This window comes from Bacillus cereus group sp. BfR-BA-01309 (assembly GCF_022664315.1).
In the GTDB taxonomy this organism is placed as follows: Bacteria; Bacillota; Bacilli; order Bacillales; family Bacillaceae_G; genus Bacillus_A; species Bacillus_A mobilis.
The window spans coordinates 115343-173013 of the sequence record NZ_JAKUHE010000001.1 but is presented as its reverse complement, the minus strand read 5'-3'; the positions used below and the strand labels follow the sequence as shown (position 1 = coordinate 173013).

The window sequence follows — 57671 nt, the reverse complement described above, 5'->3', positions numbered from 1 at the left end:
GTTCCATTTTAATCGTAACTTTATGATATAACATCAAAGCCGAAATTCCTATGTAATGGAATTTCGGCTTTTTGAGTTCAAATAAATATCTAAGTTTTAGTACTACTTACCTTGATTAATTAGAAACACATTAACATATTTGTGCATAAATCTATCGTTTAATGATCAAATATCACATGATATACATAAAAACCCCATAATAATACTCAAATATTACAAAAAACTACATTTATATCTTGCAGTTGTACCACTTAATGCATACCAAATTTCTTTCTATATGTCGTGGTTGGTTTCATCTCTTTCCATAATCAACTTTGTATAAAATATTTATCTCGGTGATTACTCCTAATGAATATCTTGCTTTTTAAAGTTTCCGCCTTTTACTTCCGCAACATCATATACAGTAACAAAGGCATTTTCATCAATTTCATGAATAAGTTCCTTCATTTTATTTTCTTCTAAACGACTGATAACACAGCTAACTTCTTTATAAGCATCTTTTGAAGAGCCTCCATAAATTTCACTATAGATTGCACTTCTTCCGAGACGTTCCCATATTGCGTCTATCATAAATTTAGGTTCTTTTGTAACGATTTTAAACGTTTTAGATCCACTTAATCCCACTTCAATGATATGAATTACTTTAGAAGCAATAAAGTAAGCTATCGCAGATAAAATTCCACCTTGAAGACCAAATATTGTTGACACAAAAATAAATACGAACATATTTAAAAACAAGATTAGATCACTTGTTCCAAACGGTACTTTTCTAGACAACAATACCGCTAGCATATCAATTCCATCTAACGCTCCGCCATTACGAAGAGCCAATCCCATACCAAATCCGATAATAACACCACCAACAACAGTAACTAACAATGTATCTCCTTCAATAATTGTAGGCACATTATGCATGACCACAGTACCTATTGCAAGTGATACAATACCAATAACTGAATACATTGCAAATCCTCTACCAATTTGTTTATAACCTAACCAAACAAATGGTATATTAATTAATCCAATTAAAATACCTAATGGTAACCCAAATAGCTGAGAGCTAACAATACTAATACCTGTTACACCACCATCTGAGACATTATTAGGAATTAGTACAGCCTCTAATCCATATGCCGTTATTAATGCTCCAATAATAATCAAAATTGCTTGCGAAATTTTTTTAAATGTATTAACATTTTTCTTTTTTGTACTTTCCATCTCAATTCCTCACTTCACACATTTTTCTCGTCATTTCATTATTACATCAGCTTCTTTATACTTAGTGTCGCACCTACTATGTAATTTCTCTCATGCTATAACTTCCTATACTTAATTAAAGTGTACGAATACGCTAAACGGTATGTGTATAGATTGTTATAACTAAAATCTAATCATGAGTTATCCTATTAAATTCTTCTTTACAAACCACAAACATAACAAATCCTATAAAAATAATTGGTTAAATTCATATTTTCTGCCACCCAGTATAAAGGTTTACTCTTCTTTTTAAATCTACTGCTAATGTAAAGACGTTTATCGAAATATCAATTTTCGATCGATCCCCTAACACGTAATCATTAAATTTCAAAATCTACTACAAAAATATTTCCTCCTAATCCGTTATCCTCTTTCCCATTTAAACACTATGAAATCATTGTTAATAGACCGCACACAGAAACTACTAGATATTTCACCTCCACCTGTTTATAGGTTCCAAATCATTATTAGTAGTCAATCCCTTTCAAATCCATAGAGTTTAAATTACTTCTCTTTCACAGAATTTCAAAGCCATAGTTCATGAAATCAATTCCATAAAGTGAAACTTTAATCAGTGGGGGCCTACTACCCATTAAAGCGGGATAAACATGATGAGTATAGATTTACAAGTTTAAAAATAGCACTAATTGACCGATATACTCATTTAGTCAATTATAATATACCTAAAACTAAAAAAATATTCCATTCGTTAATATTATTTCTTTCTATGTAATTCATACTCATAATGTACGATTATTTAAGTTTTTTGTGAAAATAAGTAAGTTATATATAGCCTATTCCCAAAGGTTTTCATCATGTGAAAACTATTTTAAATTACATATCTATATAGAAGTATTTCGCTTAAATCCCCCCTCATTTTCTATATTGGAATAAATAGTCCATGAAATAATAATTTCCACTTATATATGTACTATTTAAAAATACAAAAAAGCGACTCTTTTCACATGAAAAAGAATCGCTTTCCAATTTCTTATTTTCAATTACATTACATAAAGGATTGAGATACTATTACCTAATAGCATTAACTATAACTTCAGTTGCCTCTGCAATAAGTTGATTATCATAGGTAGCTTCTTTCTCATCTTTACTAGATAAAATTGCGATAATAATTGGTGCTCTATTTGGCGGCCAAACGATAGCAATGTCATTCCGAGTCCCATAACTTCCAGCTCCTGATTTATCCCCAACTATCCAGTCGGTCGGTACACCTGCACGAATCAGTTTGTCTCCTGTAGCATTTCCTTTCATCCACTCGGTAAGAATGTTACGCTTATGATCTGGAAGCGCATTTCCGATTGTAAAATTCTTAAGGTTCGTAGCAATTGCTTTCGCCGTACTAGTGTCACGATTGTCTCCTGGAATAGCCTCGTTTAATTCTGTTTCAAAGCGATCAGACAAAGTAACACGATCCCCGATCTGTCTAAGCGCTTTTTCATATCCTTTCGGTCCTCCTATTTTATGAAATAAAATGTTCCCTGCAGTATTATCACTGTAACGAACAGCAGCCTCAGCAATTTCTCCTAGTGTCATTCCAGTACCTACATGTTTTTCTGTAACAGGTGAATAATCCACTAAGTCTTCTTTCGTATAAGTAATAACTTCATTTAATTTTTCAGTAGAGTTTTTCTGTAGTAATACCCCTGCCGCTATCGCCTTGTAGGTCGATGCAAAAGCAAACCTTTCGTTAGGTCGATAAGAGATTGTTTGATTTGTACCAGTATCAATGGCATACACACCTAATCGAGCATCGAATTTTTTCTCAAGTTGAGAAAAGTCTTTATACGTCGCATGATTATTATGTTTAACTGGTTCTGTCTTTTCTTTCGCTTCAACTTGCGATGCCCCTCCTGTAAAAGCTTGTAGACTTGAAATACTTAAACCTAATATACCAACGCATATTCCTATCTTTAGCATCCTCTTGTTTTTCAAAATCATCATTCCTTTCAAATTTTCAATACTGAAAACAAGTAGTAAATTCAATACAATGTATCTATTTGAATACCTATTTTTATACGTACACATAATAGACCATCTAAGAAACAAGTTTGTTCCATAAATTTAAAACCTTTTTAACTGTAACCAAGATATTAACAAAAATAAGAGATAACAACTATGATAGCTACTATCTCTTATTTCAAATCTTACTTTTTCTTTAACTTATAAAGGCTTTTATATAAACAGGATCTCTTCCCCTGAGAAAAGTACACAATTATTAATGATTTTGATTCGAACTCTCTGTACTTGCAGCTTCACCTTGTATACGTTGCTTTTTCAAATCAAAGTATACATCTAAAACTTCCTTTCCAATTATAGAATTAATACCATTTTTATCATCATGAAGCCATGGGACTACTACTGAGAATGCTACTTCTGGATTATCATATGGAGCATATCCAACTAACGTTAAGTTGTAACATTCCATACGTTCTCCTTTTGCATTTCTACCAATTGGATCATCTCCACCATATACAGTTTGAGCAGTCCCCGTCTTTCCTGCTGGCTTGTATGGAGCGTTTTTGAAATACTTCACACCAGTTCCATCACCTTCTTGGAATACCCACCTAAAGCCTTCTTTTATTCGATCTATATGTTCTGTCTTCATATCAATCCGATTTAATACGACAGGCTCTATAGAACGAATAACTTTGCCAACCTCTTCTTTTATTGATTGCTCTCGTATTTCTTGTACAATTTGAGGTTGCATTCTATAACCGCCATTAGCAATCGTTGAAATATATTGCGCTAATTGCAACGGTGTATACGTATCATACTGCCCGATAGAAAAATCTAGTAAAAATCCAGGCTGACTATCTACTTTTCTCGTTTGCCCTATTATTTCATTCGGTAAATCAATTCCTGTTGGCACGCCTAATCCAAATTGTTTAAAATAATAGCGCATCGTATTAAATGCTTCTTGTTTTATATCCAATGAACCATTTGGTACATAATTAACTCCTGCAATTTTTAAAGCTGTCTGGAACATGTATACATTCGAAGATACTTGTAGCGCTCGTAAATCATTAATATTACCAAATCCGGATACATTCCACGACTTCTTAGCTTGTGTGCCTTTAAATTTCATCGGTGCATCATAAAATTGATCTCCTGGCTGTATTGCTCCTGTCTCATATCCAGTTAATAAAGTTGCACCTTTTACAGCTGACCCTAGCTCATAGGAAGTTGTCATGTTACCTAATGCCAAATCCTCGATTTCCGTTTTTCCTTCTTTTTCTACAATCCTTTTGCCTGCCATAGATAAAATCTGTCCGTTATTCGGATTCGTCATAACAACAAAAGCTCGGTCCAGTAGTGGCTCTGAACTCTTAAAAGCTCTCAAATTTTTCTCTATACTTTCTTCCACTTTCTTTTGTAATTCCATATCAATCGTTAATGTTAAACTATTACCGCTTTTTCCTTTAGAAATTATTTCTGTATTTATAATATTTCCTGATTTATCTGTAATGTTTTTCACTTCTTCTTTCGTACCGTGTAAAACATCTTCATATCGTTGTTCAATATAACTTTTCCCTACACGCTCATTACGGTTATATCCGCGTACTAAATAAGAATCTAAATTTTCTTTTGGCAGACCTTCTTCGCTACTCGTAATATTACCTAACACAGAACGAAATAAATTACCATTTACATAATTGCGCTCCCAATCAACCGTTGCATCTACTCCTGGAAACTCAGTAAGGTTTTCACTTATTCGTGCATACTCTTGTTCTGTTACATCTTTTTTTATAATTTGTGGTGTTAGTTGATAACCAGAACTCATTTTACTTTTAATAGCTAACACCTTTAAATCTTGTGCTGTTAATTCTGCCAATTCTACTTCTGTAACGCGACTTCGTCTTAAGTCTTCTATTTTTTTATCTAACTCTTTTCCCTCTACTCCCTTTTCTTTAAACGTTTCTATATCTTTTTTCGTAATCATTGTCTCCGCACGTTTCGTATTCAACTGCATCCAAAAATCTTTTTTATCAATATCTGTTAATTTATTTATATCTTGTTCAGGCATTTCAAGTACTTGTGCTAAGTCTTTTGCTATTTTTAAAATATCTTCACTAGTAATTCCCTTTACCCTTGTATACGTAATTGTGCGAAGAGATTTATTATTAACAACTGTATTCCCTTCTCGATCTAGTATTTGTCCACGTGGAACTGGAATGCTAGTTGTTGCATTTTGACTGTTTTCCACTTGGTTCTTATAAGCCTCTCCTTCTACGATTTGTACTTTTCCTAGCTGCATAATAATAGCTGAAAATAATAAAAATATGCAAAGGAACATTATATTTAATCGAATAGATATATATGTCTTCTTATTTCCTTTTTGTTTTTCCATAAATCCTCCATTTAATTCCTTCTATATTACATACCGACGGCCGATTAAACTTTTTTCTAAATCTCGGTAAGAATCTATTCCTTTTTGTTTAGCTACGTATATTCATAACTCTCCTTTTTTGTTTTCTCTCTATTTTTTGTCACTCGTATTTGAAATGCTACACTGTATAATGACTCAAATTAAACTAATACATAGGCTTACTAGTAAATTTTCATACTGATTATTCCTTTCTTCATGCTGTAATACTTAATAGACAACCTAAATAAGAAAGTTGTTCCACATTTACAAAAAAAATAATTAACTATAATATGGAATAAGCTATAAAGGGAGGGTTTTATGTTACATATAAAAATAAAAAGATGGAGATATATAGCGGTTATTTCTATTGTGAGTGTGATTTTAATAATCTTGTTTAACAGTAATTTCGTTTCCATTACTATCGAAACTTCTACGGCCGAAAGAGGACAAATACTTGATCGAAATGGTGTAATACTAGCTACAAATAAGAAAGTTAAGTCTCTATATTGTACTTTTAATGATGAGAAGCTATCAAAACAAGATACAGCAAACACATTAGTTTTTTCCAATCAATTTTCAAGCGAGTTTCAACATGACATTTCTACAGAGGACATAAAATCTCAATTACAACAATCTTGTAAAAAGAAGACTATGAATGATATACCGTTATACTCTGATATAACTGAGAATGAACTTGCATTCATAAACAAAAACAAACCCAATAATGTAATAATCAAAGATGAAGTGATTCGATATTATCCTAAACGTGAAATTGGTTCACAGGTAATTGGGTATGTAGAAAATGACCTTAATGTACCCGTTGGAAAAAGCGGGATTGAGCTGCAATATGAAAATGATTTAAAAGGAAAACCCGGAAAAACTCTTATTTTTAAAATGAATAATAAAAAGTTCTTATGGAACATGCAAAAAGTACAAAAAGGAAAAGATATCCGGCTAGCTTTAGACTCTAAGTTGCAGCAAAAAACAGAGGAAGCATTAAGATCTCAAATCAAGAAAATAACTGATGTTAATACTGGTTATGTTGTGGTAACCGATGTGAAAACTGGCGCAATTTTAACTATGGCCAATTCAGCAGTGTTTGATCCAAATACATTATATGAACAAGTATCAACTAAAAAAGAAAACATCAAATCACTTTCGCAAAATAAAGCAATTCAAAAATTAAAGTATGGTGAATCTTATGTAAATATGGCCTCAACTATAAAGCCACTTACTATTTTAATTGGATTAAACGAAAAGCTTTTTCAACCTGAAGATACTTATTTAGATAAAGGTACTTTTCAATATGATAATCAAAATAACATTACGAATGCACCTGGAACGCCAACAGGTGAGATTACACCGAGGCAGGCCATCATTAATTCATCTAACACATTTATGACAGCAAAAGTAGCGCTACCCTTATTCAACCAAAATAATGGGAATATAGAAAAAGTTGCACATATATGGACAGAGTATTTAAAGCAATTCGGCCTTCGTTCTAAAACTGGGATTGATTTACCTTTTGAAGAAGACGGACAATATGAATTTCATCCAACAAACAAGTTTGAAAATGGTATCTCCGCCTTATTAAATGCCTCTTGGGGAGGAAATGAAGTACACACTCCTCTTCAACTTGCTCAATATGCAGCAACTTTAGCAAGTAAAGGTGATAAATATAAACCTCAAATCGTAAGTGCTATTATTGATCAAAATGGTAAGGAAACCAAAAAGTTTAAACCAATTTTAGAAAGTTCAAATCGTTACCCGGTGAAATTTTGGAGTGTCGTGCAAGGTGGGATGAGCCAAAATATAGAGGAAATTAAAAACTTACCCTTTCATGTCGCAGGTAAAACAGGCATAACAGGTGCTCCGAATGAGCAAGAAAGAATGATAAACCATTCTCTTTTCATTGCATATGCTCCTACCGAAGATCCACAAATTGCCGTTTCTGTCGTTATTCCTGGTAGTAATTCAGAAAAAAATATTGCTGCTCTCGTTACCTCAGAAATTTTAGAGTACTGGAATACTCTTCAATAAGAGAATAAAAACATAGAGGAAGGTTCATTAAAGTGAACCTTCCTCTTTACCATATAGAATCTATATTCGTTATTTTCCATTTACCTTCATGATCCTTTTCGAACATGAAAGAATATTTAATATCAGTTAAAACATACTCTTTTTGTACATATCCAGTATTACCGCTAATTGTCGATACTTTTATATATCCATTATTCTGCACTTTTTCTGGAATCCAAGCTTTTACCATTTCATTAGATACTTCGTATAAAACTTGTGATTCTCGCTTTGGTTCAGCTAAAATTTTCGTTTTATTTCCAGTAACAGTTGCATATATATAATGCGCTTGCTTTGGTTCGTTACTTTCTGTCAATCCACTTGGTACTTTGTATGCTTGCTTTGTATCATTTGTAAATTCTCCCCCCATGGTAAGAGCAACTTGCAACTCATGAAAAATATCTTCATCAAATTTCAATTCATCCTTCTTATAACTCTTCCCTTTAAATAGAACTTCATCATTTAACGCTCTATACAAGTCATTTTCATTTTTTGAATTTGTACTTTGATATAATTCATTCATAAATTGTTTTAATGTTGGATCTTGAGCAGATTCATCTTTAGTTTTAGGCTTAATTTGTGTACTACTTTGAACAGGTGATTTATTATCATCAAGCCAAGGTTGTTGAACAATAAAAAATAACATTGTACAAACTAAAACAACTACAATAGGCAATGCTTTTTTACGAAACGATCTTTTATGTTTTACAAAATCCACTTCATTATTTTCATATATAGACTGCTTTATTTTATAAATAAATTCTTCTTCATCTTTACGATTCTCCATTGGACCTTGTTTTAATTTACTATACCAGTCAGGGTTTTGTTTATTCTTCATCACTACTACCCTCCCCTATTAATTTTGAAACCTTACTTCTTGCTCGGCTTAATCTAGATTTTACAGTTCCAATGGATACTCCTAGTGTTTCGGCCATTTCTTCATAAGATAATTCATATTTCGCGTCTAAAATTATTATTTCACGGTGTTTTTTAGGTAATTTTAATACAACCTCCCACACTTCATTCATTTCCTCTTGCTTAAAAAATTCACGTTCTGCCGATGGAGATTGCTTATCGTCACTAAAAAATCCTATTAAAGATATCCTTTTAAAATAAGAGGATTTCAAATAGTTTATTGCCGTATTTCTTGTAATTTTTAATATCCACGTTTTAATAGATGACTCCTTTCGAAATGAATTCCAATTTTTAAATACCTTTATAAATACATCTTGCGTGATATCATCTGATAAGTGTGGATCTTTCGTAATAATAAATGAATAATTCCATACATCTTGCCAATAGTCTTTTATAACATAGTCAAGCTCATCATGAATACACTTTTCAATAAACGTCTCTTCCATTTCCACACCTCGAACTTATTTGAATAAAGATAAAACTGCCCTCACTTTTATTATGGTTTCAATATATAGACAAGATACAAGTTTCATTTGTTCCGTTCTTCATCTTTTTTTGATAAAAAAATCCTCCTAAAAATGTAAAGGTGTGCAATTACTTTCATAAAATAATCATCTATATATTCTTTTACATGACAGGCTCCTAACAACAAGTAAAGCATACAATGTTAAAAATACACTCAAAAAAAAATCTGATTATTATTTGTGCATTTCACGCAACACTCCACTTGTATCACCTTTTTTCTTAGAGCATACTTATTTGTGTGCTCTATTTATGTTTTACTAAATGACTGTTTTGTTAAAGTTTAAAATTCCCATCACTTGTCCCTTTCAATTTGTTTTACTCTTCTATTTACTATTAGCAATACCAACCTTTCAAAAATGAAAACAAAGATGAGTTATTATCTTTATTCAGCCACAACAAAAAAGCATTCTCAATTAAGGAGAATGCTTTTTCGAAACTTAATTGTTCTTTGTATTGCCCAATTTATACCTTCGTGTTAAGCAAACAATGAATAGAGTAAAAGATTTCACCTTATAGTTACTTATTTTTTCTGAAAAACATGTTTTACTTTTTCGCCTGGTACGTTACTCCCCCCTCTTCCTTTTACATCTTCGATCATCATGGTAACAATCATGTCTGGCTCATTTGCATCAAAAGCTGCAAACCATCCAAGTTCTTTTCCGTCTGCTTCTTTCGACTCTTTCAGTTCTGCTGTACCGGTTTTACCAGCAAGAGTTATACCATCAACCTTAGCAATTCTCCCCGCGCCATCAGGGTCATTAATGACTTTTATTAATGCGCTCTTTAATATCTCTTGATTCTTTTTAGAAACCACATTTTCTTTCCAATTCCCCGCTACTTTTGCTTCTTTTAAAAGATGAGGAGACGGAATATTCCCTTCATTTACAATCGGTGCATACGTTAATGCTAAATGAAGTGGTGTCATTAATACTTGTCCTTGTCCATATCCCGTGTCTGCTAGTTGAATATCATTTTTTATCCCATCTCTTGCAATGATTGAAATAGGAAATTCGTATTCGATTGGTAATTTTTCATGAAATCCGTATTTCTTAAATTCATTTACATACTGATCTTTTCCCATTTTCAAAGCTTGTTGAGCAAAATAAATATTATCAGAGTACTTCATTGCCTTATCAAAATCAATTGGACTAGCTTCCTTCACACGTGTTACATAATAATTTCCCCAAGATGAATCTTTTGCCCACTTTAATCCTTGAATTTTAAATTCTTCCTTAGGGTTTATAGTGTTTGTTTCCAAACCAATTGCACCAGTAATCGTTTTAAATACGGAACCTGGTACAAATGCTTGTGTGAAACGATTCATCATTGGTAGTTTCGAGTCGTTATTCCATGCTTCTCGTTGGGCTTTTGACGCGCCTCTAACCAATGTATTTGGATTATAAGCAGGGCTACTTACAAGTGCAATAGTTTCACCCGTTTTAGGATTGACCGCTGCACTAGATCCTGCCTCATTTTTCATCTCATTAAAGATTTTTTCTTGAATTGCAGCATCAATTGTTAACGTAACGTTTTCCCCTTCTTTTGCTTCTTTTTTCGCTACATTTTTAATCTCTTTTCCATTCTCATCTTCTATAAATACGCGTCCACCTTTTTCACCACGCAATTTATTCTCTAATACTTTCTCTAAACCTGTCTTACCTACTAAATCATCTGCTTGATACCCTTTTTTTTGAAGCGATTTTAACTCCTCTGCATTCACCTTTCCTATATAACCAGTTAAGTGTGCGGCCGCTTCTCCTAATGGATACGTCCGAATATTTACTGGGCGAGATGATACTCCTTCTAATTCAATATAATCATTCTGTCTAGTTCCTTCTTTTAAAATACCAATTGGTACAAAGGAGTCTGGTTTTATCCATTTCGCTGTAAGCTTCTGATCGACCTCTTCTATAGACATATCAAGTAATTGTGCTACTATTTCTTTTGTTTGCACTGCCGTTTCGCCTAGTTTCTCTGGAATAATTCCAACCTCAGTCGCTTTACCATTCGTTGCAAGAGCTTTCCCATTTCGATCATATATTTCTCCACGTTTTCCTTGTTCTATTTGCATACGTACTTTGTAATCTTTTTTCATAGCTGGAAAAATGAAGTCTGGTGTCCAATCTATTTTCCAAGATTCTTTTTCTTTCACAAGTTTTGCTTCATGGATAAATGAAGCTTTTCCTCCATCCGTATCCATCTTAACTTCAAAAAGAAAAACTTCTTTATCTTTAGCATTTTCTGCTTTCGTATTAACTTTTAAATTCTTAACGCCAATACCTTCATAAATTTTTTGATATTTCTCTGTGAATTCCTTTTTAGAAATTGTTTTTTGGGCATGTTCTGATAAATGATCATACATATTTGCAAATTTTCTATCATTCCATAAATTCACATATTCTTCAAATGCTTGTTTTGGCGATTCGTTTTTATTACATCCTACCAATATAACTGCAAAACAAAAGAAAAGCAGCATCCATAATTTTTTCAATTCAATCTTCTCCCTTAGTTAAAAATGTTTATTCCTTTCTTGATCTATTAAATAAAAAATGTTGTAACGCTTAATAGACAGTGTAAGTAATGAAATTGTTCCACATTTACAAAAAAAATTGATTTATGATCAAGTTACATTCCAAGGAGAAGATTTTAAGATTCTTACAAACAAAAGTAGCGGATCTATTTAACACTATTATTTAAAATATCTTTTTGTTTAGGTTCCCCGCTCTTATCCTTTTTGTAGATATTTAATACAAAAAAGGACCCTTATTCTAAGGGTCCTTCAACAAAAAATAACAAAGTGTATACAATATAAAAAAATTAATTAAAGTTTAATTTATAGACGCTGTATATCCTTCTATTTCGGATCAAAACCCCTGTGCTGTATGCGACTGGGGATTCATTCACTCTAAATCTTATTTAGAAGAATCATGTACAGGTAAACTACTATGAATTAATTCAGCAACTTTTACATATCCTTTTGAGTTTGGATGAATTAAATCCGTAGACCAAAGCGAATTATCATTAACTAATGGATGCTTCCAAAAGTCAACATGATGAAGCTTATACTCTGTACTCAGTGAAAGTATAACTTCGTTTGCCTCTAATAATTGCTTTTTTAACATTTGTTTTTTTTCAGAAGAAAATGGAAGCCGAACAGTAAAATCTGGAAGGTTTGCTATAATAATATCAGCATCTGTTTTACTTAATGTATCTATCATAAATTCCATATCGTTCTTATATTCTTGATGATTCCAACGTCCTTTTAAAACATCGTTTGCACCTGCAATTAGACTAACCAAATCTGGATTAAACGTTAATGCCTTTTCCAATTGCTGTGAGCGAATTTCTTTCGTTACTAACCCACGCTTTGCAAAATTAGCATATTCTATATCGTTTACACAAAGTTGAACAAAATGATCTACCCAGCTTTTTAATGCTATTCCCTCAACTTCATCCCCTATACCCTCTGTAAAACTATCACCAATCGATACAAATCGCTTCCACATATGTAGTCCCCCTTTATTATTAACCATATCTATACTATACAATAGCTCACACCGTAATTGTTATTTCTAAGTGGTTTTCGATTTCAATTATATTCCACTTTATTATATTTACATTTAGAATCCAAAATTGACCGATTCCTAAGTATACTTAAGAATCGGTCATATTCGTATATTTACTAAAGAAATAAAGTCTCTCTATGAATCATACTTTTTTCAAAAAATTGGTTGTTTTTTGTTTTGCCCAGTTTATACATTTCTTTTCGATTAAATGATACGAAATTATAGAAAAAAGTAGTGTCATTGCAATGCACAAAGTAAGAAGGAAAAAGATAGGTATCTTTGTATACAAAAGTTTAGATAGTACCATCATGATTGGAAAATGACACAAATAGATACTGTATGAAATTTCTCCTAAATATACAAATACACTCTTATTTAAAAATGCTTTTACTTTTAGGTTACTCATAGCCATTATAATAAATATACTAACCCCCATTACGACACCCCAATCTTTTAATAAGAAAGTAGTATCATTACGGGAAATACCATAAATTAAAATGGAATATAAATATAAAATAATCCCTAATGCAATTAGAAATCCTTTTTTAAATTTTTTCATATTCCTATATGAGTAGATAAGTTTTTCCTGATACTTAAAAAGTAACATTCCAACCATAAACATAGATGTAAAATGCAGTGTATCAGCATAACCATTATAAAATCCTTCAGCTTTCCCAATATGCAACATATTAAGAAAAACACTAATGAAAGAAAAGCTCAAAGCAAATAGTATCGTTTTCTTCCAATTCAGTTTATAAAAAAGAAGGAATAATAAAGGAAACACAATAGATATACGCATTTCTTGAGCTAATGACCAAATAACTGGATTATAATTTTCCGTAAAAAAATTATTAACAAGCACAAAGTGGTTTAGAATATCTAATTTTGTTATAGACCCTTGCCACCTATCATAGAACCAATCCCGTAGTCCTACCACTTCATACGACGAAAATAAAATAAATAAAACAAAGGTAACGATTATCCAAAAATAATAAGGAATATAGATTCTTACAAATCTCTTAATTAAATATCCCCAATAATTTGTTTTTGAATGATAAAGTGCCATAGATAACACAAAACCACTTAGTACATAAAAAACGATAACAGCTTCCCCACCCGCCCATAAAAACCTAAGCGGGGAAAATTTAATAGAATTAGGCAACGATGGTAGCATTAAACAAAAATGTCCAAATACCACAGTAAGTGCCGCTAACCCTCGTATAGAATCTAATTCTTTTATTCTCTTACTCATAAAATGTTCTCCTTGTAAATTGTAGATTTTGCTGTTCATAAAGGCCACTATACTAGTGTAGTGGGAGAATTGTACATAATGTCTATCTAGATCCCAGATATAAACAGTTCAAAGTCAATCTATGCATCTGTTTTCTGGTCTCCATTTCCTTATATAAATAATTTAAAACAAAATATTTAATACAAAGAAAAGATTTTATTAAATTTTTATAAAATCTAATTACAGAAATAAGTACCGGATATTCATTTTTTATTGTCATTTGATGAAAAAATGAATGTTTTTTCTTCATGTAACTTTATTAAACTAACTTTGTACTAGAATGCTTTGAATCAAAAAATACATAATAAACGCCATCCTTTCTGTATATTTCTACAAAAAGAATAGCGTTTTTTGTTTTTATAGATATAAATTTATCTTAACTTGATTACAATAAGAAAAATTCCGAAGGACCCAATTTAGAAATTAATACCATCTTCCATTCCAAACTATCTACATAAAAATTTATAAAACTTCGAAACTCTTTTTTTTAGATTAATATTTAGTTTCATCCTATAAACTTAGCTTTTTACTATATCAACCGCACTATCCCACATAACGCTAAAAAAAGATCCGATGTTACGCATAAAACGTGTAAACCAATTTGCTTGTTCTATATCAGATTTTGTTACAAGGTCTACTTGTAATGATTTACCTAATAAGAACCCAGGATCTGTACTATCTTTAGGTGAGATAATCATTTTACTAATTGTTACACCTTTTTTAATAGGTGCTTCTTGTTCTTCATTCAATACTTTAAATTCTTTTTTATATACGTCTTTGTTGTTCTTTGGTATCGGAAGTGAAACAGCTTGCTTCGTTTGAACTACTACATCTTTGTCTTTTGCATTTGCTACTCTCACTGTTTCATGCCCTTTTACTACTGAGTCTTTTCCATAGACCTTCTTCACTTCGAAATTTGCAAATCCGTAATCATATAATTTCTTCGTTTCATCAAAACGTGCTGCATGAGAGTTTGCTTTTATCACTACAGATATTAGACGCATACCGTTTCTTTCTACTGTACCAGTGAAACAATCACCAGCTTCTGGGGTAGTTCCTGTTTTTAACCCATCTACACCTTCGTATTGCTTAATTAAACCTTTTAACATCCAGTTAAAGTTCGTCATATCAATTGGATACTTACCACCCTGTTGGAATGTTTTTTTAGGGATTTTTGCAGTATCTAACATTTTCGGAAAATCTTGAATCAGACGTTGTGCTAAAATCGCACAATCTCTTGCGGACATTTTATTTTTCTCGTCTGGAGTTGTCCCTTCTGGGTGATGTCCTTTTAAATCATAGTTCGTTAAGCCTGTAGAGTTTACAAATTTATAATTTTTCATTCCAAACTCTTTTGACTTATCATTCATCATTTTCACGAAATCGGCTTCTTTTCCAGCAATTTCTTCAACTAAAGCAATTGTCGCACCGTTCGCAGAGTAAATTGCCATTGCCTCATATAACTCTTTTACTGTATAAGAGCCACCATTTTCTAATGGAACGTTTGATAATGAGCGATCTTGCGAAATCTTATATGCATATTCAGAGATTTTAACTTTTTGATCCCATTTAAGTTTTCCTTTATCCACCGCTTCATGGACTAAATATTCACTCATCATTTTTGTCATACTAGCAATTGCTAATGATTCATCTGCATTTTTTTCATATAAAATTTTCCCGGAATTTGCTTCTACTAAAATTGCCGATCCTGCTTCTACATCTATAGCAGAAACTGTTTCCGCTGTTGCTCTTCCAGATGTAACAACTATGCTACAAAATAGTGTAAGCACTGTTACTATTGCAATAAATCTCTTGCACAACATATCTTTCACTTCTGTTACCTCCAATATCTTTGTACTCAAAAAAAGCCTTATTCTAACATAATCCTTCAAAAAATAGACAGCGATATCAAATTCTATATACATATAAGACATTAGGACGACTTTCATATAAAACATCTCATCCCACCCTTTTAGACACACTGACACTTAGTATTCCCACATATATCCCTCTTTTTAATACCTTTGTATTTTTCAAAATGATTCGTACTTTCATATTTTTTAGGATTACACTTAATAGACAATATAAGTAATACACTTGTTCCACATTTATAAAAAATAAAACCAGTGTGTCCCGATTAAATTTCGAGGCACACCGGTTGCTAAACTTACTATCGTCTCTTCCATTATTCATATTACTGAACCTCCCCCCTCATTCAATTAATTACTATATGAAAATAATAAATTAACTTGTCAGTATCATGTCTTCTATGAATGACCTATTTGAATTATTAACTTAAAAAGTTTCTTAAGTTTTAAAAAAAGCTTATGGAACCTTTCATTCCATAAGCCATTCTATATGATCGGATGTTCAACAATAAAAGATATCCAACCTTCTTTATATTCTGCATATATATTACCATTATGAAGTTCAACAATTCTTTTTGAGATAGCGAGTCCCAGTCCATTTCCTTGATTATCTTTTCTTGCCTTATCGCCCCTGAAAAATCTCTCGAATAATTTATTTGGATCGCTAACAGGTGGTTTCTCAGCTTTATTTGATACTTTCAAAATTGCCTTATTATCAATTACTTCAAGACATATTAATAATTTGGATGGCTTCATACTGTACTTTATCGCATTCATAAACAGATTTTCATAAACACGTACCATTTTTTCTACATCCATAAAAATAGGTATTGATTCTTCCGTTATTGATTTTTGAACAATTAAACTTTCCTTTTCAAATATAGGAGTGTATTCCCCAACTATTTGCTCCAACAAACCCGATAAATCAACTTCATTAAAATTTAACTTAGCATCGTTGTCTGATAAACGGGTGTACTCAAATAATTCATCAATTAGATATTTCAATCTCTGTGATTTTAAATAAGTGGTTTCGAGATATTCCTGTAATTGTGCTTTACTGTCGTATTGCCCTCTTTTTAATAAATCTACATAACCGATAATAGATGTCAATGGTGTGCGTAAGTCATGAGATACGTTGGTTATGAGTTCATTTTTTGTACGTTCCAATCGTCTTTCCTGTTCAAATGTATTCTCCAATTCCTTGGACATGTAATTAATATTTTGAGCAAGTTGAGTCAATTCGTCTTTTCCCTCGATCTCAATTGTCAAACCCAGTTTTCCATTGGCAATATCATTCACATTATCAGAAATAAGCTTCAAATATACTATTTTCTTTCGAACCAATATTAAAAAAATGATTATAAAAGTAAAGATCGCTAACGCGAATATAAGAAATGTAAGCATATTATTTTCAAATGCACTAAGATTATCAAGATAGTGATTTAGAGTTAATGGGATTATGATATATATAAAAGTGAGGATTGTTAAACCAAACGAAACAAAAAAACTAACTGCAACAGCACCAAGAAGTTTTATAATTATCTTATTTCTAAACCTAACCTTCTTCATATTTTGTACCCAATCCCCCAAACAGTTTTAATATAAATTGGATGTTTAGAATCTTCTTCAATTTTGTCTCTTATTTTTGTAATATGTACCATGACGGTATTATCCGATCTATAAAAAACCTCTTTCCAAACTGCTTCATATATTTTTGCAACACTCAGAACAATCCCTTTGTTACGAGCAAGTAGTTCGAGTATATCAAACTCTTTTGGAGTTAGCCTTACTTCCGTACCTCTTATCCATACTTGACGTGTATCTGTATTTACGGTCAAATCACCAATTTCTAGTATACTTTTATCATTATCTGTATTTGTATTATACTTTTTAAACCTTCTTAATTGGGATTTTACTCTAGCGATTAACTCCAACGGATTAAACGGTTTTGATAAATAATCATCGGCACCAGAGGCTAAACCCTGAATTTTGTCTATATCCTCTGATTTTGCAGAAAGCATGATAATAGGCATATTTTTTTCTTCTCTAATCTTCATACACGCTTCAATGCCATCCATATTTGGCATCATAACATCCAAAATAATAAGATCGAATCGCTTTTCTTCTAACAGTTCTAACGCTTCAATAGCATCTTCTGCCTTTTGAGTTTTCAGACCTTCATTTTCCAAATATACAGAGATAAGATTTCTAATCTCTTTATCATCATCAACAATAAGAATTTTTGACTCCATATAATTCCTCCACAATTTTCTCGTATTGAACAACTAAAAGCATAAGCAAGTGTTACATTTTTATACGCCTTTTTATAAACCTGTAATTGAAAGAACAAAATAATATAATCAGTATAAAAAATAATTGTTTTATGGCTCCTTATTTTCATTAATCTTTTTATTACACTATTATTTTATATAACCTATAAAAAGAAAAAATATCCTCTTCAATACAATGTTAAAGGATATTCTTTTTCAAATCTCATTTTTTACTCGTTACTTATTTTCACCAATTTTTCTCCTTGTTCTAAAAGTGTTTCATAGTCATTATTCTCTTTAATTTCTTTAATTTTATTTTCAATTGTGAGTGTATTATTTATATTAAAGTATGTATTTAATACTTCATATGGTGTCTTTCCTTGCTTAATTGCACTATCTTCAATAGCTTCTTTCCATGGTATATTCGCTTTATCCATGCTTAATTCAAGCGCTGAACCAGTCTCATATTTCATATTCCGTTCTAAAAACTTTGGAGATTCTGCCTGTCCATTAGCAATAAAGTTGAACGCCTCCATAAAAGTAACATGATATGGCTTCTGTTTCTTTGCAAGTACCATAAGATTTCCACCAGTTAACTTACTATATCGATACTCTAAGTATCGTGCTGAACCTTCTATCGCTTCCATTTTTGTTTCTCCAATTAATTGAGGCCATTTTTTCAAGCGATAGCTACGTACAATTGTCCAATCATATAATACCTGATTAATACTTTCTGGGTTCGTATCAATCATCGCTTTATCTAATAGCTTAAATTCTAATCCCATTAGCGCGTAATTTTCTTTATTAATCGGATATTCATGAATAAACTCTCCACCATTTGCATCATATGTCCAATCTTTTTGTTTATAAGTATGAAAAGCTTCATGTAATAAGAAAGACGAAAAATCAAAATATAAATCTGGATTACTAAACATTTTAGGATAATATTTTAAATAAAATACATCCATATCGTTCATATTTATTGTCCCAAAGTTCCAAGGAATCCATGTAGAAATTGTTCTAAAATCAAAACGAGTTAAGCGATAGACTTTAGGTAAATGCAGAGAATTTGAGACCTTTATCTCTTTTGCAAAAATACTATTTTCTAATCCCGTTACATTAACTGCATAAGCTTCTTGTCTAAAGAATCCCCCGTCTTTATTACTACGTATCAGAACCAATGGCATTTTTTCGAAGTGATAATCTTCATTCCAAAGTTTATCACTCGATTCTTCGAAGCTCTTATAAATAGTAGATAATTCTTTTAACATGTTTTGATCTGTGTTATCTAAAGACTTAAACTCAGTATGATATGTTTTATTTAAAATTATGCTTCCCAACATACTTCCTATAAATATTACTAATAAAATTAAAATTACCTTTAAAAATCTTTTCAACATACACTCCTTTTCCAAAACGATAATCCTTATGATGAATAAGGTGTACAAGTTTTATGTTTATTAACACTCTTTTAGTGCAGAACAAGTTTTATATAATAACGATAATAAATACAATGAATACAAGATATTATTTTGATAATTGTTCCATCCTATTAAAATTCCGATTATAGTTATCAATTAATATCGGATGATTATTTAATTTTATTGTAAGGGGATAGTACAAGCATTCCTACAAATGAGGTTAAAGTAGTACTCAATGTAGGAACGATGCTATCTGGCCTATTCATAATTATGATATAGAAAGAATAGTATTTTTCTCTTTTAATTGCTTATTCATATCTTCTTGTAAGTTATACATGAAATACGCCCCCTACTTGTATTTAATTCTTTCTAACGCTTTCTGCCGCTCATTGCTGCATATTTGCATCTCAAATTCACTCTCTATTTTACTTACATGGTATTTTTTCATTACATCATAACGAGGGCGAATTATGTTGATAGTTAGTATACATAACATGATTACATTAACCTTCTTTCGGAAGTACAATTCTTTTATATAATAGAACTGTAATCCAGTAGTAAATCGAGTAAATGACTATGAAAATAACAATTGGTAACCAAATTCGAAAATACGGATCAATTAATAGAGGCCCAAACATGTTCATACCAACTAATATGTGAGCAATACCGATAATTGCTGGGACTAGGAATATGAAGAATAACTCCTTATAAATCGATCGTGTTAATAATTCCTGGCGAACACCAATTTTACGAAGCATTTGATAACGTATACTATCTTTAGATGCACCAGATAGAATTTTAAACATTAAGCAGCTGGCCATCATTGCTAAAAACGCAATCCCAACGAAGAACCCCATAAACATTAGTCCGCTGGAAAAACTTTGATTCGCCTTATAGGTTTGATACTTACTATCCAGTTCTTCCACTTTCACATTTTTATATTTAACTACCTGCAATTCATCAATTTTTTTCCATTCTTTTACGTATGCTCCAAAAATATCTGCTTTCCCAATAAAAACAATATTTTCTTTAACTTTCATACTATCGTATATGTTTTGTTCTACAATTTTTATTTTATGATCAGGATATATATACTTGGGCTGAATTATTTCGAAAGCGTCGCTCCATTGTTTTGGTTTCCCATCATTTTTAACCCATTGTCTTGACAATACAAATGCATCCATGGGGATATCCTCTGAAACTTTTATTATCTTCTCATTTTTTCTATCTTTTACTAAAGGACGATTATTCTCTAGCTCTTCTTTTATATAATAAACATATTTTTCATCTACTTTGTAACGATATTCAAGTTTCTCTTGAAATAAAATACTACTCAAAATGTTCTTTTCTTCTGCTGTTGGATTATGAACTACCGAATCGTAAATTGTTCCTTTATCAGTCTGCTTTAAAACGTCGTTTTTAAATGCCATACCACACGCAATTCCACCTGCTCCAAGGGCTACTAAGATTGCTACCGTCGCAAGCACATTTGTTAGGCCATTAATGCGGAAGTTTAATTGAGCAAAGGTAAAAGCATTAAGTCCTTTTTCACTACGCTTTTTATTACTTTTTATTTTTTTTATCATAACTGGGAGAAGTGATCCAAATAACATGTAAGTACTAACAGTTGCTGAGATTAATCCAAGGGCCATTAATGTAGGAACGGTTCCTAGATTTTTTGCCTGTGGTATATAGAGCAATGAGGCATAACCAATACTTAACAAAATCAGACCAAGTAAGGCAACTACAATTGTCATTTTTCCTTTTACCGCGACACGCTCTGTTTGTTCATCTGCATGTACAAGCTGTAATACAGAAATACGTGACAATTTAATACTATTCATACTTGCTGATAGTACAAATAATGCAAAGAAGAAGATGCAAGTAACGACCATAGACGGAATGTAGAAAGCTTGGTAACCTTCTCCAGTTAACTCCAATTGTTTCATTAATAACTGCCCGATACCTTCTGCAAGTGCTACACCACTTGTAATCCCAATCACAAGTGACGCCGCACCTAATATGATTGTTTCAAGGAACATTAGTAATGTAACTTTATATTTTTTTGCTCCTAACATCATATACATACCAAACTCTTTTTGGCGAAGAGATAATAAGAAAGAGTTTGCATACATAATGTAAAAAAATGTTACAATCGCTAATAAAGAGGAACCTATTTGAAATATTAATACAATAGGACCAACGTTTGCATTGGATTCAAGGAACGCTTTATTTAGTGATAGCGTTTGAAACATATAAAAAGTTGAAATAGATACAATAAGACCAATAAGTAATACAATATAATCTTGCAACTTACTTTTTAACCCTGACATGGAAAGTTTGAATAACATGTCCAAACCTCCTTTCTTACGCTTTTTGTGCGCCTAAATCTGCAAGCACGTCTAAAATTTCTTTATAAAACTCTTCACGTTTACCACCACGATGAATTTCTTTATATAACTCACCATCTTGAATGAATAAAATACGCTGACAGTAACTTGCACTGTATGGATCATGCGTAACCATCATAATTGATACGCCTTGTTCTTTATTTAAGTTTGTCATCGCATTAAGTAAACTCGTTGCATTTTTAGAATCAAGAGCTCCTGTTGGCTCGTCCCCTAAAATAATTGCAGGCTCATGCACTAAAGCACGTGCTGCTGCGGAACGTTGCTTTTGTCCACCAGATACTTCAGACGGATACTTTTGAAGTATTGCTGAGATTCCTAACATATCAGCTACCTTCTCTACTTTCGGCCCAATTTTGCGTGATGGGACACCTTGAAGAGATAATGGAAGTGCAATGTTTTCGTAAATAGATAAATTCTCTAATAAGTTAAAGTCTTGGAAAATGAATCCTAATTTTTGCGAACGGAAATCAGAAAGCTCACCTTGCTTCATTTTCGTAATATCCGTTCCTGCAATTTCAATAACGCCATCTGTCGCTTTATCAAGAGTCGAAATTACATTTAATAATGTTGTTTTGCCAGAACCAGATGGCCCCATAATTCCTACAAACTCCCCCTCTTGAATCGAAAATGAAGCACCTTTTAATGCGTGTGATTCATTCTCACCTTTTTTACCGTACACTTTTCGAATGTTTTTTACGTCTACGACTGGTTTTATCATATATATCCTCCTACGTTTCTATGATTGATAATCTACCGTTTGAGTTGTTTCTTTTTCGTTTCCACTTGCAATGCTTCTGCTGTAAAAGTATTAAACTTGTACCCCACCAATATATATCTTTTTATTTTTAAAAATAATAAGTCCTTTCATATTTTTGCAATACATAAAAATAGATATCAAATCGAATAAATTGTATTCAATTTGGACATCCATTTTTAGGAATACACGTAATAGACAATCTAAGTAATAAATTTGTTCCTATTTAGATAAGAAAGCACTAGGTATTTTGTTAAAAAAACAAAATGAATTGCATAAAAAAATCCCTTTTCGCTTTTGTTCAATCATTTGAATTATAAATAAAACAAATTAAGAACCACTGGTTATATTTCTTAATTTTTCTTAAGATAATTTATAAAAACTAGACCATAGCGGGGAGATTATTTCTAGTACAAATAATAAAAAACTACACCCTATTTAGGATGTAGTTTTTCTAACTGATCTATTTATTTTTCACTTCATTTTTATAAAAAGCAAATAATGATTCAATGGATGGACTAGATAACAGAGGAATTGCCTTCTCAACTAATCCTCTATCCCAATCAAACCAACGCATCTCCATTAGCATATTCATTTCTGTATCAGTGAACCGCTTCTTTATTTCCTTAGCAGGGTTTCCACCAACTATTGTATACGGCGGAACATCTTTACTTACGACAGATCCTGCTGCAACGATTGCACCTTCACCAATTGTAACGCCAGGCATTATTATAGCATTCATTCCAATCCAAGCATCACTTTTAATGACTGTATCACCCTTCGGTTCATATGAATGTTCAATTTGCTCAGCGAATGGATATACTGTAATCCATTCTGAGTGATGATTATGATTACCACCCATTAAAATGACTACCCCACTGGCAATACAAACATAATTCCCAATAATGAGTTTATCAAGATGCCATCCCATCTGTTCAATTGGATTGAAAAGTGCTCGGGACTTAGCATCCCCCCACAAATACCTTACACAGCCATCTTCAAAATTTTGATGACCATAGTAACCTGAATAATAGGAGTACTCTCCTACCTCAATGAGTGGATTTGTTACTATATCTTTTAAATACTTCGTTTCTGACCAATGATTATATAATGGATGTTTCATACCTTTATTCCTCGCTTCTAAGTATTGTAGATCTTTGTAATTCACTTAGAAGCTTAATACAACTGCTACATTTTTTAGCTTTCTCAAACGACGAATCATTATATTCAAGCCTTTCTTTTATAATAAAAAAATCATAACGTGATAAATTACATAAGTCAAATTGTAAAATTATGTACTAAAACTTAAAATTTAAAACAAACGAGTTTTCAAATAACAAATCCCAATTACATATAATAAAGATTTCTTAGCAATACATCTAACTTCTTTCTTATATTAGCCTTAACTCCCTCGATATAATTTTATTATCCATCAATTTGTCTGATAAATCAATAAATGTTAATATGATTATAGAAGATATTATCATCCATTTGATTTCACAGCTAGTTTTCACAAAAATGATTTCTGAATCCTTAAGTAAACAGGAGGTTTAGAACATGAAACTTTTAAAGCAATCAACAATTATTGGCGCATTGGCTGTTGGAGGATTTTTATTTTCGAATACAATCGCTACACCCCCACCCGTGTCTGCTGAATCAAAATTTGCACAAAAAGAATCAGGATTTTTAGATAATTGGCAGTGGCAAAGCTATTTTTTATTACATCATAATGCAGATTTTATAGAAGAGTTAGCAGTTGGTGACTTAAAGCATGGAGATACATTCGATGTTACTATATATACTGGTGGTAAAGATACTGGTATTGTAAAAATATATCAATTGAGTGGAAATGAAAATGACAAAATAAACTTGCATAGATATAAAACTATTTATGACTCAGGTCTAAAACATGATTATGGTAGATTTGTAACACCTATTACTAAGGTTTATACTCCAGGAACATATGTAGCTGTTATGAAACTTGGAGAAAATTATTATTATGGGGGCAGCTTTAAAATCTCAAAATAATATATATTTATCTCACCATTAAACAAAAACTATTTTAAAAGCCTCTCTATCTTATATAAGTTAGAGAAGCTTTTTTGATTTCCCCCCCTTTTTAAAATTTAAAAAACCCTTACTTTCTTTATAAATTATAATTTTTATTCAATAATTATTTCCACCTCTTTTAGTACCACAATTCAATATGCAATATTGCATATTTTATATGTTCACTCTTTAAAAATGCGATAATTTATTTATAGAAATATTTAAAAATAATATTGAAAGGAGAATATTAAATGTCTTTCTATTCTTGGTCTCCTCTTATTTTCTTAATAGTTGTTGCAATTATCATTTCTATTCAAAAGGCTAAGAAACAATAATTTATTATTTGGAGGTGTAAAAATGTCATTTGCAGCATGGAGTGCAATTTTTATGACTTTAATCGGAGCAATATCTGGAGCCGTCTTTGGTAAAATCTCCTCTAGAAATAAAACCAAAAATGAAATACTAACGCAAAAATAAATTTCTAATAAAACTCTATACAAAAGAGTAGCCTATAAAATTTTATAGGCTACTCTTCATTTTATGAATATTATTTAGCTAATTCTTTCGTACCCTTCATTACATCAACGAAGAATCCCCAGTTATTCACAACAGAAGAAATACTAATATGCTCATCTGGAGTGTGAACATTAAATATATCTGGACCGAATGATATTGCATCTAATTCAGGCATTTTTTGAACGAATGCACTACATTCAATACCTGCATGCACTGCAAAGATTTCAATCTCTTTATTGTATTTTTCTTGATGCACTTTTTCAAACAAATTACGAATTTGTGAATTCGGATTGTATGGCCATTCTGGATACTCTGACTCTATTTCAAATGTTGCACCAAGTAACTCGGCAATACATTTAATTTCATCTGCAACATGTTGTTTTAAACTCCTCACAGAACTTCTCACTTCGTTACGTAATTTAATTTCATCTTGCAACGTTTCAATAACACCTAAATTTGTTGAACTTTCTACTAGACCTTTAATATCCAAGCTCATACTTTGAATGCCATTTGGAATTAAGAATAATGATGAAATAAGTTGTTTTTGTGTCTCTTTAGCAAATACTTTTTCTACTTTCTCATCCAATTTTGTAAGTGTAACGTGAACATCTGGATCAACAGCACGCATTTCTTCTTGTAATACTCTAGTCCAAGATACTAGTTTTCCTTCTACTTTCTCGACATCTTCTGTACGTAATACAATTGTAGCTACACTTTCACGCGGAATTGCGTTCGTTTTTAATCCGCCGTGAACTTCACTAATATCAAATTGAACATGTGCTGATAAATCTCGTAATACTCGTCCTAATACTTTGTTCGCGTTACCACGCTGTTTATCAATTTCCATACCAGAATGTCCGCCTTTTAAACCACCAACATATAGACGGTATGCATCTGTATTCGCTGACGCCTCTTCCCAAATTACTGGAATTGTTTCAACAGCTTTCGCACCACCTGCGCTACTTACAAGTAATTTATGATCTTCTTCAGAATCAATATTAATAAAAACCTTACCCTCAAAGTGATTTGCATCAACAGCAAAAGCCCCACCCATTGTTGTTTCTTCTTCAGTAGTAATAACTACTTCAAGTGCTGGATGCGGAATGTCTTTTGAATCTAATAAAGCCATTGCATACGCAACTGCAATACCATTATCAGCACCTAAAGTCGTTTGATTTGCATATAACATGTCCCCAATGATTCGTAATTCAATTGGATCTTTTTCAAAATCATGTACAGTTGCTTGATTTTTTTCACATACCATATCCATATGACCTTGAATGATTATTGCTGGTACATTTTCATAACCAACAGTTGCTTCTTTTTTTATAATGACATTCAATGCTTCATCTTGAATCACTTCTAAGTTACGCTCTTTTGCAAAACCAACTAAATAATCACTAATAGCCTTTTCATTACCCGATCCTCTAGGAATCTTTGAAATTTCTGCAAAATGATAAAATACAGGGTGCTTTGTTAATTGTTCTAAAGTAGAATACATTTTTAAGCTCCTCTCAAAATGACAAAATAATATGTAAGTCTTTTATCATTATACCATGATTCATTATTTTACCTTTCTTTTAACTTTTTTAATATTATATATATTGTTCATTTTATGGACAATACTCTTACAACATTGTAAGGGTATTGTAATCTATATCGATTTTTCTCATTTTATGATAGTCGTATACTGTGTAAGGAAACAAATTGAAGGAGATAAAGAAAATGAAAAAATTTTTATCAATTATTACACTATGTTTATTATTTTCTAGTTTTACTATTGGCTGTGAGAGAGCATCACTAAATCGAATTGGAAAAGATGTATATTACGTGCAGATAAAAGGCGAAGGGACTATCGAAAAAGTAGAAGGAAGAAACTTACGAAACTACACGTTGCCTGCTTATGACGAAGACGGAGTAAAAAAACAAATTACATTTAGAAGTAAGAAAGCAGCAAACGAACATAAATTAAATGAAAAGGCATTTTTATGTCTTTATGTAGATCAAGATGATAAGAGCAAAAATGAAATATCATCAATTGAAGTGAAGTCATATGAAGAGGTTCAGGAAGCTGACTTACCCGCAAAAGTAAAAGAAAAGTTAAATGCTAAATAAAAAACAAAAGAAAATGCACTATGCATTTTCTTTTGTTTTTTTTACTCGTATATATTTCGAACTATTACTATTCATAAGCTTTTCTAAACGATTTATATTTTCCGTTAATGCACCTTTCACAAGAGAGAAATCTGTATTTGGTTCTACTTTTTTTTCTTTAAAAAATGAAGACTTTTGTACATTTATTTCAGCCATCTCTTCTCCCCCTATTCAAAAAGATACAATTTTCTATTTATATTATATCGCAAATGTAGACAGCGTGTACACGTATCATTTTCTTTTTAATTCTTCTTCTAATTCTTCTACTTGCTGCAATGTATCTCCTTTTATTAAAGAGAAATCTGTTGTATCTTCGTTATCTTCTTTAAAAAAATCATTGTCATAATCTTTTATCACTACAATCACCTCTACGTGCTAGTGTAGGAATGATTGTCCGATTTTATACAAGTTTGTCTAAATTTGCTTTACCTTTATGTATAGGTGAAAAGGACAGAAAAAAAATCCTGTCCTTATTTACTAAAATAACTATGATGTATTGTTAAATTATATACATTTTCAAAATCTCGATCTTGAAGGTTATTTTTCTTCCCATCAATAACAATGAAAACATCACTTACAATTTTTGCTGGTATAATTCCGACATTTTCTACTTGCACTGCTTTCTGCTCATTCAATTGCTCAATGTGTTCAAACGGAACGATAATACTAAATTGAGAACGGATACCGCGAAAGTTTGTATTTAATTCCTTGGCCGCTTCAAATACAACAATCTTCGCTCCAATCTTTTCCCCATATGAATCTAAAAATGCATTTAAGCTTTTTGTATATTCTTCTTCCGTATGCCATTCCATCGTACCGAACACTGCTGGATTGACATTTTGAATTATTGTTGTATATATTTCTCCTCTTGCTTTAGAAGCAATTAATGACCGTTTTATCGATTGAACAGTTTTGCCGATATCGCTAAATTTCGCTCCCCATATTTCTGAAATATTAGGTGTTAAAATAAATGCGATATCAACGAAAATAACCATTGCAGTGAACATTAAAAGATTTTTCCAGAGGGTTAAATCAATTCCTTTTATCATGAAATACACGGTGACTGATATTACAAACAACCCATACCAAGTCTTTCTAATACGTTGCTTTTTCTCCTCATACAATTCTTCGTTTCTCCAGTAAAAGAAAACAAGAACGAGAAAAACAATTGCTAAAATAAATAAGCCGATTCGAATGTTAGAGATCACCAATGACATCACCCTCCATTCAAAAACTACTCACGATATCATTACATGCACAAGCAGCTCTCTTTATGACAAAAGACGTGGACAAGCTTCTAAATTTAGCAATATCGCATATACATTAGAAGGTACCACGTCTTTTATCATGAATCTACATTGTATATGTAGACAAGCATGCGTTTCAAATTTTCATGTTAAAAAGAAATATGTTTCGGAATTTCCCCTTCAGGCACTTCTCCATTCATACTTAAGTAATAATGGCGAATTGGACGTAAGTCTTCGTCTAATTCATAAACAAGCGGAATGCTCGTTGGAATATTTAATGAAACAACACCATCACTTGAAAGGTTATCTAAGAACTTCACTAGCGAACGAATCGTATTACCATGCGATGAAATAATTACCTTTTCCCCATTTTTTAATGAAGGCGCAATTTCTGAATGCCAATAATCAAGTACTCTTTTCTCCGTATCCACTAAACATTCTGTTAATGGAAACTCACCTTTTTTAAGTGCTTTATATCTTGGATCATTCATTTCATATCTAGAATCATCTTCAGTAAGAGCAGGTGGTCTTACATCAATACTTCTTCTCCAAATATGAACTTGTTCCTCACCATATTTTTTCGCAGTTTCATCTTTATTCAATCCTTGTAGTGCTCCGTAATGTCTTTCGTTTAATTTCCACGATTTATGTATAGGCACCCAAGTAAGATCCATCTCATGTAGAACTATCCACAGCGTCCGAATTGCTCGTTTTAATACCGATGTATAAGCAACGTCAAAAGTATATCCATTTTTCTTTAATATCGCTCCTGCTTCTCTCGCTTCACTTAACCCATTTTCTGATAAATCTACATCTGTCCATCCTGTAAATCGATTTTCAAGATTCCATAAACTTTGTCCGTGACGAATAAGTACAAGTTTTATCATAATAATTCCCCTCTCGGAAATGTGAATTTTATTGTTCCATTGCGTACACGTATAAAGTATCTAGTAATGTATCTTTTTATCCATTCACTCTATGATCAAACCATAGTTGCCAAATGTATGGATAAAATTTGTTCTTTTTCAAACTATAAAAACAGATATATTTCTTATTATTTTTGATCGATTACAACTTCTCGTTTTGATATCCAAGCATCAAAACCTGATCGACTATTTGCCATTTCATTCATAACTTGATGCCAATTCTCTTCACACGATTCACCAAATTTTGAAAAAATAGCACTCATTTGTTCTCTTTGAACATCGCTCAGTTTTTTCTCTAAATCTACACCTATTTCTGTTAAAGATAACTGTTTCACACGACGGTCATGTGTAGCTTCATTGCTCTCAATTAAACCCTTTTCCACAAGTTGTCGTAATGGTCCGTGAAGAGCTTGTTTACTTATTTCTAGCAGTGATAATAACTCATTTACACTTATCCCTGGAAATCGTGCGATAAAAAATAAAATTCGGTGATGTACTCGTTGTATGCCATACTCTTTTATAATTTCATCTGGCTTTTCAGTAAATGTTTTATATGCAAAGTAAAATAATGCTAATGCTTCATTCATCTGTTCTTCTTTATGTTGTGTCATCTACTTTCCCCCTGTATGTAAATTATACCACAATCCAGTAATCAATATTTTAATGAACGCATTGGAACTTAGTCTATTGAAATATTCATTGCAAAATTAGGAGATGATTCACTTGAAAACGCAATATACTGTAAGTACATATTTACTAGACCGACTAAGCGAATTAGGAATTGAACATATTTTTGGTGTCCCTGGTGATTATAATTTGGCTTTTTTAGATGATGTACTAGCACATGAAAAGCTAAAATGGATTGGTAATTGTAATGAATTGAATGCGGCATATGCTGCAGATGGATACGCTCGTATAAAAGGAATCGCCGCTCTTATTACCACTTTCGGTGTTGGAGAATTAAGCGCACTTAACGGCGTTGCTGGGTCATACGCAGAAAACGTACCAGTTATAAAAATAACTGGTACGCCAATAACTAAAGTAATGGAAAATGGAGCACTCGTTCATCATACGTTAGGTGATGGAAAGTTCGATCATTTTTCCAATATGTATCGAGAAATCACGGTGGCACAAGCAAAATTAACACCTGAGCATGCTGTTGAAGAAATTGACCGTGTGTTACGTGCATGTTGGATTGAGAAACGCCCTGTTCATATTCAATTACCGATTGATGTGTATAATAAACCAATCAATAAACCTACGGAACCAATTTTACATAAACCAGTTGTAAGTAATAAAGATGCGCTAGATAAAATGCTTCTACATGCAACTTCAAAAATAAACAGTGCCAAAAAACCTGTTATTTTAGCTGATTTTGAAGTAGCTCGTTTTCATACGGAAGAATATTTGCATCAATTCGTAGAAAAAACTGGATTTCCTATCGCAACGTTAAGTATGGGGAAAGGAGTCTTCCCTGAAAAACACCCTCAATTTATAGGAGTTTATACTGGTGATGTTAGTTCTCCATACTTACGAAAAAGAATTGATGAATCTGACTGTATTATTAGTATTGGCGTGAAATTAACTGATACTATTACTGGCGGCTTTACACAAGGCTTTACGAAAGAGCAAGTAATAGAAATCCATCCCTATACTGTGAAAATTATAGATAAAACATATGGGCCCGTTGTAATGAAAGATGTTTTAGAACAGTTAAGTGATTTAATCGAATATCGCAGAGAGGAAACACTTGAAATTAAGTCATTTATTTCAGAATCACTATCGATTACTGAAGAGTTTAATCCAAAAGCACAAATGGTTACACAAAAACGTTTTTGGCAACAAATATACCATTTCTTACAAGAAAACGATGTTTTAATTGCAGAGCAAGGAACACCTTTCTTCGGTAGTGCTACTATCCCTTTACCAAGCAACACTACATATGTAGCGCAACCTTTATGGGGGTCGATTGGTTATACATTACCTGCTCTACTCGGTACACAGCTCGCTGATTTATCACGGCGTAACATTTTAATTATTGGTGATGGTTCTTTCCAAGTAACTGTTCAAGAGTTATCGACTATACTTCGTCAAAATTTAAAACCGATTATATTTTTAATTAATAACAATGGATACACCGTTGAACGTGCAATTCACGGCCAAAACGAACCGTATAATGACATACAAATGTGGGATTACACAAAACTCGCAAACGTATTCGGATCAGAAGAAAAAAGTCTACCTTGTAAAGTGGAAAATGAAATAGAGTTAGCAGAAGTCTTAACGAATATAACTTTAAATAAGAATCAACTTATCTTTATTGAAGTTGTAATGAGTCAAGGAGATCAGCCTGAATTGTTAGCTAAACTCGGTGAAAGATTCGGCAAGCAAAATTCTTAATAAGAAAAGCGTAACCATAAATAATAACAAGTTCAACTAAAAGATATCAAACTTGTTTATATACTCAAAATACACAAGAAAAAGGATGGCAAGTGCCATCCTTTTTGACATACATTAAACTTCCCCTATTTTTAAGGCCATTCTTCAATTAACCCCAGTTTAACAGGAAAAAGTTTTTAATCTATCTTTATAGCTTTTGTAGCGATAAAAGTTTTAATATGATTATCTAATATTCTAGTTCCACCAAAATCATCCTCATAAAAACCAGTTATAACTAAACCAGCTTCAATTTGACCTTGAATTTGGTCTTCAAGAGTATGTGCATATTCTATTGTTTGATTAGAATTTACATAATCTTGAACTTCATCCTCTGGTAAATAATCTAGTGTTGATGATGGTATTGAATGTTTAACATCAAGTATACCTTGTTGCTCTTGATTGTCATCAAAAATCCATAGTAATGGATTGGTAAATCCTGAAATAAGAATACCTCTATCCTTTAGTACCCTTGATACCTCATTCCATACTAGATGAACATCTTTTACAAACAAATTAGAAACAGGATTTACGACAATATCAAAATATTCATCTTCAAAATCACTAAGGTCTGACATATCTCCTTGCACTGTATTTAAAGTTAAACCATCCCGTTCCGCTACCTTTTTATCTTGTTCCAACTGCTTTTTTGATATATCCGTAACTGTTACATCTGCTCCAGCAGCAGCTAGTACTGGTGCTTGTTGCCCTCCACCTGATGCTAAGCACAGTATTTTTAATCCCTCTAATGACTTTGGAAACCAATCTCTAGGAACAGATTTTTCTGTGGTGACTGTGATTTCCCATTCACCTAATTTGCTTTTTTCAATAACCTCGCTACTCACTGGTTGCGTATATCTAGAACCTTCTTCAACTTTTTTATCCCATGCATTACTGTTTTGTTGGATTGTATCCATTATAACTATTCCTCCCAGCTATCTTGTTACATTTTAAGTATAAGATCATTTACTATGTATGCTTTCTTTTTTTATTAACCTAACCAATAATTAATACATATTTTTCTATATTTATATTAACAGATAAAAAGTAGCAAGAAAAATAAAATATTCTAAATAGAAACAAAATTATACATTCATTTAAATCCATCATAGAATTGATGAATATTAAACAAATCACTTTACATATAAAAAGGCATTCCAAACCTGTTGATGATTGGAATACCTTTTATGTATTATTTAAATTTTCAACTTCTTAATTAAACTCATTAAACAAATAAATTACATTTTTTATTCCGCAAGCGTTAACTGCCAAGACACACCATACTTATCATTTAACCAGCCAAACTTTTTGCTAAATGGATAAGAACCTAAAGGCATTAATACAGATCCATCCTGCGCTAGCTCATGAAAGACCGTTTCAATTTCTTCTTCTGTCTCACAAGTTACATAAAGAGACATAGATGGTGTAAATGTAAAACCATGCTTTACATAACTATCAATGCACATGAATTCTTGACCATTTAACGTAAACGTTGCATGAATAACAGAACCCTCTTTACCAGGTCCATTTTCATCGTAACGAGAGATACTTACAATTTCTGATTGATCGAATAGCGATGTGTAAAAATTCATCGCCTCTTCAGCTTTACCTTCAAACATTAGAAACGTCGTAATTTTTTGATTTGTAGAACTCATATTGAGACAGCCCCTTGTTATGTATTTATGTAAAACATACATCGGCTAGCAAAAACCGAACGTACATTCCTGTAAATATATTGTCTATAAAAACGATACATTTGTCAATTATCTACTTTCTTATTGCTTCTTAAATAATGCTGTCCAAAGAAATGATTCTCCAAACATAGTATTTGGTTGGTCAATTTGCTTCATCTTTCTAATTTCGATCACTTCAAACTCATCAAATATCTCTCTTAATTTTTCTTCTGAATATGCAAGCCCCCCCTGTAGACTCCATCCTCTATATACGTCCCAATCTGTTATTTCTGATCCATTTCGCTCATCTAAATCGCCTGCTGCAAAACATGTTAAACCAAAATAACCATCCGACTTCAATGAGTTTTTAATTAAATTCACATAACTTATTCTTCTATGTGGTGGAATATGATGTAAACAGCCCGAATCGTACACAAAATCAAAATCATTTTGACTCTCTAAATTAAAAATCGAATCGCAAATAAAATGAATTTCTATTCCTTGTGTTAACGCCCTCTCTTTCGCCCAATTAATACCTTCTATTGATAAATCCACTGCTGTTACTTCAAATCCTTCATTCGCCAAGTAAATTGCATTTCTTCCTGGACCACATCCAAGCTCCAGCACTTTCCCTTTGGAAACCCATCCTGTTTCTATATATGAAACTAAATTTTCATCTGGAACATTTTCAAAAAACGGAACATCTTTTTCTCTATCCGCATAAAATTCATTCCAAAATGGTTCTGCCGGCCTTAATAGAGAATCAAGCATTTTAATAATATCTTCTTGTGTGTGCAACGTTTCATTTTTCATTTGTACCCCTCCAAATATTAATAGTCAGAAAATTATTATATATCTTTTAGAACTTTCAGACAAAGAAAAAACTCCCACATTCAATAGGAGTTTTTTCTCTAAAATCCAAGTATAGCTAACCAGTTTAACAATTTCTCTTCTCGCGCTTTTAAATCATCGTTCTTAAGCTTACCCAACTGTATTTCACTAACAATTTCTCCGTCCGCCATAAAAAGAACTCTTTCTGTTTTCGCTGCTACTTTTACATCATGAGTCACTAACATAATGGTCGTTCCATCACGGTTAATGTTTAATAATATTTGCATTACCTCTTCTGTTGATTTTAAATTTAGAGCACCAGTTGGCTCATCAGCAAAAATAACATTTGGATTATTGATGAGCGCTCTACAAATAGAAACTCTTTGTAATTGTCCTCCAGATGCTTCCGTTATATAATGAGATGCTATATCACTTATCCCCATTTTCTCCATTAGCCCCAAAGCACGTCGATTTACTATTTTCTTACTCCCACATTTCGCTACATATGCTGACAAGATAATATTATCAAATAGATTCAAATTTCTAAGAAGGTTGCTCTGTTGAAAAATAAATCCTATTTCAGTAAGGCGCAATTTGGCTAGCTCTTCTTCTTTCATACATGATATTTCTTTACTATCAATTTTCACACTTCCTGATGACATTTGATCCATTCCACTAATATTATATAGTAACGTTGATTTCCCAGAACCAGAAGGGCCCATGACCGATACAAATTCACCTTCATAAATCTCTAAATCTATATTTTTTAGCACATGATAATTTGCATTTCCATCTAATGAATATGTTTTGTTTAATTGCTTTACTTCTAAAATTTTCTTCACGTTACACCCCCTACTCCCCATTTCGTTTTAAATCGTCTGTTTGTTTCATAGTAAAACTACTGAAAAGTGTTGTTGCAGTAACAGATATAAATAAAATAGCTGGACATATTACATAAGAAACGATAGGATTTACAACAAACTTTATATGAGCTGCTCCCATAAATGAGCCTAACCAACTTACTAACATTTCCCCAAACGTAGCAGCTAGTAATGTCCCTGTTACAATGCCTATTAATACAATGACAATAGAACGGGTTATATACTGTATTCGAATATCTTTGTAAGAAAAGCCGATATTTTTCATAATTAATATTTGCGAAGAATCTTTAGCTAATAACATTTTAAAAAACATCGCAGAAATTAAAACTGATATCAATATGGCAATTAACATTGCCACTTGAGTCACGAATCTTAATTGTTTAATTGTCTCTCCTAAAGTTTGCGTTAAATAATCATCTGTATCTGTTATTTTTGCAGAACTAAAATTATGTTTATACTCCTTCACTTTTTCTTGTAAATTCATAGTAGGCTTTATATCTACATTTACTACATACCACAATATATTTTCGCTATTATAAGAGAAGCTCGCTTTAGCTGTTTTCCCGCCATTTGTTACATCTTGATATATCCCACTAATAGTTTGTACTCTTTCTTTTCCTTCTACAAATAAAACGATTTCATCCCCTACATTCTTTTTTAATTCATTTGCGTTCATATAAGAAAGAGCAATTTCATCTTCATTTTTTGGTGCCATACCTTGAATATAGTCTAATGGGAATTTAGAGAAGTCTCCTACTTCTACATGTAAGTTTTCATGTGTCCCATCAGTATTCACCACTTTAAATGTACTCGTTACAAATGCTGCATACTTTTCAACTTCTTCATCGTTTCGTATATATGAAATTACTTCCTTAAATCGTTTCTCTATATTTTCAGATTGCTGTAAATCTATTCGAATATCACTTTTTCCTGTCCCCATATAATTTACAAACTTCGGTGACTGAATCGTATACAAAAAGTTAACAGGTACAACAATCATGAACACAGCAATGATTAAAACGATACTTAACACGCGATATAACTTAAATCGTTTTACTACATCTTGCATACCAATAAATATATTTACATTTGTAATTCTAGTTTGAGAGAGAGAAAAAGTCCTTTTTCCCTTACTCTTTCCTAGATTATCTCTTGATCTTAAAGCATCTATTGCTGTAATTCTCCTGAAATTCCGCAAAATGATACGACAAAACAGGATAATAGTTAGAAATAACACAATTGTGACTATTAATGGTACAACAAAATGTAAAATACTTGTACTTGCTATTCCCATATAAAGTGATATATTAGCGGTGAAAATTTTTGTAACAAATAACGAAAGAATATATCCACATATACATCCGCTAGCAGCAATAACAACATATTTTGTTACATATAGCTTTTGAATCTCTTTACTTGTTATGCCGATAGCCTTCATTACACCTATTTCCCGATAATCTTCTTCCATAGAAGTCATAATCGTAAATCTAATACATAAACTTGCGATTAACATTAATAATGCACTTATTATAATAAGCACTGCAGCTATTATTCCATCTGTTAATGAATTGAGAGTTTTAAAGAGTGAATACGTAATAGAGGGACCTTTTTGAGGTAAGTTCGATGATTGGTATAGCGTTTCAAATTCATTTATTTTATTTACATCTGTTAGCTGGAATTCAATAAGATATTCGCTTTCTCCAAAATTCCCCTTTATTCTTTCGAAGTCTTCATCATTTATTACAAATCGTTTTGAACTAACGATTGATGGGTTCATTTGAACATCACGAACAAATGACGAAATAGTCAATTCTAGTTCATTATTATTTTTAACAACCCATATTTTATCTCCAATACGCAATTTATATTTTTGCATATAATAAATTGGTACACCTATTTCCCCTTTCCTTACATTGATCACTTCATTATTTAAATCTAATAAAAAGTCAAAATTACTATTTTGTTTAACGAAACTAATGTCCATTACACTATTATGTTCCGCTTCATTTTTCTTCTTTATAAAAATGTTAGACCCGCCAATTTGAATCATTTCAGCCGTTTGCTGTTCTTTTACAAAAGGAGTTTTCGCTACAAATGAATCGATTGACTTTTGATTTATTTTTCCGGCATGCATTTGTACGAAGTGCGGTGCGTTTGATACTTTAAACAATTGATCAATCGAGTTCAATAAATTTATAACGTTACTTGAAGCACTAGCCATTAATAGACTTGATAACATAATAAACATAAATAAAATGGTAATTATCATTTTATTTTGAGAGAAATCTCTTTTTAACATTCTCCTAATCATATTAAGCTAGTTCCCCTCATTCCATAATATTTTCTTCGTCACGATCGCTATTATTATCATTATGAAACTAATAGCTAATATAGGTATATAAATTTTCATATTGAATTCTTCAAAAATAAAACCATAAATGACTTGCCCAATTGGCGCCATACATTGAGATATCGCAGTTATAATTGCCATTACTTTTCCTAGGTTTTCATTTGGTGTTTTCTTTTGGACTACAGTAATTACATAGATGGATACAATTGTCATGATCATTGCAATTAGAATAGAAGAAAGTATAAAGAGGATAAATGGTGGATAGTATCCTAAATTAAGAATAAATGGCGTAACTGATAGTGACATTGGTATTACTAATAAAGCTATTAAAAGCATCCAGTAATACAATGTTTTCATCTGTATCTTTTTCGCAAAAAAACCTATTGACAATGCACCTAAAATAGTAGCAAAATCGATCAATCCCATTCCAATTCCGTATATCATGTCGCTACTTTTCATTGTTACTCGTATAATAATTGGAGCACCAACTACAAATAGCGGTGTCAGTATTAAATTTAGTAATGCAGCTAAAAGCATAGATTTCAAAATAAATGGTTGTTTTAAAACGTATATAAAGCCATCTTTCATATCCTTTACAATTGTCGGTATGATATGGCTTTCTTGTGCTCTTTTTATAAAAGGTATTGTAATAAACATTTCTAAAATCGCAGATAAAAAGAAAGCAAGACAGCTTATTATTACGAGCATTTTCAAACCAATTATGCCGTACAATATTCCTCCTAATACAGGAGCAACTATGTTAGATAATGCTTGCACGCCATTTACGATACCGTTCGCTTGTTCTAACTTTTTCTCTGGAACTAATTGCGGAATACTCGCCATTACAACTGGTGAGTACATTGCACTAATGACAGCTAGTAAAAACATAATTGTCCCAATCAGTGTAATAGATACCGATCCAGTAAATAATAAAACTAAAAAGCTTAATACAATCGCAGTGTTTATAAAATCAAAAATGACCATTAAATTACGGCGATTGAAACGATCAGCTATCGCTCCGCCAAGTGGGGCGAACAAAAACGGAATACTCGTAATCGCATATAATCCTGCGAATATATCTGCACGCCCTGTTATATCTAGCACATATAACGACAGAGCAAAACGTAAAAGTGTTGATCCTAAAATAGTAATAATTTGCCCACTCACCATTAAGTGAAAATCTTTCATAGAAGATCTTATACTTGCTGGCATCCTCATCACACCCTTCTTTTAATTTAGACCGACTGTCGGTCTGTAGTAATTAAACAGAAAATGATTATTTCTGTTTAATTAAAACCTCAACCATATAATCAAAGGATCCTTCTTTCGCCCCAACAGATACTTCCATCATTTTAATATAAGCTTTCACTCTCCTCATCATTTCTTCTGGTTTCCACTCGAATAACCCCTCATCAAATATAACTTGTGCTGAAGAGAGTAATAATTCAATCGTTTCTTGTGGGTATGGTGTAGAAAATACGCCTTCATCGATTCCTTGTTCTAAAATCTCTGCTAAAACAGGAGATAAATGAATAATGGATTGCACTATGCTTTTTTGATGCATTTCCGCATTATTTGGCTGATGAAATTGTTCAATCATTTTATCTTTCACATCTCCTGATTTTGGTGATTGCTCCATCAAGACTCGAAATAACTTTTCTAAAACGGGGATATTTGGATTAGAAACGATTACTTTCGCTTTAGCAACATCTTCTTTAATGATCCTCATAATGATTTCATCCATTACTTCTTCTTTCGACTTAAAATAGTGATAAAACGTCCCCTTTGCTATTCCTATCTCTTTTAAAATGTCATTTACTGTTGTTTTCGTATAACCTTTCGTAATAAATAAACGTTCAGCAGTTTCTAAAATTTCCTTTCTACGCTCCTCATACTCCTTTACAACTCGCATTCATGTTCTCCTTCCCATCCAGACCGACTGTCGGTCTATTTAAATTATATGTTTAGTTAGTAAAAAGTTTCCCATTATCGTACATATACAACACCCTACTTTCTATTTCCTTTATGAATTTTAATTTTTTTAATACGGTGAATGAAATTTTAAAGGATATTTAAATGCAATCATCCTTGTACTTATATCGATTTCGTTGTATACAAACAAAAAAGAGCCGCAATAATCTGCGACTCTTTTCAATAATAACTATTTAACGGCCACGCCTTTGCTGACCTTGTTTTGTACTGCCTTTTTTATTACTTGGCTTGTTAAATGATCGGTTGTTATCATTTCTCGAACTATTTCTGGAGCCACCTTTTGAACCACTTCTTGAACCTTCGCGGCTATCTCTTTGACGATATTGATCTGATTTCTTTGGAGCCGGCTTTGGTACCGGTTTTCCATTTTCATCTACACGTTTTATCTTCGGTTGTTCAATTATTTCTCTTTGCAATGGTGCACCGAGCGTTTTTTCAATTTCTTCTAAATGTTTTTCATCTTTCGCTGCAACGAACGTAATTGCTATACCTGATCCACCTGCACGTCCTGTTCGGCCAATGCGGTGAATATAACTTTCTACATCTTCAGGAATATCAAAGTTAAATACATGCGTTACACCATCTACATCAAGTCCACGAGCTGCTACATCAGTCGCAATTAAGTACTGAATTTTAGCTTCGCGGAAACTCTTCATGACTCTTTCACGTTTCGCTTGAGGTATATCACCATGAAGTTCAGCACAATTATAACCTAGTCCTTTTAAATTATCATAAAGCTTACTTGCTCTAACTTTTGTACGACAGAAAATAACTGCTAAAAATGGCTGATCACGGTCCATAACAAAACGAAGTGCATCTGGCTTTGCACGATCTGTCGTCTCAATGACACGCTGCTCAATTGTATTTACCGTTACTTCTTCACTTTCTACTTGAATCATTTGTGGTTCATCCATATAACGCTTCGCCAATTTTTTAATATCTTTTGGCATCGTTGCTGAGAATAACATCGTTTGTTTACTACCAGGTGTCTCATCTAAAATATCTTCAATATCATATAAGAAACCGAAATAAAGCATTTGATCCGCTTCATCTAGTACAATCGTTGAAAGATTACTTAAATCAATTGTTTCACGTCGTATATGATCTAATAATCGTCCTGGTGTCGCAACAACTATATGTGTATTTCCTTTTAATTTTCTCAATTGCTGTGCTACATCTTGCCCGCCATAAATCGCTAGTACATTAATATCTTCTCTTTGAACAAGCATTTTTTTAATTTCAGTTGTAATTTGCAGTGCTAGTTCCCTTGTTGGTGCAACAATTAAAGCTTGAACATCACTAGACTCTGGATCGATTTTTTCTAAAATCGGTAACACAAATGCTAACGTTTTACCCGTTCCTGTTTTCGCCTGCCCAATAATATCTTTACCTGACATAATAACAGGAATTGCCCGCTCTTGAATTGGTGTTGCTTCTGTAATTCCATTTTCACGTAATGTATGATTAAAAGTTTCACTAATTCCTAATTCTAAAAAGTTTTTCAAATAGACCACTTCTTTTCCTTATTTTTCACATTAGCTTTCATTGTACCATTTGTTTCGCCAAATATGAAAAATAAAAAAATTCTTATCTTCTTTTTTTATATTCATCGTGTACTAGTTGGACAAATTCTTTTTGTTTTTTCTCCGAATTTCTTAACGCTTCCATATTAGTCGTAGACAAAATGAACTTTTTAATTTTTCTATTACTCCAAATTAAACTTGTATACTTTATATCTTCGTGTAGCTTTCGAAACCACTCAAATTCGCTTAATTTGGCAATATGATGTTTTAATTTCATATCATTCCGAGGATAAAATAAAATTATGTCCATTATTACATCCAGCAATAAACTCATCTTCTCCCCTCCTATACATAAATATTTCAATGTTAAGGAAACATAGTTACAGGGTGATAAAATTGACCAATACATTCATAAAGATTTTTTGCGTATTTTTCTTACTATATTTTCAATCCAACACAATTATAATGGCGAAATCTCAAACAGATGTAATAAGTGAATTCAAACATGCTTTACTCAAAAATGATGAAAAATTAATGAGGTCATATGTAACAGATGGAGTTGAACTACCTACTTTCCAAACAAATAAACAAATTCATGAAATTAAAATAGTAGCGTCTCCAAAAGAAGATACTACAATTCTTATTTCTTATTTCAAAGACACTGATGATAGATTTACTCTTGGTTACATTTTAGAAATAGTAACAAAAAATAATAAAATATCTCGAATTAATCAAATTTATGATGGAACGAATCCACTTATGAAAGAAGCTACTATTGTAAAAAAATATGAAATGAAGTGTAAGGAACATATACTTACTCCTACAAAATTCCCGTTCGAAATTCACGAATTTCAAGGGTATATCTATAACAATTACTTAAACCTCCAATACTACAATGACGATATTAATGGGATTTTTAAAATCACTGTTTCTCCAGTTCAAAACAAATTAGGCTTCTATGTACTTAGGGGAGCTAAGTTCTACACCTTAAAAAATAATATAAAAGCATTATATAATCCTCATTTTGATTCAGCATATGAGCTTATCTTTCAGCAGAATGGTTTTCAATATACAATTGCAATTGGCAACAAACGCTATATAAAAGGAACATATAACGTAAAGGATTTAATTCAAATTGCAGAATCTATGAATTAAAAAAACGATCTTTTCTATATCAAAAAGATCGTTTTTTCTTATTTTATATAATGAGTTTTCCTACAAAAAACGGGCTAACACATGAGGATAAATTTTCAATAGTGTTCTTAATCAGCATTTTTAACTTTCTTATCACTGTTATCATTTTTATATGAATACGATAATAAAATAATAACAATTAACCAAAAGACTGAGTTTTGTATCCATTCCGATACTACAGGAATTTGGAATGTTATAAATCCAAGTATAAGACTAAATACAATAATCACCAATTTATGCATATAATTCCCCTTTTTATCTAATTGTATTTTAAAAGTGATAGGAGAACAATGGACACAAATTCAATACTATTTTTTAATCATCTGTATTATTTTTGAAATAACTTTATTATTCGTAAACAAATACTAATTTTTAGACAGTAAGTTTTCCTCCATGATAACAATAATACATTGCTGCTTTAAGGTTTTTAATTCTCTTTAAAGACTCTTCCGCTTTTTCTATATCTAAGCAAAAATTCGGATTAGCTATTACTAATTCACAATTTTCTTGAACGGCCGCATCCCCTGTAATTACACAGTTTGAATTTGAAAAATATAATGAAATATGCCCCGAAGTATGCCCTGGGGTCGCTACTATTTGACATTCATTATTCAAAATCATTTGACCATCACATACCTTTTCATCGACAGAAATATGTTTTATATTTTTTAATTGTTGTATAAACCATTCACCAAATTCTTTTTCTTCAATTGGCATACGTTCTAACATTTCTTCAGCTTGAACTAGTCTCTCCGATTTTATATCACCATTAATGTAGTGGGATTCAATTTCACTAGCAATAATATTAACGTGAGGATATTTCACTTTAAAATCATATAAAGATCCTATATGATCATCATCATAATGGGTAATAATTATATTTTTTAAGTTTTTCATCTCATACCCATGTTTTAAAGTTGCGTCTTCAATTAAAGGTAAAAAGTTGATATAACCTGTATCTACTAAAGTTAATTCATTATTTATTATAAGTAAGCTCGGATAAATACATTGTTTTGCCCCATTAAATTCAAATTCAATTGGTAGTTCTATTATCTTCATTTTTCTTCCCCCATACCCGTTATTAAATGTTTCATAATAACTAAATCATTCACATACATTTTACTATACATGTCACCAAATAATTTGCATCCAAATGTCCATTTTGTTCAATTTTACGTTTAATGTATAATTTTCATATAAAAAAGAAAACGCACCCGTTATGGATGCTTCCTTATCTTACCTGCTCAACTATATAAATCAACTTTGGCCTATCCGAAACCTGATATGTATAGTCTTCATTTTTATGCATATATGTTTCTATCCTATTTATCACTTTAAACATTCTGTCTGAATTCGCACTGAACCGAGATACTGAATCACATAAAACTATTGACCCTTTCTTGTAAAAATTTATAATTTCATAAATATCTCGTTCTAAACAAACTTCTCCTACTTGCAAATCCTCTTTCGCTTCATAGTTATAGATTCCCATTCTCATTCCCCCAAAAAATTGTATTTTTCCTTACAACATCCCCTTGTTACATAAATAATAACACGATAAAATTCTAAAACTCAAACTCGTCGGATTTATCTGAGAAAACAAAAAAGCCATCAACGAAGCGACAACTTTCAAAAAGATGGGAGAAAAGTGAGGAAAAAATGGTTCAAAACAAAGTAACACCTGCACTGCTAGACGAAGTGGCCAAACGTGCAATTAATACCAGAGTCACATTAAAAGCTTATGAATCATCAGCGAGTACAGGGGCTATTCAAGAATTATAAAAGTTCTAATTAATAGATGTACCCTTAGATTATTTAGAAGTAATTCAACATTGTACGAATGCAGAGATTAATGTAAAAAATGAACTTTAATACGTATTACCACCAAACGTTATCTGCGTAGTACCTTTACTTGGAACGAACACATACACTGTAAGTCGTTACATAACCAACATTCTATTATTTTGAACAGGTAATTCCTTATTTTTATGGAAATATACAATAAGCAAAACAATAAAATTGATTATTTCCTCACTTTTTTGTCTATCCTTTTAAAAAATCTATGTTTTTGTAAAAGGAGTGTTTATATGGAGAAACAGACACTTTGGAAAAAATTCAAAAAAAGCTCAGCGAACCTCGGGAAATCAAGCGTTTATGAAAGTATTATTTTATACTACACAATGAGAAAAAAAGAGCTACCTACTAAAGCGAAATTCATAATATTAGCCGCTTTATCCTATTACGTGCTAACAATCGACTTCATTCCAGATATAGCTGCTATTATTGGGATTGGCTTATTAGATGATGTTTTAGCAATCGCTATAGCGCATAAATTTGTAATGCGCCATGCCGACGCTGAAATTCGCGAGAAGAGTAGAATGAAAATGGAGTCATTATTTACTTCAGCTCAGGCATGACTTAAAATAATTAGTCATTTACCCTACCTTTTCTAGTTTTAACTACACCCAATCTTTAGTTAATGTAAACTCTATGTATCCCACTAAATATTATCCTGCATGAATTGCGCTTTTACAGGATAAATCGTATCAGAAACAACAGAAATTCTCTTAACTCTTTAGCCTTAGCAAATTAGGGTGCCAGCACTTATTCTTAAGTTCCGACACCCTATCCTTCGTTTTTATGCAGTTACATGCGTCCCCCTATACAAAACTGCTATTGCCACTACTATAAGAATCATCCCCATAAAAGCAGGTGCAGCATGACCAAGTGATACATAGATTTGCCCTCCAATCATTGGACCGATCATTCTTGCCAAAGCTTGAATAGATTGGCTACCGCCTTGAATCCTTCCTTGTTCACTAGAATCGACAGACTTTGAAAGCATCCCATTGAATGAAGGCCCGAAAATTGAGTCACCAAAACCAAACAGTAACATCCCAACGATTAGAAGAGGATATAAGGAAAATAAAGCAGATGCTGCAATAAAACTGTAGCCAATAACCTCCGAAACCATCCCAAGTATTGCTATTTGTTTATCACTAAGCTTGATCAAAAGCTTTGGCATTATAAAAGCTTGTGAAATGATATCTTGAAAGCCCATAATTGAAAACATAATTCCAATTAGTGCAGGTTTCCAGCTAAAAGTATCCATCGTAAATTGTGTAAAAATTGCTTGTAAAGATCCGTTAGGTATCCAAAGTAAAAACGCTGAGACAAGTAACCATTTTAAGTTTTTCATTGAAAGTATGTTTGCTAGCTGTGCAAAAGGATTTAACCTTACAAAAGTAATTTCTTTTAACCTATTATTTTTGTCAAGACTCTCAGGCATATATTTCATCCCATATAGAACATTTAATAAAGTTATAAGCGCTCCAAAATACAAAGGTACAGAATGACCAAACTTTGCAAGTAATCCCCCAAGAGTTGGTCCAATAATGGTTCCTGCACCTACCACTGCACTCACCCACCCAAAATACTTCGTTCTCTGTTCTGAGGGAATGATATCTGCAAAATATGCAAAAATTGTACTGATGCTCCCGCCTGTTATTCCTTCTATTATACGTCCAGCAAATAGTACCCATAAAGCCCCTCCTATACCAAAAACTAAGTACCCAATTGCAGAACCGAAAAGGCATATTAAAAGTAATGGACGGCGGCCATATTTATCGCTCAAAGCTCCGAGTACAGGTGCAGTGAAAAATACGCAGACCGCATAAACAGAGGTCAGTAGCGTAACAACTAGAGCCTGTTCTTCCGGACTACTTATATAAGGCTGCACTAAGAATGGCACTACTGGCATGATGATACTGAAACCTATACCACAAAGAAATACAGAAATAAGGCCAAATATTAAAGCGTGTTTATCTATGTTTTTTTCAGTCTCATTTTCATTTTGTGATCTAAATATAGACATTTAATTTCTCCTCTCAAAACATTTTGTTGCTTCGTCAACAAAATGATAACTCCACTTTGTTGATTAGTCAACAAAAATTAAATAATAAAAAGGTAGCCTTCCCGTGAACAGGCTACCTTTTTATTATTTAAATACATCTGGCATTAACAGGTAAATTTACGACTTAATATGTATACCTTGTTTCTTTATTTCTGCATCCAAATGCCTACTATACTTTTCCACGAAGTTAATAATACTGTCAAATTCTGCCTCGGTTACTTGCTCAAATACAGCTTTATCCCGTTGTTGAAACTCATTGTGCAACTCTTCGTGAATTTTATATATGTCTTTCCCTTGTTCAGTAAGCTTAAAATAAATTTCTTTTTTATTCTCTGATTTCTGGTAACTTTCGATAAGGCCTTTGTTTATGAGCTTCTTAGTCATTCTACTTATTGCACCGCGAGTCACATAAAAAGCCTCTGCAAGTTGTGTCACGTTAGAATCGGCATTGTTTTCAATGTATTCAATACAATGTACTTCAGAAGATTTAAAACCTTTAAGACCTTCTTCCATTTTATCCTTATTAAGCCAAACCATCTTATTATATAATTCCCTGAAACCGTTCATGACCTGTTCTTCCTTGTTCATGGTCTATCCTCCTAACAGCTCATTCATACGCTAAAACCATTATATTAAATTTCTGTTTCCGTTTCGACAATATTGATATAATTATTTGAGTTATTTATGAAAGTAGACGATAAAATATAATAATTCACTATACGGAAAATAAAACATGTGTATTATAAACATGCCCTACACGGTAGACAAAAAGTAAGAGCTAAGATTAGTTGTCTTAGCTCTTACTCCATAAAATTTATGTTTTTCAAATACTATTTCACTTCATTGGCTACAAAAAATTGCTCACAAACACTGGAAATGCGCTGCAAGTCTACGTTTCCACCAGATATAACCGCGACTACCTTTTTCCCTTTAATATATGGATCCACTTTCCCTGCAAGTAGAGCAGCAGTAGCTAATGCGCCAGCCCCTTCTACAACAGCTTTACCGCGTTGTAATAAGTCTTTCATCGCTACTTCTAATTCACCTTCTGATACAGTTACAATATCATCTACTAATTCTTTTACTATTTCAAAAGTTAAATCGCCTGGTATTTTAACTGCGCAACCATCTGCTATAGTAGGTGCCTCATAATGTTCTACAATCGTACCTTTGTCATAAGAAGCCTTCATCCCATGAACATTATCTGCTTGGACACCAATAATATTAATGGATGGATTAAAAGATTTTAATGCTACAGCAATTCCAGAAATAATTCCACCACCGCCAATTGGTACAATGACAGTATCAACATCCCACATATCATCAAGAATATCCAAACCAATTGTACCTTGACCAGCCATTACCTCTACATCATCATATGGATGTAAGTATGTTTCGCCTGTTTCCCTAATAATCTCCTCACATTTTGCCTTCGCATCATCAAAAGTTTCACCATATAAAATCACTTCTGATCCATATCCTCTAGTCGCTTCAACTTTCGCCTGAGGGGCAGAAATCGGCATCACAATTTTACTCTTAATACCAAGTAAATGAGCAGATAAAGCGACTCCTTGCGCATGATTACCAGCGGAACAAGCAATTACTCCTCTCTCTTTTTCCTGATCTGTCAACTGTGACATTTTATTAAATGCACCACGGAATTTAAAAGAACCCGTTAATTGCATATTTTCTAATTTCAAGTGAATTTCTCCGCCTGTTTTACTAGTCAAATAAAATGATTTTACTAGTGGCGTTTTACGAGCATTTCTGTCTAAAATGTTTTGAGCTTTTTTAATATCATCTATATGTAACGGTAGTTTTTTAGTTATCATACTAACACCTCTTCCAATGATCTATTCCTCAGTTTTCGTATGTAGCAACTCCTTTATACGAAAACACGTACATTAAGTAAAAGTCTTTATATATGTACCTCACTCTGTATTACACACATTTGCAAACAATTCAACATCCTCTTCATATCACGTTCTTTATAATGATTCAGGCATGCAATTTGGATCCAGTTATTCTTTTGTAAATACGCTGATTCATAATGGACGATATATCCTTGTAACGCTAACGCATCGCCTACATCTTTAGAAGACTGACCTTCTTTTAATTGAATGGTAAGTATGATTGGCGCAGCATGTTCTTTAGGTGAAAAAAGTTTTAAACCCATAGTAGTTATAGCTTGTTCAATATATGCATACGTCTCTTTTATTTTTTCAAATGCCATTTCATCATCAAATCGTTTTAAGGCTTCTTGCAATGCATACATTAAATTCCATGAATGAGAATATGGAATACTGTCATTTTCTTCGTACATGCCAATATCCATATAGGCCGGTAATACCTCATTTACTTTCACATTGTGATTATAAAAAACGAAAGATAATCCAGTAAACGATTTAATTGCCTTTCCACTAACACCGCTTGCAAAATATACATCTTTCAAATCTATCGGTATTGCTCCAATTGAGCTAATACAATCTACACATAGTTTCACTTTATACTTTTCACATAAAACATTTAGTTCGTCTAAATCATTTAACATTCCAGTTGATGTTTCATGGTGAACAAACCAAAGCCATTCATAATTGCCAGTTTCCATTATTTTTTCTAGCTCGGTATAAATAAACGGTTCTCCCATTTCTTTTTTATACGTATCAAAATGTAATTGCGCGCGTGCTGCGTGTCCAACTAATCTATTACCGAATTCCCCATTTGTTAATACTAGTCCTTTTCCTTTTAAAGAACGTAACTGTAAAGCAATCGTATCATTCGCTAACGTCCCTGTTCCTAACAATATTTGCACACGTTTTGCTTTTGTCATTTGCAGTAATCGTTTTTTCACATTTTCCATTGTCACTTGAAATGACTTAGAACGATGCGAAATAGGCTTAGTAGAAAATGCCTTTCGAACATTTTCTTCAATATCTACTGGACCTGGTAAAAATGTGTATTCCTTCGTCATAATCCCACCAACACTCGACTCTTCAAACATAGCAGGTGTAACATACATTGGCTGGAAGGCTGCTTCTTCTGTTCCAACTAACGTATGGAAACATTTGAATCCCATTTGTTCGTATAAAGGTAGTTCACGTGTTGTAGCAGAAATGAGTGCCAATTCATATCCATTTAGAAGCAAATAACGATGTAAAAAGCGAATTAAACCTAATAATGCTCTTCCATTTCGATATTCACGTTCTACTGAAAGTAAACGAATTTCATATACATGTTCTCCATGTTCTTGCAAATACAAATCTAGATTTGTAATTTTATAGTCTAATGAGAATGGTCGTTTTCCTCGCAATGCAACCATACCTACTAACTTATCGTCATCTAAACAAATTAAATATGTATTTTCATCATGAAAACGATCAATACGAACACGCTCTTTCGTTTCTTCGTGTTGCGGAATTTCTTCTACAAATGTTTTATAATTCAATTTATGTATACATTCAAATTCCCAAGCTTGATCAGCAACTTTATATATTAACCCCATGTTGTATCTCCTTTATGTATTTAATAAAAATTATAAGTGGAGATTTACTCCACTTATGAAAAGTTCGTTTCATTCTCGATTTACATATAAAATAAGTACAATGATAAGAGCACTTAAAATAGTGGTAACAATTGAGTAAGAATATAAAATCATGCAAACTGGTAAACAAGCGATTGTAATTAACCCTGGCTTAGTAAATCCTTTAAAGATCAAATAAAATATAATGAAAACAACAACAAGGGTAAGCGCTATCAAATAATCAAATGCGATTAATCCTCCGATAAATGTTGATATGCCTTTTCCGCCCTTGCCTTTAAATACAATTGGATAAATATGTCCAAGTAAAACAGCCAATAAAGCTAACATTACAAATGTAGAATCTCCAAAAAGGTATATTGCAATAGAAACTACGATTGCCCCTTTGATTGCATCACCTAAAAATGTAGCGATGAAATATCCTTTTCCATATACGCGCCCCATATTTCTTGCACCAGGATTACCGCTTCCTTCATCCCGTATATCGACGTTATGTCTCCATTTCGTTACTATATATGCGGTCAATATGTTTCCAAATAAATAAGAAACCACCAAATACAAAAATTGCATACTATTAATCATATAATCATTCACTTTCTACATGGGAATACATATACAATATTCAAGAACTATGTATATTGTACTTTTTTATCCACATCCCTTTATACATTTTAACATCATATATTTACAAATCATACAAAAATTCTCATACAGCTATTTTTTAAAATATATATTCTTCATTAAATAATAGCTTCCTTTCACTGCTGGTTCTGATTGTGATACAAACATAACATCTCCTATACTTTTCTCGCAGCATTTCTTAAACTCAGCATATATTTCAGGAACGAAACGCAATATGCTGCCACTTACTGCAATTGAAGCGGATAAATTAAACTGCATCTTATTGTAAATATTCACCGTCATTCTTGTTAATTCCTTAGCCGCTTGTAGAATAATTTTATGTGCATCATCATTCCCATTTCTCGCTTCCTCAATAATTAGCGGTGCAATTGCTGCAACTTTATCTTTTGAAAAACTATATACTAGTTGTTTTATATGAGACGATGTTAATAGTTGAAACTCGTCTTGAATCCTTAAGCTTAATGGACAAAGTGTAACTCCTTGATCAAATTGATTTGCCATTCTCTTTAAACCTTGTAACGCAATCCAATATCCGCTTCCTTCATCTCCTAAAATATGTCCCCATCCACCACTATACTTGTACACTTCTCCTTTCTTTCCAATACAAATTGCACCTGTACCACCAATCGTTAAAATTCCATCCTTCCCTTTTAAAGCAGCTGCATGTGCAATCATTGCATCATTTAAAACTTCAATTTGTGTTCCGTACTTCTTTTTTAAACGTACTGTTAATTCATCCGTATTTATTCCACTTACACCGGCTAACCCTAAACAAATACAAACGCAATGCCCATTTAATAACCCTTTCTGGCATTGATCAATCACTTCCATAATATGCACAAGAGCTTCTTCAAAATCTATTAATATATTTCCAAAACCACTTGTAGCTCTTACAATTTCGTTTCCGTCTTTATCAAATGCAATTGCTTCTGTCTTCGTTCCCCCGCCGTCTATTCCAATCATGTACTTCATATGTTCGCCTCATTTTCATCATCTTATTGGAGGGAATGTTATATTCCCTAAAACTACAGATTGCGTTGCACCTGTTGCGCTCGGCACATTACTCGGATTACGATGATATGTTTCATTTGCTAAAATGGCAAAGGCGATTGCTTCCTTCGCTTCTGAAGAAAAGCCTATATCCTCTTGAAGGAATAATGCACATTTTTCTTCTTTCAATCCATGCCGTATCATTTCTACAAGTGTATCATTATAACTTCCGCCACCACCTAGAATTGCCTCATCAATTTCATAATACGGTAAAATAAACTCCTTATAATGATATACAATTGAATTTGCAGTAAACATCGTGACAGTCGTCAATATATTTTCTTTACAATGCTTTTCAAACCGCTTCAATAACTCACTGACAAATTCTTCTCCAAACTGTTCTCTACCAGTTGATTTAGGTGGATTCATTTTCAAAAATGGATGATTCATACAATATGTCAAAATTTCTTCCACAACTACTCCTTGTTTTGCAATTTTACCATTTTGATCATACGGCAACCGAAATAACCTTTGACATAGTTCATCCATTATCATATTCCCTGGCCCTGTATCAAAAGCTATAACACTCTTATCACTTAGTTGACTTGGTATTACGGTAACATTACCGATCCCGCCAATATTTTGTAGTAGTCTATTTTTAGTTTGGTGACGATACAAAATAATCTCTGAATATGGTACAAGTGGTGCACCTTGTCCCCCTGCTGCCATATCCATCGTTCGAAAATTAGAAATAACTGTCGTTTTCGTTTCATACGCAATTACTGCTGGTTCTCCAATTTGTAATGTGGAAGGAATCATAGTACCATCTTGCTTTGGCTGATGATAAATCGTTTGTCCATGAGAACCAATTACATCTAATTGTCCCAAAGGAAAATTGGCCTCTTTACAAACTTCCTTTACAGCACCTGCGAAGCATAAACCGAGTTTGAAATTTAAACTGCATATAAGTTGTACATTTGAATTTTCTATTGATAATGCCTGCTGGATCTCATTTTTCATATCATTACAAAACGGCACAGTAGTAAAATGTATTAGTTCAACTTTAGAACCTACACCGCTTCCTTCTATATGAACGAGTGCTACATCTATTCCGTCTAACGAAGTACCAGACATTACCCCTGCAATATACATAACATGCATAACCTCCCCCTTACTAAAAGACAATCATGTAAGTTACAAACGTACAACCAATTGAAAATATTATAAATCTAAAAAACAACTGAGTCTTTGATGCAAATGATCCATCAATAAAAGAAACAACTACTGTAAGCAAAACACTTGCTGCAATGCTTGTAACGAGCCATATACTATGCATTTGTGATAAATTTAGCATTCTTAATAAAGGTACAAATAGTAAATTTGCACATATCACTCCAAATAGTAATAAAAATACACCTTTATAACTAAATTTTATACCCATTCCATTTCATCCTCTCTGGACTTCATGTGAAAGAAGTGATAGGCAAAATACCTATCACTCATAAAGACAGTTTAAAAATCACGGATTAACAGATTCTCCGTCTCCACTCTTTTCAATTTCAAGCATATTTTTGTCGTACATTTTAAAGAATGGTAGATAAATAAGGAATGATATTGCTATATTTATTAAAACTAATACAACTGCACGCCAATCTCCTCCTGTAGCTAAATATGCACCAATTGGAGCTGGTAGTGTCCACGGTGGCATAATGTGTGTTGGTGTTACAAATCCCATTGCAGTTGCAGAATATGCTATAGTAGCTGTTACTAGTGGTGTAATAACGAAAGGAATAATTAAGATTGGATTTAGGACAATTGGTAAACCAAATATAACTGGTTCATTAATGTTAAAAATTCCAGGCACAATACAACTTCTCGATAATGCTTTCGAATATTTTGATCTACCAAAAACTATCATGGCTAATACAAGTCCTAGCGTTGCGCCCGAACCACCAATCCAAATAAACCATTGATAAAACGGCTCTGGTGCAATGAATGGAAAATGGCTCGCGCCACTTGCTACAGCTTCACCGTTCTTCCCTAAATACACATCCCAAAGTGGTCTCGCAACAGTGCCTACAACGGATACACCGTGTATCCCGAAAGACCAGAAAAATGTAATTAAAAATACTGGTATAATAACGCCAAAGTAACTATCACCAGCTTTAACTAATGGTGCTGCTAATTTATCCACAACGTAATGTACATCTACTTTAAAAACGACAGTAATAATGCTCATAATAATAATAACGAAAGCCGCAGGTATAAGCGCTTCAAACGAACGCGCTACTGACGGTGGTACTTGTTCTGGCATTTTGATCGTTACGTTTTTCTTCTTACAAAATCTTAAAATCTCAACTGATAAAATAGAAACAATCATCGTCACGAATAATCCATGACCTCCGAGATTTGTCATCGGAAGCATAAACCCTTTTTTATCAATTAATTCAGGTGTTAACGTTAATAGCAAGGAACATACTGCAAGCTGTGCTCCTGATAAAGCATCTAGCTTATAACTTTTCGCTAAATTATATCCTATTCCAAATGCTATATATAACGACATAATAAACATCGTTAAACGATATGGTATTAATATACTTGTTTGATTTTTTAATGCCCAAACGGATATGAAACTATCTTTCGGTAATGGTGGAAATGCTACGATTAAAAAGAAACTTCCTACTATAATAAATGGTAACGCTGAAATAACTCCATCACGGATTGCTTGTAAATGCCTCTGTTCAGAAAGCCTTGCCATCGGTCCAGATAAGTTTTTATCAAGAAACGTGACAAACTTATTCATAACGCTTCCCCCTAACTAATTAATTCATTTACAGTTTTTAATAAAGTCGGTCCGCCAAGCGGTGTATATGCTTGCGGCGGAATGATACCACACGGAATAGATTCCTCTTCTGCAAATTTTTTAACTGAATCGAATCGATGTCTTACTTGAGGTGCAACCATTACAACATCCCAGCCATTCTTCACTTCTTCTTCTACCTCATTTGTTCCAATCGCATGCACTTCCATGTTTACCCCTTTTTTCTCCGCTTCTTTTTTTAAAGCGTTTACAACAATTGCACTGGACATTCCTCCAGAACAAACGAATAAAACCTTCATTTATTAATCCTCCTATACTTATAAATTAGCCCCTTCGAATGAAAGGAAGTTTCACTTTACTAACAAGCATATGAAGAAGTGAAAGAATTTAGTTATGATGAAAGTAAATTTCACTAAAAATATTTTTCCTATTAAATTAATGTTTCAATATGTATTTTTCTCAATTGTAAGAACAACCTCACCTCGGATATCATATTAGTTAACGATATAATAGGGAGGCGTATAAATGATTGTTAAACGTTTATTAATGATATGTTGTATCGCCATCTTTTTTATTCCTTTCTCTTTCATTCCCCCTCACTCTACTTACGCTGAAGTAAATGCTACGTACAAAAAACATGAATTACGTGCTGTATGGATTGCATCTGTTCTTAATATTGATTGGCCCTCAAAAACTGGCTTACCCATCGAAAATCAAAAACAAGAATTTATTAGATTATTAGAAGATGTAAAAAACACCGGTATGAATGCAGTCGTTGTACAAATAAAACCAACTGCTGATGCTTTTTACCCTTCCCATTACGGTCCTTGGTCTGAATACATTACAGGTACACAAGGAAGAGATCCTGGATACGACCCGCTCGCATTTATGATTGAAGAAGCTCATAAAAGAAATATAGAATTCCACGCATGGATTAATCCGTACCGAATAACGATGAATCACACTGATATAAATCGATTATCAAATAATCATCCTGCAAGGCAACATCCGGATTGGGTTGTACCTTATGGCGGAAAATTATATTACAATCCTGGTATTCCAGAAGTGAAAAAATTTATAACTGAAGGTGCTTTAGAAATCGTGCAAAATTACGATGTTGATGCGATACATATGGATGATTATTTTTATCCATATAAAGTAGCAGGTGAAGAATTCCCCGATCAAAAAACGTACGAAACCTATAATAACGGTAGATTTACAAATATAGAAGATTGGCGACGTGACAATGTAAATGAACTTGTCAAAGATTTAAATACTGCTATAAAACAAGAAAAATCATATGTAAAGTTTGGTATAAGTCCGTTTGGCGTATGGCGAAATATAGCCGATGATCCAACTGGCTCTAACACTACCGCAGGTCAAAGAAACTATGATGACCTTTACGCTGATACACGTGAGTGGATACAAAAAGGATACATTGATTACATTACACCGCAAATTTACTGGAATATTGGTTTCACACCAGCTGCATATGACATATTAGTAGATTGGTGGGTAAAAGAAACAAATAATAAACCGATTCACCTATACATCGGTCAGGCGACTTATAAAATTAATAACAACTCTGTCCCCGCTTGGTATGATCCAGAAGAATATCCAAGACAAATTGCATTGAACCGGTTATATTCTGAAATAAAAGGTAGTATGCATTTTAGCTTAAAAGATATTAATAACAATCCGCTAGGGGTTAAAGATAGACTCGCAAAAGACATATATAAACACCCTGCACTTATTCCGCCTATGCCTTGGCTTGATCATGAGCCACCAAAACAACCAACTTTAAAAGGGGCCATTCCAAGAGATGAAGGTATTGCTGTAGGTATCATTGATGATAGAGAGAATGACTCTGCTTATTACGCCATTTACCGTGTAAAGGGGAAAAATGAAGTGGATATAGAAAATCCAAAACATTTACTCACTACTATAAGAAAAACAAAGCTTGGAGAAATTTATATAGATAAAACAGCTATTTCTGGAGAGACGTACACGTATGTAGTAACTGCAGTTGATCGATTGCATAATGAAAGTATTGCATCTAGTCATACAACCGTTACAGCAAAATAACATCTAATAAAAAAGCGCCTTAAAAGCTACGAAATATAGCTTTAAGGCGCTTTTATTATTTATTCTTAAACTTCTCAGTCGCTGCTCTCATCTTCACATTCAAATCGTGATCAATCGAATCACGAATATCTCGCTCGACTACTTCCATTTCTTTTTGGAAATTTTGTAAGTAGATTTTTAGTTCTTCTTCTTTTTCTGGTCGTTGTGAAGGTGGTAATTGTACGACTAACGATAGCATAGCTGTTAAATCTTTCATTAAAAATGTTTCAAGTTTATGCTGTTGCTCAAACATACGCTGCTCCTGATAATACGGCAAGGCATTTAATACTGAAATTGTAATATCATCAACCGTTCGTTGTAATGAAGGATTTATTGAGCGCTTATACGCTTGAATTGTATTTAATGCATCTGGATATCGATCATAAAAATACAATTTATAAAACGATAAGTCTGTCGGTTTTACTGTTTGCTGCGTTTCTTGTCTTAAAAAATCTTTTACTTTCATCGCCGCTACATCAATATCTTCATTTGTAAGTTTTTTCGTTGTTTTTGCCATTACATGTACTTTTTTCTGTTTTTCTTTCGGTAACATTGAGAATACTTGCTCTCTCGTACGTTGACCCGATGCACAGAAAAGAGTGTTTAATGTATACTGTTCTTTCTTTCCTTCTGTACGAATCCAGCGATAAAAGAGCGGATGTTGTGTAAATTCTTGTAGAAACGGTAATGATTTATTCGATAACTTATCTAAAGAATCATGTGCTCTTTTATATGGTTTCGTCCATGAAAAATACAGTTTACGTCCGAAATATACAACTAAAACAACGACAGTAAATGCGATTAAAAGCAATGTACCTAATAGTACTAATACGGTTTGAATGAAACTCATTTTTTCACCTCCTCTAAAAGTCCGTTATTTCCTTGGACGCTGAATGAGTTTTTGTTTCATTTCATCATTAAATGTATCTAGTTCAATAACAAACTTCTTACTTGACTCGATAATGCGTTCTGATGATTTCTCAGAAGCTTCAATCGCAGCAAACACATTTTGGAATGATTCGCGTAATTTATCCATGCTAATTGCAGGATTTTCAAGCAGTTTTGTTGTTTCTTCTGTATTTTGTTTTAATGCTTGTGAGTTACTTAATACCATAGATTCAATTGCTTCATTT

Annotated in this window: 53 protein-coding genes and 1 pseudogene (1 of these 54 cut by a window edge); 9 read left to right on the top strand and 45 right to left on the bottom strand. The window is 32.5% G+C overall.

Translation table 11 applies throughout. The features are described 5' to 3' along the window. Window positions 1–345: 345 nt before the first annotated feature. Window positions 346–1218, bottom strand: a complete 873-nt coding sequence (locus tag MR115_RS00815; protein WP_242239299.1) for a YitT family protein — start codon at window positions 1216–1218, stop codon at window positions 346–348. A gap of 974 nt (window positions 1219–2192) precedes the next feature. Here MR115_RS00815 and MR115_RS30185 point away from each other — a divergent pair. Continuing rightward, window positions 2193–2279, top strand: a pseudogene (locus tag MR115_RS30185) (undecaprenyl-diphosphatase); the annotation flags it as partial. Window positions 2280–2286: 7 nt separating this feature from the next. Here the strand turns inward: MR115_RS30185 and bla are convergent. Further along, window positions 2287–3216 carry a class A beta-lactamase Bla1 gene (gene bla / locus MR115_RS00810; protein WP_375337809.1) on the bottom strand — a complete coding sequence of 310 codons (930 nt, stop codon included), beginning with the start codon at window positions 3214–3216 and terminating at the stop codon, window positions 2287–2289. 274 nt (window positions 3217–3490) lie between these two features. Beyond that, window positions 3491–5623: a peptidoglycan D,D-transpeptidase FtsI family protein gene (locus MR115_RS00805; RefSeq protein ID WP_242239297.1), complete on the bottom strand. Its 2133-nt coding sequence runs from the start codon at window positions 5621–5623 to the stop codon at window positions 3491–3493. 336 nt (window positions 5624–5959) lie between these two features. On the opposite strand from MR115_RS00805, the gene MR115_RS00800 reads away from it, so the two are divergent. After that, window positions 5960–7681 carry a peptidoglycan D,D-transpeptidase FtsI family protein gene (locus tag MR115_RS00800; RefSeq protein ID WP_242239295.1) on the top strand — a complete coding sequence of 574 codons (1722 nt, stop codon included), beginning with the start codon at window positions 5960–5962 and terminating at the stop codon, window positions 7679–7681. A gap of 46 nt (window positions 7682–7727) precedes the next feature. Here MR115_RS00800 and MR115_RS00795 read toward each other — a convergent pair whose 3' ends face one another. The 12 genes from MR115_RS00795 to MR115_RS00740 form a co-directional block, all read right to left on the bottom strand. After that, complete coding sequence (locus MR115_RS00795; RefSeq protein WP_097818892.1) at window positions 7728–8555, bottom strand: anti-sigma factor; 828 nt, start codon at window positions 8553–8555, stop codon at window positions 7728–7730. Next, window positions 8545–9078, bottom strand: a complete 534-nt coding sequence (locus MR115_RS00790; protein ID WP_242239294.1) for an RNA polymerase sigma factor — start codon at window positions 9076–9078, stop codon at window positions 8545–8547. The genes MR115_RS00795 and MR115_RS00790 overlap by 11 nt, the downstream gene beginning before the upstream one ends. A 599-nt stretch (window positions 9079–9677) precedes the next feature. Next, window positions 9678–11648, bottom strand: coding sequence for a penicillin-binding transpeptidase domain-containing protein (locus MR115_RS00785; RefSeq protein WP_242239292.1), 1971 nt, complete (start codon window positions 11646–11648; stop codon window positions 9678–9680). A 421-nt stretch (window positions 11649–12069) separates the two neighbouring features. Beyond that, window positions 12070–12690, bottom strand: a complete 621-nt coding sequence (locus MR115_RS00780; protein WP_141434978.1) for an SGNH/GDSL hydrolase family protein — start codon at window positions 12688–12690, stop codon at window positions 12070–12072. A gap of 175 nt (window positions 12691–12865) precedes the next feature. Continuing rightward, window positions 12866–14014, bottom strand: coding sequence for an acyltransferase family protein (locus tag MR115_RS00775; protein WP_242239291.1), 1149 nt, complete (start codon window positions 14012–14014; stop codon window positions 12866–12868). A 518-nt stretch (window positions 14015–14532) separates the two neighbouring features. Beyond that, a complete protein-coding gene (locus tag MR115_RS00770; protein WP_309243089.1) occupies window positions 14533–15846 on the bottom strand; it encodes a D-alanyl-D-alanine carboxypeptidase family protein in 1314 nt (437 codons plus the stop codon). A 522-nt stretch (window positions 15847–16368) separates the two neighbouring features. Continuing rightward, complete coding sequence (locus MR115_RS00765) at window positions 16369–17451, bottom strand: HAMP domain-containing sensor histidine kinase (protein WP_098586528.1); 1083 nt, start codon at window positions 17449–17451, stop codon at window positions 16369–16371. Continuing rightward, complete coding sequence (locus tag MR115_RS00760; protein WP_097818885.1) at window positions 17448–18134, bottom strand: response regulator transcription factor; 687 nt, start codon at window positions 18132–18134, stop codon at window positions 17448–17450. The genes MR115_RS00765 and MR115_RS00760 overlap by 4 nt, the downstream gene beginning before the upstream one ends. A 248-nt stretch (window positions 18135–18382) precedes the next feature. After that, complete coding sequence (locus MR115_RS00755; RefSeq protein ID WP_098324627.1) at window positions 18383–19549, bottom strand: hypothetical protein; 1167 nt, start codon at window positions 19547–19549, stop codon at window positions 18383–18385. Between the two features lie 527 nt (window positions 19550–20076). Then, window positions 20077–21924 (bottom strand): FtsX-like permease family protein, encoded by a 1848-nt coding sequence (locus MR115_RS00750; protein WP_242239290.1) that lies wholly within the window; start codon window positions 21922–21924, stop codon window positions 20077–20079. Between the two features lie 16 nt (window positions 21925–21940). Beyond that, window positions 21941–22702: an ABC transporter ATP-binding protein gene (locus tag MR115_RS00745; RefSeq protein ID WP_097818882.1), complete on the bottom strand. Its 762-nt coding sequence runs from the start codon at window positions 22700–22702 to the stop codon at window positions 21941–21943. A 499-nt stretch (window positions 22703–23201) separates the two neighbouring features. After that, window positions 23202–23861, bottom strand: a complete 660-nt coding sequence (locus MR115_RS00740; RefSeq protein WP_242239289.1) for a CatB-related O-acetyltransferase — start codon at window positions 23859–23861, stop codon at window positions 23202–23204. A gap of 434 nt (window positions 23862–24295) precedes the next feature. Between MR115_RS00740 and MR115_RS00735 the strand changes: the two genes are divergently transcribed. Continuing rightward, on the top strand, window positions 24296–24766 hold the full coding sequence (locus MR115_RS00735; protein ID WP_242239288.1) for a DUF5065 family protein: 471 nt from the start codon (window positions 24296–24298) through the stop codon (window positions 24764–24766). Between the two features lie 315 nt (window positions 24767–25081). Next, complete coding sequence (locus MR115_RS00730) at window positions 25082–25264, top strand: hypothetical protein (RefSeq protein WP_375337807.1); 183 nt, start codon at window positions 25082–25084, stop codon at window positions 25262–25264. Window positions 25265–25334: 70 nt separating this feature from the next. Here MR115_RS00730 and pepD read toward each other — a convergent pair whose 3' ends face one another. Continuing rightward, window positions 25335–26804 carry a beta-Ala-His dipeptidase gene (gene pepD, locus MR115_RS00725; RefSeq protein WP_242239284.1) on the bottom strand — a complete coding sequence of 490 codons (1470 nt, stop codon included), beginning with the start codon at window positions 26802–26804 and terminating at the stop codon, window positions 25335–25337. A 224-nt stretch (window positions 26805–27028) separates the two neighbouring features. Here pepD and MR115_RS00720 point away from each other — a divergent pair, with 224 nt between their 5' ends. Further along, on the top strand, window positions 27029–27418 hold the full coding sequence (locus MR115_RS00720) for a YxeA family protein (RefSeq protein WP_242239282.1): 390 nt from the start codon (window positions 27029–27031) through the stop codon (window positions 27416–27418). A gap of 18 nt (window positions 27419–27436) precedes the next feature. Here MR115_RS00720 and spoIISB read toward each other — a convergent pair whose 3' ends face one another. From spoIISB to MR115_RS00695, 5 genes are all read right to left on the bottom strand, one after another. Continuing rightward, window positions 27437–27613 carry a stage II sporulation protein SB gene (gene spoIISB, locus MR115_RS00715; RefSeq protein ID WP_242239281.1) on the bottom strand — a complete coding sequence of 59 codons (177 nt, stop codon included), beginning with the start codon at window positions 27611–27613 and terminating at the stop codon, window positions 27437–27439. Window positions 27614–27688: 75 nt separating this feature from the next. Continuing rightward, window positions 27689–27814, bottom strand: coding sequence for a hypothetical protein (locus tag MR115_RS00710; RefSeq protein ID WP_000588712.1), 126 nt, complete (start codon window positions 27812–27814; stop codon window positions 27689–27691). 113 nt (window positions 27815–27927) lie between these two features. Next, the gene (locus MR115_RS00705) at window positions 27928–28665 is read right to left on the bottom strand and encodes a type II toxin-antitoxin system SpoIISA family toxin (RefSeq protein WP_242239966.1); all 738 of its coding nucleotides are present in this window, start codon (window positions 28663–28665) and stop codon (window positions 27928–27930) included. A 188-nt stretch (window positions 28666–28853) separates the two neighbouring features. Continuing rightward, window positions 28854–29591: a 2,3-diphosphoglycerate-dependent phosphoglycerate mutase gene (gpmA, locus tag MR115_RS00700; protein WP_242239280.1), complete on the bottom strand. Its 738-nt coding sequence runs from the start codon at window positions 29589–29591 to the stop codon at window positions 28854–28856. A 167-nt stretch (window positions 29592–29758) separates the two neighbouring features. After that, window positions 29759–30241, bottom strand: coding sequence for a MarR family winged helix-turn-helix transcriptional regulator (locus tag MR115_RS00695; protein WP_242239275.1), 483 nt, complete (start codon window positions 30239–30241; stop codon window positions 29759–29761). A 103-nt stretch (window positions 30242–30344) separates the two neighbouring features. Here MR115_RS00695 and MR115_RS00690 point away from each other — a divergent pair, with 103 nt between their 5' ends. Continuing rightward, window positions 30345–32030, top strand: a complete 1686-nt coding sequence (locus tag MR115_RS00690; protein WP_242239271.1) for an alpha-keto acid decarboxylase family protein — start codon at window positions 30345–30347, stop codon at window positions 32028–32030. Window positions 32031–32206: 176 nt separating this feature from the next. On the opposite strand, the gene MR115_RS00685 is transcribed toward MR115_RS00690, so the two are convergent. The 9 genes from MR115_RS00685 to MR115_RS00645 form a co-directional block, all read right to left on the bottom strand. Next, window positions 32207–32983 (bottom strand): class I SAM-dependent methyltransferase, encoded by a 777-nt coding sequence (locus MR115_RS00685; protein ID WP_097865403.1) that lies wholly within the window; start codon window positions 32981–32983, stop codon window positions 32207–32209. Window positions 32984–33313: 330 nt separating this feature from the next. After that, on the bottom strand, window positions 33314–33721 hold the full coding sequence (locus tag MR115_RS00680; protein WP_061680171.1) for a VOC family protein: 408 nt from the start codon (window positions 33719–33721) through the stop codon (window positions 33314–33316). 120 nt (window positions 33722–33841) lie between these two features. Next, on the bottom strand, window positions 33842–34552 hold the full coding sequence (locus tag MR115_RS00675; RefSeq protein WP_097865402.1) for a class I SAM-dependent methyltransferase: 711 nt from the start codon (window positions 34550–34552) through the stop codon (window positions 33842–33844). Window positions 34553–34650: 98 nt separating this feature from the next. Then, window positions 34651–35412 (bottom strand): ABC transporter ATP-binding protein, encoded by a 762-nt coding sequence (locus MR115_RS00670; RefSeq protein WP_141438563.1) that lies wholly within the window; start codon window positions 35410–35412, stop codon window positions 34651–34653. Between the two features lie 10 nt (window positions 35413–35422). Next, window positions 35423–37762, bottom strand: a complete 2340-nt coding sequence (locus MR115_RS00665) for an ABC transporter permease (RefSeq protein WP_097865400.1) — start codon at window positions 37760–37762, stop codon at window positions 35423–35425. 6 nt (window positions 37763–37768) lie between these two features. Further along, complete coding sequence (locus tag MR115_RS00660) at window positions 37769–39019, bottom strand: MFS transporter (protein WP_375337806.1); 1251 nt, start codon at window positions 39017–39019, stop codon at window positions 37769–37771. A 58-nt stretch (window positions 39020–39077) separates the two neighbouring features. Continuing rightward, a complete protein-coding gene (locus MR115_RS00655; protein ID WP_071722989.1) occupies window positions 39078–39713 on the bottom strand; it encodes a TetR/AcrR family transcriptional regulator in 636 nt (211 codons plus the stop codon). Window positions 39714–39966: 253 nt separating this feature from the next. Beyond that, window positions 39967–41307: a DEAD/DEAH box helicase gene (locus MR115_RS00650; protein ID WP_242239268.1), complete on the bottom strand. Its 1341-nt coding sequence runs from the start codon at window positions 41305–41307 to the stop codon at window positions 39967–39969. Window positions 41308–41380: 73 nt separating this feature from the next. Next, the gene (locus MR115_RS00645; protein WP_242239267.1) at window positions 41381–41650 is read right to left on the bottom strand and encodes a hypothetical protein; all 270 of its coding nucleotides are present in this window, start codon (window positions 41648–41650) and stop codon (window positions 41381–41383) included. Window positions 41651–41679: 29 nt separating this feature from the next. Here MR115_RS00645 and MR115_RS00640 point away from each other — a divergent pair, with 29 nt between their 5' ends. Further along, complete coding sequence (locus MR115_RS00640; RefSeq protein WP_242239265.1) at window positions 41680–42471, top strand: hypothetical protein; 792 nt, start codon at window positions 41680–41682, stop codon at window positions 42469–42471. 107 nt (window positions 42472–42578) lie between these two features. Here the strand turns inward: MR115_RS00640 and MR115_RS00635 are convergent, their stop codons facing one another. The 3 genes from MR115_RS00635 to MR115_RS00625 form a co-directional block, all read right to left on the bottom strand. Next, on the bottom strand, window positions 42579–42752 hold the full coding sequence (locus MR115_RS00635; protein ID WP_242239262.1) for a hypothetical protein: 174 nt from the start codon (window positions 42750–42752) through the stop codon (window positions 42579–42581). Window positions 42753–42882: 130 nt separating this feature from the next. Then, window positions 42883–43569, bottom strand: coding sequence for an MBL fold metallo-hydrolase (locus MR115_RS00630; protein ID WP_242239260.1), 687 nt, complete (start codon window positions 43567–43569; stop codon window positions 42883–42885). A 172-nt stretch (window positions 43570–43741) separates the two neighbouring features. Continuing rightward, window positions 43742–44002: a hypothetical protein gene (locus MR115_RS00625; protein WP_073515037.1), complete on the bottom strand. Its 261-nt coding sequence runs from the start codon at window positions 44000–44002 to the stop codon at window positions 43742–43744. A 595-nt stretch (window positions 44003–44597) separates the two neighbouring features. Here MR115_RS00625 and MR115_RS00620 point away from each other — a divergent pair. Next, complete coding sequence (locus MR115_RS00620) at window positions 44598–44927, top strand: YkvA family protein (protein ID WP_063261044.1); 330 nt, start codon at window positions 44598–44600, stop codon at window positions 44925–44927. A 221-nt stretch (window positions 44928–45148) separates the two neighbouring features. Here the strand turns inward: MR115_RS00620 and MR115_RS00615 are convergent, their stop codons facing one another. The 10 genes from MR115_RS00615 to MR115_RS00570 all read right to left on the bottom strand — a co-directional run bounded on the left by MR115_RS00615 (window position 45149) and on the right by MR115_RS00570 (window position 54713). After that, entirely contained in the window at window positions 45149–46384 is a 1236-nt protein-coding gene (locus MR115_RS00615; RefSeq protein WP_242239258.1) for an MFS transporter, read from the bottom strand. A gap of 156 nt (window positions 46385–46540) precedes the next feature. Beyond that, a complete protein-coding gene (locus MR115_RS00610) occupies window positions 46541–47011 on the bottom strand; it encodes a MarR family transcriptional regulator (RefSeq protein ID WP_242239255.1) in 471 nt (156 codons plus the stop codon). A 242-nt stretch (window positions 47012–47253) separates the two neighbouring features. Further along, a complete protein-coding gene (gene tdcB / locus MR115_RS00605; protein WP_242239253.1) occupies window positions 47254–48255 on the bottom strand; it encodes a bifunctional threonine ammonia-lyase/L-serine ammonia-lyase TdcB in 1002 nt (333 codons plus the stop codon). Between the two features lie 86 nt (window positions 48256–48341). Continuing rightward, entirely contained in the window at window positions 48342–49925 is a 1584-nt protein-coding gene (locus tag MR115_RS00600) for an aminotransferase class V-fold PLP-dependent enzyme (protein WP_242239252.1), read from the bottom strand. A gap of 69 nt (window positions 49926–49994) precedes the next feature. Continuing rightward, complete coding sequence (gene plsY, locus MR115_RS00595) at window positions 49995–50543, bottom strand: glycerol-3-phosphate 1-O-acyltransferase PlsY (protein ID WP_242239251.1); 549 nt, start codon at window positions 50541–50543, stop codon at window positions 49995–49997. A 132-nt stretch (window positions 50544–50675) separates the two neighbouring features. Next, on the bottom strand, window positions 50676–51575 hold the full coding sequence (locus MR115_RS00590) for a BadF/BadG/BcrA/BcrD ATPase family protein (protein ID WP_242239250.1): 900 nt from the start codon (window positions 51573–51575) through the stop codon (window positions 50676–50678). Between the two features lie 18 nt (window positions 51576–51593). Beyond that, window positions 51594–52745: an anhydro-N-acetylmuramic acid kinase AnmK gene (gene anmK, locus MR115_RS00585; RefSeq protein ID WP_097865412.1), complete on the bottom strand. Its 1152-nt coding sequence runs from the start codon at window positions 52743–52745 to the stop codon at window positions 51594–51596. Window positions 52746–52767: 22 nt separating this feature from the next. Beyond that, window positions 52768–53034, bottom strand: a complete 267-nt coding sequence (locus tag MR115_RS00580; RefSeq protein WP_097818858.1) for a hypothetical protein — start codon at window positions 53032–53034, stop codon at window positions 52768–52770. Window positions 53035–53112: 78 nt separating this feature from the next. Then, complete coding sequence (locus MR115_RS00575) at window positions 53113–54396, bottom strand: PTS sugar transporter subunit IIC (RefSeq protein ID WP_061679234.1); 1284 nt, start codon at window positions 54394–54396, stop codon at window positions 53113–53115. Window positions 54397–54407: 11 nt separating this feature from the next. Further along, the gene (locus MR115_RS00570; protein WP_063261053.1) at window positions 54408–54713 is read right to left on the bottom strand and encodes a PTS sugar transporter subunit IIB; all 306 of its coding nucleotides are present in this window, start codon (window positions 54711–54713) and stop codon (window positions 54408–54410) included. A 226-nt stretch (window positions 54714–54939) separates the two neighbouring features. Between MR115_RS00570 and MR115_RS00565 the strand changes: the two genes are divergently transcribed. After that, complete coding sequence (locus MR115_RS00565) at window positions 54940–56499, top strand: glycoside hydrolase family 10-like protein (protein WP_242239249.1); 1560 nt, start codon at window positions 54940–54942, stop codon at window positions 56497–56499. Window positions 56500–56554: 55 nt separating this feature from the next. Here the strand turns inward: MR115_RS00565 and MR115_RS00560 are convergent, their stop codons facing one another. Together MR115_RS00560 and MR115_RS00555 are read right to left on the bottom strand one after the other, a co-directional pair. Continuing rightward, on the bottom strand, window positions 56555–57388 hold the full coding sequence (locus tag MR115_RS00560; protein WP_000008385.1) for a DUF3974 domain-containing protein: 834 nt from the start codon (window positions 57386–57388) through the stop codon (window positions 56555–56557). Window positions 57389–57412: 24 nt separating this feature from the next. Next, window positions 57413–57671: the final stretch of a toxic anion resistance protein gene (locus MR115_RS00555; protein ID WP_000137398.1), read on the bottom strand. Its footprint extends 854 nt past the window's final position; 259 of the gene's 1113 nt are visible here — the last part of the coding sequence; its start codon lies beyond the right edge, outside the window — the gene reads right to left on this strand; its stop codon occupies window positions 57413–57415.

Excerpts from the sequence above, each read along its gene's own strand:
- MR115_RS00745 (WP_097818882.1), bottom strand. The coding sequence starts at position 22,702 with ATGATAAAACCAGTCGTAGACGTAAAAAACATTCGAAAAGTGTACGGT.
- MR115_RS00590 (WP_242239250.1), bottom strand. The coding sequence starts at position 51,575 with ATGAAGTACATGATTGGAATAGACGGCGGGGGAACGAAGACAGAAGCA.
- spoIISB (WP_242239281.1), bottom strand. The coding sequence starts at position 27,613 with ATGGCTGAAATAAATGTACAAAAGTCTTCATTTTTTAAAGAAAAAAAA.
- MR115_RS00660 (WP_375337806.1), bottom strand. The coding sequence starts at position 39,019 with ATGAGGATGCCAGCAAGTATAAGATCTTCTATGAAAGATTTTCACTTA.
- MR115_RS00640 (WP_242239265.1), top strand. The coding sequence starts at position 41,680 with ATGTTAAGGAAACATAGTTACAGGGTGATAAAATTGACCAATACATTC.
- MR115_RS00780 (WP_141434978.1), bottom strand. The coding sequence starts at position 12,690 with ATGGTTAATAATAAAGGGGGACTACATATGTGGAAGCGATTTGTATCG.
- MR115_RS00750 (WP_242239290.1), bottom strand. The coding sequence starts at position 21,924 with ATGTTATTCAAACTTTCCATGTCAGGGTTAAAAAGTAAGTTGCAAGAT.
- MR115_RS00740 (WP_242239289.1), bottom strand. The coding sequence starts at position 23,861 with ATGAAACATCCATTATATAATCATTGGTCAGAAACGAAGTATTTAAAA.
- MR115_RS00680 (WP_061680171.1), bottom strand. The coding sequence starts at position 33,721 with ATGAGTTCTACAAATCAAAAAATTACGACGTTTCTAATGTTTGAAGGT.
- MR115_RS00795 (WP_097818892.1), bottom strand. The coding sequence starts at position 8,555 with ATGAAGAATAAACAAAACCCTGACTGGTATAGTAAATTAAAACAAGGT.
- MR115_RS00805 (WP_242239297.1), bottom strand. The coding sequence starts at position 5,623 with ATGGAAAAACAAAAAGGAAATAAGAAGACATATATATCTATTCGATTA.
- pepD (WP_242239284.1), bottom strand. The coding sequence starts at position 26,804 with ATGTATTCTACTTTAGAACAATTAACAAAGCACCCTGTATTTTATCAT.
- MR115_RS00790 (WP_242239294.1), bottom strand. The coding sequence starts at position 9,078 with ATGGAAGAGACGTTTATTGAAAAGTGTATTCATGATGAGCTTGACTAT.
- MR115_RS00575 (WP_061679234.1), bottom strand. The coding sequence starts at position 54,396 with ATGAATAAGTTTGTCACGTTTCTTGATAAAAACTTATCTGGACCGATG.
- MR115_RS00625 (WP_073515037.1), bottom strand. The coding sequence starts at position 44,002 with ATGGGAATCTATAACTATGAAGCGAAAGAGGATTTGCAAGTAGGAGAA.
- MR115_RS00635 (WP_242239262.1), bottom strand. The coding sequence starts at position 42,752 with ATGCATAAATTGGTGATTATTGTATTTAGTCTTATACTTGGATTTATA.
- MR115_RS00760 (WP_097818885.1), bottom strand. The coding sequence starts at position 18,134 with ATGGAGTCAAAAATTCTTATTGTTGATGATGATAAAGAGATTAGAAAT.
- MR115_RS00815 (WP_242239299.1), bottom strand. The coding sequence starts at position 1,218 with ATGGAAAGTACAAAAAAGAAAAATGTTAATACATTTAAAAAAATTTCG.
- MR115_RS00775 (WP_242239291.1), bottom strand. The coding sequence starts at position 14,014 with ATGAACAGCAAAATCTACAATTTACAAGGAGAACATTTTATGAGTAAG.
- MR115_RS00665 (WP_097865400.1), bottom strand. The coding sequence starts at position 37,762 with ATGATTAGGAGAATGTTAAAAAGAGATTTCTCTCAAAATAAAATGATA.
- MR115_RS00690 (WP_242239271.1), top strand. The coding sequence starts at position 30,345 with ATGATTCACTTGAAAACGCAATATACTGTAAGTACATATTTACTAGAC.
- MR115_RS00655 (WP_071722989.1), bottom strand. The coding sequence starts at position 39,713 with ATGCGAGTTGTAAAGGAGTATGAGGAGCGTAGAAAGGAAATTTTAGAA.
- MR115_RS00630 (WP_242239260.1), bottom strand. The coding sequence starts at position 43,569 with ATGAAGATAATAGAACTACCAATTGAATTTGAATTTAATGGGGCAAAA.
- anmK (WP_097865412.1), bottom strand. The coding sequence starts at position 52,745 with ATGTATATTGCAGGGGTAATGTCTGGTACTTCGTTAGACGGAATAGAT.
- MR115_RS00560 (WP_000008385.1), bottom strand. The coding sequence starts at position 57,388 with ATGAGTTTCATTCAAACCGTATTAGTACTATTAGGTACATTGCTTTTA.
- MR115_RS00800 (WP_242239295.1), top strand. The coding sequence starts at position 5,960 with ATGTTACATATAAAAATAAAAAGATGGAGATATATAGCGGTTATTTCT.
- MR115_RS00765 (WP_098586528.1), bottom strand. The coding sequence starts at position 17,451 with ATGAAGAAGGTTAGGTTTAGAAATAAGATAATTATAAAACTTCTTGGT.
- MR115_RS00645 (WP_242239267.1), bottom strand. The coding sequence starts at position 41,650 with ATGAGTTTATTGCTGGATGTAATAATGGACATAATTTTATTTTATCCT.
- MR115_RS00615 (WP_242239258.1), bottom strand. The coding sequence starts at position 46,384 with ATGTCTATATTTAGATCACAAAATGAAAATGAGACTGAAAAAAACATA.
- bla (WP_375337809.1), bottom strand. The coding sequence starts at position 3,216 with ATGATGATTTTGAAAAACAAGAGGATGCTAAAGATAGGAATATGCGTT.
- tdcB (WP_242239253.1), bottom strand. The coding sequence starts at position 48,255 with ATGATAACTAAAAAACTACCGTTACATATAGATGATATTAAAAAAGCT.
- MR115_RS00720 (WP_242239282.1), top strand. The coding sequence starts at position 27,029 with ATGAAAAAATTTTTATCAATTATTACACTATGTTTATTATTTTCTAGT.
- MR115_RS00735 (WP_242239288.1), top strand. The coding sequence starts at position 24,296 with ATGAAACTTTTAAAGCAATCAACAATTATTGGCGCATTGGCTGTTGGA.
- MR115_RS00600 (WP_242239252.1), bottom strand. The coding sequence starts at position 49,925 with ATGGGGTTAATATATAAAGTTGCTGATCAAGCTTGGGAATTTGAATGT.
- MR115_RS00685 (WP_097865403.1), bottom strand. The coding sequence starts at position 32,983 with ATGGATACAATCCAACAAAACAGTAATGCATGGGATAAAAAAGTTGAA.
- MR115_RS00675 (WP_097865402.1), bottom strand. The coding sequence starts at position 34,552 with ATGAAAAATGAAACGTTGCACACACAAGAAGATATTATTAAAATGCTT.
- MR115_RS00620 (WP_063261044.1), top strand. The coding sequence starts at position 44,598 with ATGGAGAAACAGACACTTTGGAAAAAATTCAAAAAAAGCTCAGCGAAC.
- MR115_RS00695 (WP_242239275.1), bottom strand. The coding sequence starts at position 30,241 with ATGACACAACATAAAGAAGAACAGATGAATGAAGCATTAGCATTATTT.
- gpmA (WP_242239280.1), bottom strand. The coding sequence starts at position 29,591 with ATGATAAAACTTGTACTTATTCGTCACGGACAAAGTTTATGGAATCTT.
- MR115_RS00610 (WP_242239255.1), bottom strand. The coding sequence starts at position 47,011 with ATGAACAAGGAAGAACAGGTCATGAACGGTTTCAGGGAATTATATAAT.
- plsY (WP_242239251.1), bottom strand. The coding sequence starts at position 50,543 with ATGATTAATAGTATGCAATTTTTGTATTTGGTGGTTTCTTATTTATTT.
- MR115_RS00565 (WP_242239249.1), top strand. The coding sequence starts at position 54,940 with ATGATTGTTAAACGTTTATTAATGATATGTTGTATCGCCATCTTTTTT.
- MR115_RS00580 (WP_097818858.1), bottom strand. The coding sequence starts at position 53,034 with ATGGGTATAAAATTTAGTTATAAAGGTGTATTTTTATTACTATTTGGA.
- MR115_RS00570 (WP_063261053.1), bottom strand. The coding sequence starts at position 54,713 with ATGAAGGTTTTATTCGTTTGTTCTGGAGGAATGTCCAGTGCAATTGTT.